The 57,671-nt window shown below is 63.0% G+C and carries 55 protein-coding genes (2 of these 55 cut by a window edge); 33 read left to right on the top strand and 22 right to left on the bottom strand.

Features of this window, described 5'->3' with window-relative positions; all coding sequences use genetic code 11:
- On the bottom strand, positions 1-284 hold the 5' end (the start) of the coding sequence (locus QMK17_RS13480; protein WP_283509771.1) for a TetR/AcrR family transcriptional regulator. It extends 289 nt beyond the left edge of the window; only the first 284 of its 573 coding nucleotides appear in the window; it begins with the start codon at positions 282-284; its stop codon lies beyond the left edge, outside the window.
- 157 nt (positions 285-441) lie between these two features.
- Between QMK17_RS13480 and QMK17_RS13475 the strand changes: the two genes are divergently transcribed.
- From QMK17_RS13475 to QMK17_RS13465, 3 genes are all read left to right on the top strand, one after another.
- The gene (locus QMK17_RS13475; protein ID WP_283509770.1) at positions 442-876 is read left to right on the top strand and encodes a hypothetical protein; all 435 of its coding nucleotides are present in this window, start codon (positions 442-444) and stop codon (positions 874-876) included.
- Positions 877-1,007: 131 nt separating this feature from the next.
- Positions 1,008-1,937: a prephenate dehydratase gene (gene pheA / locus QMK17_RS13470; protein WP_283509769.1), complete on the top strand. Its 930-nt coding sequence runs from the start codon at positions 1,008-1,010 to the stop codon at positions 1,935-1,937.
- Positions 1,934-2,599, top strand: a complete 666-nt coding sequence (locus QMK17_RS13465; RefSeq protein WP_283509768.1) for a histidine phosphatase family protein — start codon at positions 1,934-1,936, stop codon at positions 2,597-2,599. The genes pheA and QMK17_RS13465 overlap by 4 nt, the downstream gene beginning before the upstream one ends.
- On the opposite strand, the gene QMK17_RS13460 is transcribed toward QMK17_RS13465, so the two are convergent.
- From QMK17_RS13460 to QMK17_RS13445, 4 genes are all read right to left on the bottom strand, one after another.
- Positions 2,596-3,432, bottom strand: a complete 837-nt coding sequence (locus QMK17_RS13460; RefSeq protein WP_283509767.1) for an ESX secretion-associated protein EspG — start codon at positions 3,430-3,432, stop codon at positions 2,596-2,598. The two genes, QMK17_RS13465 and QMK17_RS13460, sit on opposite strands and share 4 nt — an antisense overlap.
- A complete protein-coding gene (locus tag QMK17_RS13455; RefSeq protein WP_283509766.1) occupies positions 3,433-4,704 on the bottom strand; it encodes a PPE domain-containing protein in 1,272 nt (423 codons plus the stop codon).
- 33 nt (positions 4,705-4,737) lie between these two features.
- Positions 4,738-5,040, bottom strand: coding sequence for a PE domain-containing protein (locus QMK17_RS13450; RefSeq protein ID WP_283509765.1), 303 nt, complete (start codon positions 5,038-5,040; stop codon positions 4,738-4,740).
- 140 nt (positions 5,041-5,180) lie between these two features.
- Positions 5,181-5,747 (bottom strand): histidine phosphatase family protein, encoded by a 567-nt coding sequence (locus tag QMK17_RS13445; RefSeq protein WP_283509764.1) that lies wholly within the window; start codon positions 5,745-5,747, stop codon positions 5,181-5,183.
- 226 nt (positions 5,748-5,973) lie between these two features.
- On the opposite strand from QMK17_RS13445, the gene QMK17_RS13440 reads away from it, so the two are divergent.
- The gene (locus QMK17_RS13440) at positions 5,974-6,168 is read left to right on the top strand and encodes a CbtB domain-containing protein (RefSeq protein ID WP_283509763.1); all 195 of its coding nucleotides are present in this window, start codon (positions 5,974-5,976) and stop codon (positions 6,166-6,168) included.
- Positions 6,159-6,974, top strand: a complete 816-nt coding sequence (locus tag QMK17_RS13435) for a CbtA family protein (protein ID WP_442972757.1) — start codon at positions 6,159-6,161, stop codon at positions 6,972-6,974. The genes QMK17_RS13440 and QMK17_RS13435 overlap by 10 nt, the downstream gene beginning before the upstream one ends.
- A 201-nt stretch (positions 6,975-7,175) precedes the next feature.
- Here QMK17_RS13435 and QMK17_RS13430 read toward each other — a convergent pair whose 3' ends face one another.
- Complete coding sequence (locus tag QMK17_RS13430; RefSeq protein WP_283509762.1) at positions 7,176-7,508, bottom strand: metallopeptidase family protein; 333 nt, start codon at positions 7,506-7,508, stop codon at positions 7,176-7,178.
- Positions 7,509-7,521: 13 nt separating this feature from the next.
- Positions 7,522-8,592 carry a septum formation family protein gene (locus tag QMK17_RS13425; RefSeq protein WP_283509761.1) on the bottom strand — a complete coding sequence of 357 codons (1,071 nt, stop codon included), beginning with the start codon at positions 8,590-8,592 and terminating at the stop codon, positions 7,522-7,524.
- A 34-nt stretch (positions 8,593-8,626) separates the two neighbouring features.
- Here QMK17_RS13425 and QMK17_RS13420 point away from each other — a divergent pair, with 34 nt between their 5' ends.
- Together QMK17_RS13420 and serS are read left to right on the top strand one after the other, a co-directional pair.
- Positions 8,627-9,019, top strand: a complete 393-nt coding sequence (locus QMK17_RS13420; RefSeq protein WP_283509760.1) for an ankyrin repeat domain-containing protein — start codon at positions 8,627-8,629, stop codon at positions 9,017-9,019.
- 11 nt (positions 9,020-9,030) lie between these two features.
- Positions 9,031-10,284: a serine--tRNA ligase gene (serS, locus tag QMK17_RS13415; protein ID WP_283509759.1), complete on the top strand. Its 1,254-nt coding sequence runs from the start codon at positions 9,031-9,033 to the stop codon at positions 10,282-10,284.
- 57 nt (positions 10,285-10,341) lie between these two features.
- On the opposite strand, the gene QMK17_RS13410 is transcribed toward serS, so the two are convergent.
- Entirely contained in the window at positions 10,342-11,592 is a 1,251-nt protein-coding gene (locus QMK17_RS13410) for an NAD(P)/FAD-dependent oxidoreductase (RefSeq protein ID WP_283509758.1), read from the bottom strand.
- A 52-nt stretch (positions 11,593-11,644) separates the two neighbouring features.
- On the opposite strand from QMK17_RS13410, the gene QMK17_RS13405 reads away from it, so the two are divergent.
- Positions 11,645-13,561 carry an amino acid permease gene (locus QMK17_RS13405; protein WP_283509757.1) on the top strand — a complete coding sequence of 639 codons (1,917 nt, stop codon included), beginning with the start codon at positions 11,645-11,647 and terminating at the stop codon, positions 13,559-13,561.
- A gap of 84 nt (positions 13,562-13,645) precedes the next feature.
- On the opposite strand, the gene QMK17_RS13400 is transcribed toward QMK17_RS13405, so the two are convergent.
- Positions 13,646-14,071, bottom strand: coding sequence for a hypothetical protein (locus QMK17_RS13400; protein WP_283509756.1), 426 nt, complete (start codon positions 14,069-14,071; stop codon positions 13,646-13,648).
- A 150-nt stretch (positions 14,072-14,221) separates the two neighbouring features.
- Here QMK17_RS13400 and QMK17_RS13395 point away from each other — a divergent pair, with 150 nt between their 5' ends.
- The gene (locus tag QMK17_RS13395; RefSeq protein ID WP_283509755.1) at positions 14,222-15,016 is read left to right on the top strand and encodes a helix-turn-helix domain-containing protein; all 795 of its coding nucleotides are present in this window, start codon (positions 14,222-14,224) and stop codon (positions 15,014-15,016) included.
- A gap of 50 nt (positions 15,017-15,066) precedes the next feature.
- Here the strand turns inward: QMK17_RS13395 and QMK17_RS13390 are convergent, their stop codons facing one another.
- Complete coding sequence (locus QMK17_RS13390) at positions 15,067-15,930, bottom strand: hypothetical protein (RefSeq protein WP_283509754.1); 864 nt, start codon at positions 15,928-15,930, stop codon at positions 15,067-15,069.
- A 78-nt stretch (positions 15,931-16,008) separates the two neighbouring features.
- Here QMK17_RS13390 and QMK17_RS13385 point away from each other — a divergent pair, with 78 nt between their 5' ends.
- Positions 16,009-16,758 carry a lysophospholipid acyltransferase family protein gene (locus tag QMK17_RS13385; RefSeq protein ID WP_283509753.1) on the top strand — a complete coding sequence of 250 codons (750 nt, stop codon included), beginning with the start codon at positions 16,009-16,011 and terminating at the stop codon, positions 16,756-16,758.
- Positions 16,759-16,842: 84 nt separating this feature from the next.
- Here QMK17_RS13385 and QMK17_RS13380 read toward each other — a convergent pair whose 3' ends face one another.
- Together QMK17_RS13380 and QMK17_RS13375 are read right to left on the bottom strand one after the other, a co-directional pair.
- Positions 16,843-17,586, bottom strand: a complete 744-nt coding sequence (locus QMK17_RS13380) for a CPBP family intramembrane glutamic endopeptidase (protein WP_283509752.1) — start codon at positions 17,584-17,586, stop codon at positions 16,843-16,845.
- Positions 17,555-19,006 (bottom strand): RNA polymerase sigma factor, encoded by a 1,452-nt coding sequence (locus tag QMK17_RS13375; RefSeq protein WP_283509751.1) that lies wholly within the window; start codon positions 19,004-19,006, stop codon positions 17,555-17,557. The genes QMK17_RS13380 and QMK17_RS13375 overlap by 32 nt, the downstream gene beginning before the upstream one ends.
- Before the next feature lie 329 nt (positions 19,007-19,335).
- On the opposite strand from QMK17_RS13375, the gene QMK17_RS13370 reads away from it, so the two are divergent.
- Entirely contained in the window at positions 19,336-19,716 is a 381-nt protein-coding gene (locus QMK17_RS13370) for a hypothetical protein (protein WP_283509750.1), read from the top strand.
- Positions 19,717-20,690: 974 nt separating this feature from the next.
- On the opposite strand, the gene QMK17_RS13365 is transcribed toward QMK17_RS13370, so the two are convergent.
- Positions 20,691-21,095: a hypothetical protein gene (locus QMK17_RS13365; RefSeq protein WP_283509749.1), complete on the bottom strand. Its 405-nt coding sequence runs from the start codon at positions 21,093-21,095 to the stop codon at positions 20,691-20,693.
- 244 nt (positions 21,096-21,339) lie between these two features.
- Positions 21,340-21,609 (bottom strand): hypothetical protein, encoded by a 270-nt coding sequence (locus tag QMK17_RS13360; protein ID WP_283509748.1) that lies wholly within the window; start codon positions 21,607-21,609, stop codon positions 21,340-21,342.
- A 491-nt stretch (positions 21,610-22,100) separates the two neighbouring features.
- On the opposite strand from QMK17_RS13360, the gene QMK17_RS13355 reads away from it, so the two are divergent.
- Positions 22,101-22,235: a hypothetical protein gene (locus QMK17_RS13355; protein WP_283509747.1), complete on the top strand. Its 135-nt coding sequence runs from the start codon at positions 22,101-22,103 to the stop codon at positions 22,233-22,235.
- Between the two features lie 144 nt (positions 22,236-22,379).
- Here the strand turns inward: QMK17_RS13355 and QMK17_RS13350 are convergent, their stop codons facing one another.
- The 3 genes from QMK17_RS13350 to QMK17_RS13340 form a co-directional block, all read right to left on the bottom strand.
- On the bottom strand, positions 22,380-22,763 hold the full coding sequence (locus tag QMK17_RS13350) for a DUF5956 family protein (RefSeq protein ID WP_283509746.1): 384 nt from the start codon (positions 22,761-22,763) through the stop codon (positions 22,380-22,382).
- A 53-nt stretch (positions 22,764-22,816) separates the two neighbouring features.
- Entirely contained in the window at positions 22,817-23,215 is a 399-nt protein-coding gene (locus QMK17_RS13345; protein ID WP_283509745.1) for a hypothetical protein, read from the bottom strand.
- 414 nt (positions 23,216-23,629) lie between these two features.
- Positions 23,630-24,391, bottom strand: coding sequence for a hypothetical protein (locus tag QMK17_RS13340; protein ID WP_283509744.1), 762 nt, complete (start codon positions 24,389-24,391; stop codon positions 23,630-23,632).
- A 156-nt stretch (positions 24,392-24,547) separates the two neighbouring features.
- On the opposite strand from QMK17_RS13340, the gene QMK17_RS13335 reads away from it, so the two are divergent.
- Entirely contained in the window at positions 24,548-24,967 is a 420-nt protein-coding gene (locus QMK17_RS13335) for a hypothetical protein (protein WP_283509743.1), read from the top strand.
- Between the two features lie 317 nt (positions 24,968-25,284).
- On the top strand, positions 25,285-25,842 hold the full coding sequence (locus QMK17_RS13330) for a hypothetical protein (protein ID WP_283509742.1): 558 nt from the start codon (positions 25,285-25,287) through the stop codon (positions 25,840-25,842).
- Between the two features lie 436 nt (positions 25,843-26,278).
- Here the strand turns inward: QMK17_RS13330 and QMK17_RS13325 are convergent, their stop codons facing one another.
- On the bottom strand, positions 26,279-26,827 hold the full coding sequence (locus QMK17_RS13325; RefSeq protein WP_283509741.1) for a maleylpyruvate isomerase N-terminal domain-containing protein: 549 nt from the start codon (positions 26,825-26,827) through the stop codon (positions 26,279-26,281).
- A 176-nt stretch (positions 26,828-27,003) separates the two neighbouring features.
- On the opposite strand from QMK17_RS13325, the gene QMK17_RS13320 reads away from it, so the two are divergent.
- On the top strand, positions 27,004-27,459 hold the full coding sequence (locus QMK17_RS13320; RefSeq protein WP_283509740.1) for a MarR family winged helix-turn-helix transcriptional regulator: 456 nt from the start codon (positions 27,004-27,006) through the stop codon (positions 27,457-27,459).
- Positions 27,460-27,490: 31 nt separating this feature from the next.
- On the opposite strand, the gene QMK17_RS13315 is transcribed toward QMK17_RS13320, so the two are convergent.
- The 3 genes from QMK17_RS13315 to QMK17_RS13305 form a co-directional block, all read right to left on the bottom strand.
- Positions 27,491-27,964: a GtrA family protein gene (locus QMK17_RS13315; protein ID WP_283509850.1), complete on the bottom strand. Its 474-nt coding sequence runs from the start codon at positions 27,962-27,964 to the stop codon at positions 27,491-27,493.
- 686 nt (positions 27,965-28,650) lie between these two features.
- The gene (locus tag QMK17_RS13310; protein ID WP_283509739.1) at positions 28,651-28,941 is read right to left on the bottom strand and encodes a LysE family translocator; all 291 of its coding nucleotides are present in this window, start codon (positions 28,939-28,941) and stop codon (positions 28,651-28,653) included.
- 333 nt (positions 28,942-29,274) lie between these two features.
- Positions 29,275-29,490 (bottom strand): hypothetical protein, encoded by a 216-nt coding sequence (locus QMK17_RS13305; RefSeq protein WP_283509738.1) that lies wholly within the window; start codon positions 29,488-29,490, stop codon positions 29,275-29,277.
- 113 nt (positions 29,491-29,603) lie between these two features.
- Between QMK17_RS13305 and QMK17_RS13300 the strand changes: the two genes are divergently transcribed.
- Positions 29,604-30,083 carry a hypothetical protein gene (locus tag QMK17_RS13300; RefSeq protein ID WP_283509737.1) on the top strand — a complete coding sequence of 160 codons (480 nt, stop codon included), beginning with the start codon at positions 29,604-29,606 and terminating at the stop codon, positions 30,081-30,083.
- A gap of 195 nt (positions 30,084-30,278) precedes the next feature.
- Positions 30,279-31,124, top strand: coding sequence for an HAD family hydrolase (locus tag QMK17_RS13295; protein ID WP_283509736.1), 846 nt, complete (start codon positions 30,279-30,281; stop codon positions 31,122-31,124).
- Positions 31,125-31,201: 77 nt separating this feature from the next.
- Here the strand turns inward: QMK17_RS13295 and QMK17_RS13290 are convergent, their stop codons facing one another.
- Positions 31,202-33,343 (bottom strand): N-acetylmuramoyl-L-alanine amidase, encoded by a 2,142-nt coding sequence (locus tag QMK17_RS13290; RefSeq protein WP_283509735.1) that lies wholly within the window; start codon positions 33,341-33,343, stop codon positions 31,202-31,204.
- A 284-nt stretch (positions 33,344-33,627) separates the two neighbouring features.
- Between QMK17_RS13290 and cobM the strand changes: the two genes are divergently transcribed.
- The 16 genes from cobM to QMK17_RS13210 all read left to right on the top strand — a co-directional run.
- Positions 33,628-34,371, top strand: a complete 744-nt coding sequence (gene cobM / locus QMK17_RS13285; protein WP_283509734.1) for a precorrin-4 C(11)-methyltransferase — start codon at positions 33,628-33,630, stop codon at positions 34,369-34,371.
- The gene (gene cobF / locus QMK17_RS13280; RefSeq protein ID WP_283509733.1) at positions 34,368-35,123 is read left to right on the top strand and encodes a precorrin-6A synthase (deacetylating); all 756 of its coding nucleotides are present in this window, start codon (positions 34,368-34,370) and stop codon (positions 35,121-35,123) included. Before cobM ends, cobF begins: the two co-directional genes overlap by 4 nt.
- A 75-nt stretch (positions 35,124-35,198) precedes the next feature.
- Positions 35,199-36,428, top strand: coding sequence for a UDP-galactopyranose mutase (gene glf / locus QMK17_RS13275; protein WP_283509732.1), 1,230 nt, complete (start codon positions 35,199-35,201; stop codon positions 36,426-36,428).
- Positions 36,425-38,332: a glycosyltransferase gene (locus QMK17_RS13270; RefSeq protein WP_283509731.1), complete on the top strand. Its 1,908-nt coding sequence runs from the start codon at positions 36,425-36,427 to the stop codon at positions 38,330-38,332. The genes glf and QMK17_RS13270 overlap by 4 nt, the downstream gene beginning before the upstream one ends.
- The gene (locus tag QMK17_RS13265; protein ID WP_283509730.1) at positions 38,310-38,861 is read left to right on the top strand and encodes a phosphatase PAP2 family protein; all 552 of its coding nucleotides are present in this window, start codon (positions 38,310-38,312) and stop codon (positions 38,859-38,861) included. The genes QMK17_RS13270 and QMK17_RS13265 overlap by 23 nt, the downstream gene beginning before the upstream one ends.
- Positions 38,858-39,766 (top strand): decaprenyl-phosphate phosphoribosyltransferase, encoded by a 909-nt coding sequence (locus QMK17_RS13260; protein WP_283509729.1) that lies wholly within the window; start codon positions 38,858-38,860, stop codon positions 39,764-39,766. The genes QMK17_RS13265 and QMK17_RS13260 overlap by 4 nt, the downstream gene beginning before the upstream one ends.
- On the top strand, positions 39,747-41,696 hold the full coding sequence (gene zomB, locus QMK17_RS13255; protein WP_442972760.1) for a flagellar motor control protein ZomB: 1,950 nt from the start codon (positions 39,747-39,749) through the stop codon (positions 41,694-41,696). The genes QMK17_RS13260 and zomB overlap by 20 nt, the downstream gene beginning before the upstream one ends.
- Before the next feature lie 270 nt (positions 41,697-41,966).
- Positions 41,967-42,896, top strand: coding sequence for an alpha/beta hydrolase (locus QMK17_RS13250; protein ID WP_283509848.1), 930 nt, complete (start codon positions 41,967-41,969; stop codon positions 42,894-42,896).
- Positions 42,897-43,234: 338 nt separating this feature from the next.
- A complete protein-coding gene (locus tag QMK17_RS13245) occupies positions 43,235-44,245 on the top strand; it encodes an alpha/beta hydrolase (protein ID WP_283509728.1) in 1,011 nt (336 codons plus the stop codon).
- A gap of 229 nt (positions 44,246-44,474) precedes the next feature.
- Positions 44,475-46,361 (top strand): alpha/beta hydrolase-fold protein, encoded by a 1,887-nt coding sequence (locus QMK17_RS13240; protein WP_283509727.1) that lies wholly within the window; start codon positions 44,475-44,477, stop codon positions 46,359-46,361.
- Between the two features lie 97 nt (positions 46,362-46,458).
- Positions 46,459-47,001, top strand: a complete 543-nt coding sequence (locus QMK17_RS13235) for a DUF732 domain-containing protein (RefSeq protein ID WP_283509726.1) — start codon at positions 46,459-46,461, stop codon at positions 46,999-47,001.
- A gap of 12 nt (positions 47,002-47,013) precedes the next feature.
- The gene (locus QMK17_RS13230; RefSeq protein WP_283509725.1) at positions 47,014-47,979 is read left to right on the top strand and encodes a cutinase family protein; all 966 of its coding nucleotides are present in this window, start codon (positions 47,014-47,016) and stop codon (positions 47,977-47,979) included.
- Positions 47,980-48,144: 165 nt separating this feature from the next.
- The gene (locus tag QMK17_RS13225) at positions 48,145-49,164 is read left to right on the top strand and encodes an LLM class F420-dependent oxidoreductase (protein WP_283509724.1); all 1,020 of its coding nucleotides are present in this window, start codon (positions 48,145-48,147) and stop codon (positions 49,162-49,164) included.
- A gap of 151 nt (positions 49,165-49,315) precedes the next feature.
- The gene (fadD32, locus tag QMK17_RS13220) at positions 49,316-51,214 is read left to right on the top strand and encodes a long-chain-fatty-acid--AMP ligase FadD32 (protein ID WP_283509723.1); all 1,899 of its coding nucleotides are present in this window, start codon (positions 49,316-49,318) and stop codon (positions 51,212-51,214) included.
- Positions 51,215-51,291: 77 nt separating this feature from the next.
- A complete protein-coding gene (pks13, locus tag QMK17_RS13215; RefSeq protein ID WP_283509722.1) occupies positions 51,292-56,319 on the top strand; it encodes a polyketide synthase Pks13 in 5,028 nt (1,675 codons plus the stop codon).
- 3 nt (positions 56,320-56,322) lie between these two features.
- Positions 56,323-57,671: the 5' portion of an acyl-CoA carboxylase subunit beta gene (locus QMK17_RS13210; protein WP_283509721.1), read on the top strand. 196 nt of this gene lie beyond the right edge of the window; the window shows 1,349 of its 1,545 coding nt (coding positions 1-1,349); its start codon is at positions 56,323-56,325; its stop codon lies beyond the right edge, outside the window.

Here is a 57,671-nt window from a genome sequence, read left to right as displayed (position 1 = left end):
TTCTCGTCGAAGGTCAGTTGCCCCGCCAAGACCGCCTGCGACTTCCGGTCTCCTCCGGCGTGTTCGATAATGGCGAGCACCTCGTCGACGCTCTCCGTCCGCCAACGGTCGAGCATCGCGTCAAGGACGGCCTGTCGGTCTGGAAACGAGCCGTAGAACCCGCCCTTGGTGACGCCGATCCGTTTGGCGAGAACTTCCACACGCACCGCGTCGGAGCCGCCTTCGACCAACACGGCCAAACCCTCATCGATCCATCTCGCTCGGGTGGTTCTCGCTGTTCCCATTGGATATCTCCCACCGCTATACGGCACCGTATATTCTCGGTATTCTCACCGTTGTACGGAACCGTACAACGGTGGGGAGTCGATCGTGTCGAAGTCGAGAGTTCGCGCGGGATCAGTCACAGCCCTATCGGTGAGAGGCCTCGTCGGGTCGGATTCGATGCCCGAATCCGTGCTCGCGAGGTCGCCGATGACGGCGGACTACGTCGACCACTTCGCAGTCTCAGCCGACATTCGAGGGACTGCGGAACAGTACGCACGGGCCATGTTCGGAGACGTACCGTCGGCTGCCGAAAGATTCATTTGGCGCGGGTTGCTACAGCTGCGGTTGAGTAGCGGGGCGTCTTCGCAGGCTGTCGCCGGCTGGCGCATTGCAGAGAATTCGACGTCATCGATTCGACTCGAATCCAGATCGCACTCTCTCACGGTTCATCTGGTGGTCTTCGCCGCCGCCGGTGAATTCGAACTGACCACATTCGTCCGGTACGACCGACGGTTCGGGAAGTGGGCATGGGAACCCCTCTCGGCTATCCACCGCAGGCTTGCGCCTTCGCTGCTGATGGGTGCGATATCGGGCACGACCGCAGAATCCTGAGGCATTCAGCGCTGAGAGGATGCCCACACCAGCTCATGCCGATCTGCAGACGCGTGCCTCGAGGTCGGTCACCGGTGTTGTGGAGCCGATTTACGAGGGCAACGTCACGCCGAACACGTAACCTCGTGATCGTGCCAAGAATCGCGTACTTCGGTCCATCGGGAACGTTCACCGAGATGGCATTGAGCCAGTTCGAGTCCGATGGCGTGTTCGCCGAACTCGGGTACACCGGCAATGCGGAGCGGATTCCGCTCAGCAGTCCGCCGCTCACGCTGCAGGCGGTGCGCGATGGCTCAGTCGATGCCGCCGTGGTGCCGATCGAGAGTTCGGTGGAGGGTTCGGTGTCCCCGACGCTCGATGCCCTCGGCGCCGGCAGCAGGTTGCAGATCCTGGCCGAGACCGAGATCGATGTCGCCTTCGCTATTCTCGGCGCACCTGGAATTGCCCTCGCTGACGTCCGATCGATCCGGGCGTATCCCATTGCGGCAGCTCAGGTTCGGCTGTGGATCGAGGAGAACCTTCCTGGCGTCGACGTGCAGTTCGCATCGTCCAATGCCGCTGCGGCAGAGGATGTTGCTGCGGGTCTCGCCGACGCCGCGGTGTCGACCCCACTTGCAGGTGCGCAACTCGGTCTGCCGACGCTCGCAGCAGGCGTCGCGGACATCGAGAACGCACGCACGCGGTTCGTGTTGGTCTCGTTGCCGCGACCTGCGCCGACGCCTACCGGTGCGGATCGAACGGCTCTCGTGCTGATGCCGGATAACGTTCCCGGGGTGCTTCTCAGTGCGCTGGCCGAGTTGGGGATTCGCGATATCGACCTCACGCGCATCGAATCACGTCCCACCAGAACAGAATTCGGGACGTATTGGTTCTACGTCGATTGTGCCGGGCATATCGACGACCCCGCCGTCGGCGAGGCTCTGCGCGCATTGCACAGCAAGATGAAACTTCGGTTCCTCGGGTCGTGGCCCGTCGCCGCGGGAACAGGACGTCGCCCCCCGTCGTTGGAGAAAGAGATCGATTGGCTCGCGCAGTTGCGTGAAGGAAAGGGAGACCTGTGACCGGAAAGCTCGTACTCGTACGCCACGGGCAGACATTTGCAAACGTGGACAAGATTCTCGACACGAAGCTACCCGGCGCAGCGTTGACCGATCAGGGACATGACCAGGCCCGGCGGTACGGCGAATCGATCTCGGCCACTCCGCCGAGCATCCTGATCTCGTCCCTCGCGCTGCGAGCTGTGCAAACAGCAGAGCATATCGGCGCCGCGACGTCGGTCGCACCCGAGACGCGAGATGGTATTCACGAGGCGCAGGCCGGTGATTGGGAAGGTCGAGGCGACGACGACGCGCACAAGGAATTTACCGAGATCTACGGACGCTGGCATGCCGGTGACCTCGATGCACGGGTTCCCGGCGGCGACAGCGGTCGCTCGATCCTGGATCGCTATGTGCCCGTACTCGATTCGCTTCGCGACCAGTATCTGACATCGCCCGACGCTGCCGACGTGATCGTCGTCAGTCACGGTGCGGCAATTCGGCTTGTAGCCGCGGTTCTCGCCGGAGTGAACGGCGAATTCGCCGCCGACAATCATCTCGACAACACCGAGACGGTCGAACTGGTGCCCACCACCGGCGGTGGCTGGTCGTGCGTCCGCTGGGGCACATTCGAGCCTCCGTTCGAGGGCAAGGGAAGCCAAACTGCAGACAACCCGATCAGTTAGCGTCCCGACCATTCCACGAGTTCTGCCAAAGCGGACTTCACTCGCCCGTCGGTGCCTGACGACAGTGTCGACCACCGTCGACCGTCGGAGGCGGTACTCGACGTCGCGAGTATCCGGCCGCGGTGCGTGTCGAAGAACGCGACGAGATGGTGACTTGCTCTCCGAGTGCCTGTTCCGTTCTTCACCGAGGTTATCTCGGCGTGCGAGGAGCACGTGCTCATCGCCGCGGCCAGATTCCGCGCCGCGTCCTGTTCGATGCCGGTGTGCGCCAACCTGGCCGCGGTGGCATTCACGTCGAACGGGGAGGCGTCGAGGGCTTCGGACAAAAGATCGGTCGGCGCCGAGATTTCCGTTCGCGACAGCACGCCCTGGAAGTCCAGTCCTTGCCCGCAGCCCAGCGCGTCGAGTAGATGTGCCGGTTGATCGGCGGCCGCGGAACGGACGACGAGTGGCGAGCCACCCGACCGCCGGGCCACCACCGAGCCGATTGTGCTGGTTGCAAGACACACTCTGGTGATCGATGTGTTCTCGTCCACCGGGCGAACGATCCCTCGTCCCGAGACATACCAGTCGGGTTGCTCGAGGATGCGCAACCAGGCTTCCAGGTCGGGGTGCACACGTCCCCCCGGCAGCAGGCCGTCGGCGTCGAGCCCGTCGCGCCCTCGCTGAAGGGCAGCAGACCGCTCCGCCGCATTGTCGTATCGAGGAAACACGTCGAGAACCACCGGTAGCTCGACGACGTCGAGCACGTCGACCAGGTAGTCGAGCCGATCGGCATCCAGATCGGCGGAAGAGATGGTGTGACCGAGCGGCTGAGTTCCCAAGTCGATCAACTATTTGTTCCAGTTCGGGTCTGCGCCGATGACCGATGGTGCAACCGTGCGGCCGTCGGCGAAGTGCTCGAACTGCCTCAGGTAGCCGGGGGTCTCGTGTTCTACCTCGTCGTTCCCGCTGTGGTTGGCACCGCCGTGGTTGGCCCCGCCGTGAGTGCCCCCGCCAGGTGATCCGGGCTGCGCACCGCGGGAGGCGGTTGCTCCGTCGGTCTGGGCGCCGAGCATCGGCGACGGGTTGGTGGCTGTGCCCGCCCGTTCCGCGCCCGACAGGCCCTGTGCGCCCGGTGATCCCGACATCGGGCTTCCCAGCTTCCCCGAGCCCGAAGCGGGCGAACCGAACCCGCCACCACCGACCCCACCGCCTCCCGAAAGCACGCCGGCAGACACCGCCCGTGTCGAGGCTGGTGCGGCGGCCCCGCCCGACATGGGTGAACCGAGGTGCGGTGATACCGACCCTTGGGATTGGGGGTTGCCGGAATTCATCAGATTCGACGCTGCCGCGCTGCCGATATTGGTAGCCGCCGAGGCGACGGTGGTGACCGAGGAGCCGGCGACCGACCCCGCGGTGCTTGCCACCTGGCCCGCCGCGGATGCCAGAGCTGGATTCTGCAAGGCGGAACCCACCGCGGCGAGCGCGGCCTGAGCCGGCGTCGTACGGGCGCCGAAGCCGAAGATGCTTGTCTCCTCGGTGGATTCGGCATCGGCGATATCGCTGCCTGCGCCGGAGCTGTCGCCGTTGACGATGGTAGGCGGCCGATCGAACGAGACGTTCCAGGCGAGCGGCGTGGTCGCAGCCTCGTACGCCTCCATGACAAGGCCGGCGCGGACATCCATGGCGCGATCGGCGACCTCCATCGCTTCGGCGCTCCCATTGAGCGCTCCGCCCGAGGTGTACGCGGCGGTTTTCGCGGCCTTGACGGCGATGATCTCCGGCAGGCTCGGCATCACCACCGCAGCTGTTGTGTAGGCGGCCGCCTCGCCGCCTGCGAGTGCGGCGACCTGAGCCGCCCTGGCGGACGTTCCCTGCGTCCACGCGAGGAATCCGCCGAGCCTGGCCTGCGCAGCATTTGCTGCCTCGCCTTCCCACCCTGCAGCGAGCAGTGCCATCACGCGTCCGACGGTGATCGATGCGTCCGCGTACGACGCGGCTACCGACTGCCACGCAGCGGACGCAGCGGCCAGAGGTGCAGCCCCTCCTCCGGCCATCAGCGTCGTGGAGTTGACGGTGGCGGTGCGCGGCAACCAGACCACGCCGGTGACTCCGAGTGTCATTTCGCTACTCCCGTGTAGATCGAAGGTGGTGGGTCAGTTGCCCAGTGAGCGGCCGTGTTCGAAATCCACGTCGCGGTACGCCGAAGCCTGCGCACGGAGTGCTGAAGCAGTTTCGATCAGTTCGTTGATGGCATCGGCTGCCGCGGGCGAGAACGATCCTGCCGAATGACGGAAGAAGCGGTTCGCGAGCAGCGACACTTCCTCGCTTCCCGACGGAATTGCCTGGATCGGTAGCGACACCGCCGCCAGGCTGGCTTGGAGCCGCGCGGCGGCTGCATCCAGGTCGGCGGCGGCTGCCTCCAGGGCAACTGGGTCCACTCGCACCGTTCCCGGCATGCGCATCTCCTCGAAAGTCCTTGTTCCCAGAGAAGTGATCTTCTCCAGCCGCGGTCGCGAGCGCAGCAGGAATGAAAATGCGCTCTCGTAGGGATTGGACGCGGGCTGCATCCAATCGGTTCCATCGGAGAGAAAAAACTTCAGCGAAGAGTTCGGGCGACCGAGCGAAGGGTCCATCGACCGCCGCGAAAGTTCACGCTCGTCGACGTCAACGGTGGGATATCGACACGCCAGAACGACGACGGCGGCGCATCGAGGGTGTGGATGACCACTGCCCTGACGACTGCAGGGTGGGTGACGGCGACGATCCTGCACTGCTGCGAACTCACCCGGTCCATCCAGCGTGCAACCCGTGCCAACACTCCGTCGATCGATTCACCGTCCGGCGGGAGAGTGGCAGTGTCGGTGAGCCAGGCGAGAATGTCGGGCTCGGCCACATCGTCCATCGTCGACCCCGCCCAATGGCCGTAGTCGACATCGGTGAGATCGGCGACGACCGCACCTCTGAGTCCGAGGCCTTCTGCCGTCTGTTGTGTTCGCCGCTCGGGCGCGACAAGAACGGTGTCGACACGATCGGTGTAGGTGGCACGACCGAGTTCTCGCATCCCCCCTTCGTCGACGGATTCGTCGGCGTTGAATCGTCCGTGACGCATCGCGGCGGTCACGGCATGTGTGACCAGGGAAAGTCTGGTCGCCGACGACGTCACGAGATGCTCCGCATCCCGGTGACTCTAGTTGCGGGTCACTCTGCTTGCGATTGACAGCACCACGAGGCGGGTGCCACAGTTCGCTGGTAAGTGCGACATGTGCAGGTAATCCGGTGCAAATCCGGAGCGGTTGCGCCACTGTGATCGGAATACATCCCGAGAGCCAGAAAACTCATGTGCCGCTGACGTTTCTAAGGGACGCACAATCCCAGGAGGCAACACCGAAATGGCAACAATCTCTCAGCCCAGCAACGTCACCGAGTCGGCGGCCCTCGCCCTCGCTGTGGCCGCGGTCGTTCTGCTCGCATTCCTCGTGCTGTACCTGGTCGGCTTCGATCAGGGTGCCATCTCGCGCAGCGGGATGTACATGCACGAATTGATGCACGACGGACGCCATCTGCTGGGTCTCCCATGCCACTGACCAACGCAATGCCGGGCAAAACGGTCGCGGGGCTCCAGGGCACGTTCGTTCAGCTACTTCTTCGCGGGCTGCTCGCCGGTTTGATCGCGGGCCTGCTCGCAGGTGCTGTCGCGTTCACCATCGGGGAGCCGCACATCGACTCCGCCATTGCGATCGAAGAGGCCGCAGGCGCCGCCGAACACTCGGCGGAAGCGGCCGGTACGCACTCGCACGGCGATGAAGCGTCACTCGTCAGCCGAGACGGCCAGCGCGGCGGACTGTTCCTCGCCACCGCTTTGGCCGGGCTCGCACTCGGTGCCATCTTCGCGACAGTTCTGCACTATTCCCGACGGTTCACTGCGTTGTCCGGATCGGCGCTTGCACTGACTGCCGGCGTCCTCGGTTGGGTCGCGATCGAAGCTGTCCCGTTCTTCAAATACCCGGCCAACCCGCCTGCCGTCGGCGATCCGGACACGATCAACCAGCGAACCTGGCTATGGCTGGCAACCGTCGTTCTCGGGCTCGTCGCCGTCGCGGTGGGGATCTACGTGAGCAAGCTCGTCGCCAGACAACACTCGCTCGCGCTCAGCGTGGCAGCACCCGTTGTCTCATTCCTGGTGATCGCCGGGCTCGGTTACGTCCTGCTCCCCAGCATCAACGAGGTGGGAGAGGACTTCCCGGCGACCCTGCTGTGGGAGTTCCGGCTGTCCTCCCTCGCCACCCAGGCAACGCTGTGGCTAGCACTCGGGCTGGTGTTCGCCTACCTCACCGATCGGGTGGCCGTGAAAGCTCAGGCGTCGCGGCAGTCGGTTTCGGTCGCTGCGTAAGTTCTGGCAGCGCTCTTTGGGCATGAATGGACCATCACAACGGCTAGACGGTTGTGATGGTCCATTCATGCGTTCGGGGGCGGGCCCGCGTCCGGCATCAATGGGCCATCGCAACGGTCAGACGGCTTGAATGCGCCATTCATGCCGAAAACCTGGGCGGCCAAAAATTCTGAGCTGCCGAAAACCTGAGCAGCCGAAGCCCTAGCCGAACCCGAGTTCGTGTAACCGCTCGTCGTCGATGCCGAAATGATGACCCACCTCGTGCGCGACGGTGATGGCAATTTCCCGCTTGGCGGTGGACTCGTCGTCGACCATCTCGAGGATCGGTTTGCGGTAGATGGTGATGACGTCGGGTAGGTGACCGCTGTACTCGTAACGATCGGTCAGCGCGACCCCTTCGTACAGGCCGAGGATGTCCTCGGTCGGGTGCTCTTCTTCGACGAGGACCACAACATTGTCCATGTGGTCGGTGATGTCGGTGGGAAGGGTGTCGAGTGCGTCGCCGACGGCGTTTTCGAACTCGGCGCGGCTCATGTCGGTGGGGATGTCACCCTCCCGTGGTGATCGGGGCTGCTCCCGGCAGCGGGGTGGGTAGTGCTCTGCCGTCCGGCGCCGCGGGCGGAGGCGCCGGCGGCTGACCGTTGATGAGGATGTCGCCCTTCGCGCTGCCGGTGATGGTGGCGAAACCACCCTCGTCGAGTTCCTTGCCGATCGAGCAGCTCACCTGGCGGCTACCGGCGAGCCAGCTGGTGACGTCGATGGTGTTCCAGAACATCGTCAGTGTCTTGTCGCGGAGTGCGGTGTCGGAGCCGAGGTACGCGGTGACCGCGTCGGTGCAGACCTGTTCCAGGTAGCTGTCCTGATCGGCTTCACTGGGGATGCCGGTGGGAAACCGCTGCTGGAGATCGATGATCGACGCAACTTCGAATGCGTGCGCCTGGCTGCACTCGACAGGGTCAGCAGGCACGTTCTGGTTGATGCCGACGCATGTTCCTACATCCCAGACATTCGATTGATCCTGGTCGAGGACGGACCCGGTCATTTCCTGGGGTATTCCGGTGTTGGCCGACTCCTGAATGCCGCAGCGCAGCGTCCGCTCTCCCGACGCCCAACCGGACTGGCTGGGGAACATCAGGCCAACGCTGAATTTGCCGTTCGGATCGAACTTCGTTCCCAGGTAGTCGTCGACGGCCTCGGTGCAATGCTCGTCGCGCAACTCGCTGAATCGCAGTGCTCCCGGGTATGCGGATCCTTTGGCGAACTCGATGCCAGGGTAGGTGCTCATGTCGACGTCGAGTGCGACTTCGAAGCGATGGGGATTGGCGCAGGACACCTCGGCGAGATCCTGCCGGTCGGTCTCGGGGTCGTCTGTCGGCGTCCAGTTCAGGCAGGTGCCGGGATCTGCCGACCCGAACGTCTTCGCTGTCACCGGTCCGTCCGTCGCCGGACCGGCCACCGAATGGGTCGCGATCTTCTCCGGCTGGGAGAAGCCGCCCGATACGAAGGCAGTGACGGCCGCGGCAGCTACCGCGCCGACAGCGACCAGCGCGAGTCCTCGACGCGCGACGTGCGCGGAGACCGTGCGTTGGTTCTTCTTCTCGGGCTTGCTTGCAGACATCGCCTTCCATTGTGCCCGAGTATGTTCTTTACTTATGACGGCCCCACAAGATGACCAGTCTCTTGCAGAGCTTGCTGGACGGTTGTTCACGATGGCTCGCACCGGCGACACCGAGCCGCTGCGCGCGTATCTGGAGGCGGGCGTTCCAGTGGATCTGAACAACGAATCGGGTGACACCCTCGTGATGCTCGCTGCCTATCACGGGCATGCGGAGACGGTTCGTGCGCTGGTCGAGGCTGGTGCGGATGTCAATCGAGCGAACGACAAGGGTCAGACGCCGCTCGCCGGAGCCGTGTTCAAAGGCGAGGACGATGTGGTGAAGGCACTCGTCGACGGCGGCGCCGACCCGAGCGGCGGGCACCCGTCGGCGATCGATGCAGCTCGCATGTTCGGACGCGAGGACTACCTGGGGTTGCTCGACAAGTAAGGTTTCGTCCCGTGATCGACCTCAAGTTCCTCCGCGAAAACCCTGACGTTGTCCGTGCTTCGCAACGCACCCGCGGCGAAGACCCCGGTCTTGTCGACGTGCTGCTCGAGGCCGATTCCTCTCGTCGCGCCGCGGTGTTGGCCGGGGATCAGCTTCGCGCCGAGCAGAAGGCACTTGGCAAGAAGGTCGGCAAAGCGTCTCCCGAGGACCGTCCGGCGCTGCTTGCCGGTGCGTCCGAACTGGCCGCGCAGGTCAAGGCGGCCGAGGTGACCCAGAACGCGGCCGACGCTGCGCTCGACGTCGCTCAGCGTGCCCTGTCGAACATCGTGCAAGAAGGCGCTCCCGCAGGCGGCGAACAAGATTTCGTGCTGCTCGAGACCGTCGGCGAGATCCCGACGTTCGACTTCGAGCCGAAAGATCACCTCGAGCTCGGTGAATCGCTGAACCTGATCGACATGGAACGCGGCGCCAAGGTATCGGGTTCGCGGTTCTACTTCATGACCGGTTACGGCGCTCTCCTGCAGCAGGGGATGCTCCAGCTCGCCGCGCAGAAGGCCGTCAAGAACGGTTTCACGATGATGATCCCGCCGGTCCTGGTTCGTCCCGAGATCATGGCGGGAACCGGCTTCCTCGGCGCCCACGCCGACGAGATCTACCGACTCGAAGCGGACGATCTCTACCTCGTCGGAACTTCTGAGGTCGCGCTGGCCGGGTATCACTCGGGCGAGATCATCGACCTGTCCGACGGCCCGAAGCGCTACGCGGGATGGTCGTCGTGCTTCCGGCGCGAGGCCGGCAGCTACGGCAAGGACACCCGCGGCATCATTCGCGTCCATCAGTTCGACAAGATCGAGATGTTCTCCTACATCAAGCCCGAGGACGCAGCGGCCGAGCACAAGAAGTTGCTCGAATTCGAACGGGAAATGCTTGCTGCGGTAGAGCTTCCGTATCGAATCATCGACGTCGCCGGCGGCGATCTCGGATCCTCGGCAGCACGTAAGTTCGACTGCGAAGCGTGGGTTCCGACGCAGAATGCGTACCGCGAGTTGACGTCCACGTCGAACTGCACCACGTTCCAAGCGCGCCGCCTGGGTGTTCGGTACCGCGACGAGAACAACAAGCCGCAGATCGCCGCAACCCTCAACGGCACTCTCGCCACAACGCGGTGGATCGTTGCGATCCTCGAGAATCACCAGCAGGCCGACGGCACCGTGCGGGTCCCCGAGGCCCTCGTTCCGTTCGTCGGGACGGACGTTTTGCGCTGACGCACGTGAGCGGAAATACGTCTCCTGCGACGTATTTTCGCGCACATACGAAGTCGCCTACAGCGTGGGTTTGACGTCGTCGGACCACGCGATCCGCTTGGGATCCCCGTAGCACTCGACGATGGCCGAGTGGTCGCTGTCGAAGTAATCCCACGCCCAGGACAGGAACGCGTCGACCTTGCTGTGCGCGCCGCTGAGCAGGGCCGCGTGGACGCCGAGCCAGGCCGCGAACGCAAGTGGGCCTTCGACTTGATGGTGGTGCGGACCCACCTCGGCGACGGCGGCACCGCGTCCGATCATCGCCATGATGCCCTTGTCCTTGTAGGCGAAGGGTTTCTTCGGTTTGCCCGCTTCGGTCAGCAGAATGTTGTGCGCCGTCCACAACCCGGCCTGCTGCGCGACGGACCCCAACTGCGGCAGGGTTTTACCGTCGGCCCCCGGAATATTGGCGACGTCGCCGACGGCGTACACCTCGTCGAACGTGGAGACCGTCAGATCCGCGAGCACGTCGATGCGTCCGCCGTGCCCCGGCTTTGCCTGCCCGCTCGAGGCGATCGGTGACGCCGACTCGCCGCCCGCCCAGATGACGGTGTGCGAGGCGATGCGCGATCCATCGCTCAGCGCCACTCCGTCGGCATCGACGGACGTCACGCCGACACCGAGCCGTACCTTCGCTCCGTGCTGGACAAGTTTGTTGTGCGCGTACTCGTGCGACTTGTCGCTGAACGGCGCGAGCAGTGCCGGACCGTGATTGACGAGCCACGCCTCACCCCGACCGCCCGGGTGATTCATCTTGCGGAGGGCAGTGAACAACTCCGCGAAAGCGCCTGCGGTCTCGACGCCGGTCGGTCCGCCGCCGACGATGACGACGTCCAGTGGGTCGTGCTCACCGCGAAGCACCTCGCTGACGTGGTGGCGGAGAGTCTCGGCGTCGGCGACGGAGTACAGCGGGAACGAGAACTCTTCGGCGCCCGGAGTGCCGAAGAAGTTGGCGGTTGCGCCTGCCGAGAGAACGAAGTGATCGCCTGAGATCTTCTCGCCGCCTGCAGTCAAGCACCGTTCGGTGAAATCGAGGTCGGTGATCTCGGCCTGTACGACGCGCACCGAGTCCATGCGCTCGAAGATCGAGGCCAGTGGCCTGGCCACATCTTCGGCGGGGAGCTGAGAGGTAGCGACCTGATAGAGCAGAGGCTGGAACTGGTGGTAGTCGTTGCGATCGACGATCGTGACGTCAACGCCTTTGCGTCCCAGTTCGTTCGCACATGCAATTCCGGCAAGTCCGGCACCTGCTATCACCACGTGAGTCATGGGTCCAACAGTAGTTGCGCTGCGAAGTCGCGTAGGGGTTTACGCTCTGCTGATGGTGCGTCTGCGGTCGTGGCTCCTGAGTGACATCACCGAGCAGCCGTCAGGCCATCTCGGCCCATATCGAAAGCCCACAAAGGTCGAGCACACTCATCCGTGGTGGAAGGTGATGTGCCTGACGGGTGTCGACTACTTCTCGACGCTCGGCTATCAACCAGGGATCGCGGCGTTGGCTGCGGGTACGTTGGCGCCGCTGGCGACCGTCGTGTTGATTCTGTTGACGCTGTTCGGTGCGCTCCCGGTGTACCGGCGCGTGGCTCGGGAGAGTCCAAACGGCGAGGGATCGATCGCGATGCTCGAGAAGCTGATGCCCAAGTGGGGCGGAAAGCTGTTCGTGCTCGTTCTGCTCGGGTTCGCCGCCACCGATTTTCTCATCACGATGACGCTCTCGGCGGCTGACGCATCGGCGCATGTTATCGAGAATCCTTTTGCTCCAGCCAGTTTGGGTAGCGCTCAGGTGATCATCACGCTGGTGCTTCTCGCTCTGTTGACTGCTGTGTTTCTCAAAGGGTTCACCGAAGCGATCAGTATCGCCGTCACCCTCGTCGGGTCGTTCCTGGCGCTCAATCTCGTTGTCGTGGTTGTGGGTTTCTGGGAGATCGCGCAGGCGCCGTCGCTCGTGACCGACTGGCGAAACGCTCTCACGGCCGAACACAGCAACCCGTTGATGATGATTGCCGTCGCCCTGATCGTGTTCCCGAAGTTGGCGCTCGGGCTGTCCGGATTCGAAACCGGCGTCGCAGTGATGCCGCAGATCGACGGCGGTTCGAAAGACCAACTTGCCGGACGCATCCGCGGCGCGAAACGACTGCTCACCACTGCAGCGTTGATCATGAGTGGATTTCTGCTCACCTCGAGCATCATTACCACCGTGCTGATCCCGGAGAAGGAATTCGAGGGCGGTGGGCAGGCGAACGGGAGAGCGCTGTCGTATCTGGCGCACGAATATCTGGGCGAGGTGTTCGGCACTGTCTACGACGTCAGCACGATCGCGATTCTGTGGTTCGCCGGGGCGTCGGCGATGGCGGGTCTGCTGAATCTGGTCCCTCGTTATCTGCCCAAGTATGGAATGGCACCGGAGTGGGCGCGGGCGGTGCGGCCCCTGGTGCTGGTGTTCGCGGTGATCGCGTTCGTCGTGACGATTTACTTCAAGGCCAACGTCGACGCCCAAAGCGCCGCGTATGCGACGGGCGTTCTGGTCCTCATCACGTCGGCGTCGGTGGCCGTCACGCTCTCGGCCGCTCGCCGCGGTCAACGGGGGAGGGTCTGGCTGTTCGCTGTTGTGGCAGTGATTTTCTTGTACACCACCGTGGCCAACATCTTCGAGCGGCCCGACGGCGTGAAAGTCGCATCGTTCTTCATCCTGGCGATTTTGGTGGTCTCGTTCTGGTCGAGAGTGACCCGATCGTTCGAATTACGTTCCACTTCAGTCGAATTCGACGAGAAGGCCCTTGAATTCATCGAGGAAGCTGCGAAGCAGGGCAGAATACAGATCGTCTGTCACGATTCGCGACACCTCGACATCGAAACCTACGCGGCGAAGGAAGCCCAGCAACGCGCCGACAGTCATATCCCGGAGGAGGATCCAATCCTGTTCCTGGAAGCCAACATCAAGGACGCGTCCGAGTTTTCGACGGATCTGCTCGTGCACGGGCGTCAACGTGGTGATTACAAGGTCCTGTGGGTCGACGCCGCAGCCGTGCCGAACTCCATCGCCGCTGTACTTCTCATGATCCGCGATGCCACCGGTGTGAAGCCCGATGCCTACTTCGAATGGTCCGAAGGCAATCCGGTGGTGAACCTGCTGAGGTTCCTGATCATCGGCGTCGGCGAGGTCGCACCGGTGACTCGGGAGGTGTTGCGGCGGGCGGAGCCGGACATCGACCGTCGGCCGAATGTGCACGTGGGGTGATGTCGGCCCGGGCCGGTGGCATGAATGGCGCATTCAAGCCGTCTAGCCGTTGCCATGGTCCATTCATGCGGGAGGGGGAGGAGGTCAGAAGAACTGGCCGACGACGAATCCCGCGACCAATACCGAAGTCCCACCGATCTCGGCGACCACCAACGCCCACATGAACGCATGGGTCCCGTGCACCGGGTTCTCGAATTGATTGTCGGTGTCCTTGAGGATCCCGTGAACCATATAGCTGCCGATTGCCGCGACGAAAAAGACCACGACCACCACTCCGGCGATCAGGTTCACCGCCGTCGGCAACCCCGAGAACTCTGCCAGCGCAGCCAGAATGAGCGTCGCGAACGAGTACATCAATGCAGCACGGTGCGCGATGTCGACGTATGGATGTGCGAGTGCAGTCGGCGACGTCGCCATCTGCCGAAACTTCCAGACTCCGAGCGCGAGCGCCCACAGCAGCATCAGCCCGGCGAGCAGCAGTAAAACCTTGGTGTCCAACCCCAGCGTCATTCGGTCCACCTCCCCAGGTTGTCACCGTACGCGGAGCTGGTACCCCCGTCCCCCCCGGATCCCGACGAGTCCCCCCGTATCCCGACGCGTTCCCCGGAGCTGCGGAAAACACCCGAGCGTCGATCGGACAATCGTGCCAGGCTTGCACGCATGGTGGATCTGCCGTCAGAGCGACTCGACACTGCCCGCGGCGTGCTGCACACGGCACCCGACGGAGACTTCGATTTCCGACGTTGGGCTCCGCCGGAGGACTTGGCTCCGTACGTGTCATGGATCTGGATGGTTCGGTGGGACAGGGGTGATCGGCCGCCCTACCTACAATCGGTGCTCCCGCACCCCGCCGCGAATTTTGTCGTCGAAGATCGGACCAGTGGACTGTGGGGTCCGCAGAAGACCCGCTTCGACCGCAGCCTCGCCGGCACCGGTCGGGCAATCGGAATTCGCTTCAAGCCGGGCGGGATCGCCCCGTTCACGGACGGTCCCGTCAGTTCCATCGTCGACGTGATGGCCCCGGCACCGCAGGCATGGACGCTCGCGGGCGAGCGCGTCGCCGCAACGGAGGATTCGGCGCAAGCCGTCGGGTTGCTTCTCGATGCCATCGAACTACCTGCCGAGCTCGATCCGAACATCGCCGTCGTGGCCGACGCGGTGGCGCTGCTGGAGAGAGACCGATCCTTCACTCGGGCATCACATCTGGCGGAGCATCTGAACGTGAGTGTGCGCACGCTGCACAGGCTGTTCGCGGACTACGTCGGTCTGGGGCCCGCCTGGGTGATCCGTCGCTACCGTCTGCATGAAGCGACGTCACGGGCGTCGGGAACCGTCGACTGGGCGGCACTCGCCGCTGAGCTCGACTACGCGGATCAGGCACACCTCGTGCGGGATTTCACGGCGATGGTCGGGATGTCGCCCGCGAAATACGCGCTTCGCGCCCCCGAGCGTTGAAATGCGCCCGGTGTTACCGAGGGCGCAGGTCATGACGTGCGCACGGGACGTCAGGCCACATCCCCGATGCAGTAGCCGTTCGCCGCGATGGTGAGGGTGAACACCTGGTTCTGCTCGAACCCGGACACGTTGGTGACGTCGGCGTACACGGTCTTGTAGACGCCGTCGGTGGAGGCGACATACACGCTTTCCGGGTTGTACGACGCCGACCCGGTCAGCCGGCCGGGATTGTTGGCCAGCGGCGGTGCTGTCGGTGCTCCGGTGCCCTGGGGGTCCCAGATAGCGCGGTTCTCGCATACGAGCGGGTAGTCGCCCTCCAGATCGTCAGGGTTGACCGGGGCGCCCGTAAAGCGCCCGAGGTATCGCTCGACGGTGTATTCGGCGTCGACGTCGGAGTACGCGGGCGCGGTGCCCGTTGGGTAGATGCGGGGGCAGGCGTAGCCGGATGTGATGTCGCTGCGCTTGATCGAGACCGTCGACACCGGTCCGGTCCAGGTCACGGCGTACTGCCCGTCGACGCCTGGCGCCGCGGCGGCGTCGAGAATCGATGGGACGTCGGCGTACTGCAGCGCAATCTCGCTCGGCGGAACCGTCCAGCACGGAGGCGTCACCGCGGGGACGCCTCCGGCCTGCAGATCGGTCACGAACGCGCGGAGGGCCGACGTTGCTTGCGGATTTCCCGGGACATCGCCGACGGCAGGTCCGGGGGGAGGCGTGAGGGTTGTGGTCGGTGACTGCGCTGCCGTGGTGGAGCTCTGAGTGCTTGTGCTTTGAGTGCTTGTGTTCTGAGTGGTCGGAGCCGGTGTCGTCTCGGTCGGAATCCCCTGCTGGCCGTCACCGCCGCAGGCGGAGAGTGAGAGAACTACCCCCGTCAGCACTGCGGCGGACAAAGCGATACTGCGAAGCGAACTCATGTTCAGCTGACCTTCCCCACTACGTCTTCTCCCGAGCGTCCTTTTCGCTACAGCCCGATGCGACTACGCTAGCCGACTGTGGAACCCGTCTATCGATCCGTCATCGGCATTGCCCGCGTGGTCTTCGCTTTCGAAGGCTTGAAGTTCAACGTCAAGGGAGAGGAGAACATCCCTCCGACCGGGGGTGCGGTCGTCGCAGTGAACCACACCGGCTACATGGACTTCACGTATGCGGGCCTGCCGCCTCGCAAGGCGAAGCGGTACATCCGCTTCATGGCGAAGAAAGAGGTTTTCGACAACAAGATCTCCGGCCCCATCATGCGGTCGTTGAAGCACATTCCTGTCGATCGCGGTGCGGGTGCCGAGTCGTACAAGGCGGCAGTGTCGGATCTGCGCAAGGGTGAGCTCGTCGGTGTGTACCCCGAGGCCACCATCAGCCGAAGCTTCGAGATCAAGGAATTCAAGTCCGGCGCGGCGCGCATGGCCATCGAGGCTGGTGTCCCGATCATCCCGACGGTCATCTGGGGCGCCCAGCGGGTGTGGACCAAGGGATTCCCGAAGCGATTGGGACGCACCAGCACTCCCATCGCGATCGCCGTCGGCGAGCCGATCGACCCGGTGGGCCCGCCGAGCGAGCTCACCGAGAAACTGCACTCCACGATGCAGGAGATGCTGCTAGACCTGCAGCAGGGGTACGAGCACACCCCGGGCGCCTACTGGGTTCCCGCGCGCCTCGGCGGAAGTGCGCCGACACTGGAAGAAGCAGACAAGCTCGACGCAGACGATGCTGCTGCCAAAGCGGCTGCGCGAGAGGCAAAGCAGGCCTGATCATCTCGCGCGAATCGGCCTACGCTACTGCGACGGGGCTGGGCCGGGTTGGGCTAGATCGAGCATGCTGTGACGGAAAAACGATCAGCTCACCGACGCGTGCCACACCAGGGCGGCAGCGAGCGCGCCGATGCCGTTGAGCGACCAGTGCAGTGCGATGGGGGCGATCAGACTGCCGCTTCGACGCCGTAGCCAGGTGAAGACGACGCCTGCCCCCGCGGTTGCGATGACGGCAAGACCGATCCCGACGATCTGACCGAACACTCCGCCGCCGAGGAAGCCGGAGAGGCCGACATTGCCCGCGGTGAGACCGAGTGACGACGCGATGTGCCACAGACCGAACAGCAGCGATCCTGCGGCGAAGACGCCGCGAGCACCGTAGATCCGCCCCAGAGTGCCGTGCAGCACGCCGCGAAACGCGAGTTCTTCGGGAATGACAGTCTGCAGTGGGATGACGATCATCGAGGCGACGAGCGCCGCGGAAATCGTCGCATAACGGTCAGCCATGAAGAACGGACGAGTGATCGGCAACAGGGCGCCGATGGCGACAACGGTCACGACCAGTCCGACGGCGCCGAGCGCATACAGCGACCCGGTCTTCCACTGCTTTGGTGACAATCCCAGTTCGGACCAGCCCAGGCCCCGGCGACGCGTCAGCGCTACCAGCAGAACGGCGGCAATCGGCACTGTTGCGATGCTGGCCCACGCCGTCGTGAAATGCGCGATCAGGTTGGTGCCGACCAGGACGAGGACGACGATCGCGACGTCGAGATACGCGTGGAAAGTACGTCGCCGATCAGCGGTGGCGGCGTCCTTCGTCATGAGCATCCAATCGAGTGTACGGACGGATCCTGAGTGCGTCCTCGGATGCTTGCGCCGGAACATCAGCTTTTCTAGGCAGGCGGCGCCGGCGTGACTGTGGTTGGTGTCGTGTGGACCGGTGGCGTCGTGGCGGTGGTGGGGGGTGCGGGTTGATCAGAGGTGACGACCGGATCCCCGGTGGCGGGCGGGGGGTTTTCGGGTGCTTCCGACGTGCTTGGCGGGGCATCGACAGGGGGAGCCCCGACCGGAGGCACCGGCAGCATGTCCACTGAATTGGGCAGCCCGGGAATCGGCGCTGCAGTGACGTCGGGGACCGCGGCGACTTTGGGGATCTTGAAATACCGAGTGGCTTCGACCTGAGCGGTATCGACGGGGACCAGCGCGGGTGGAACCACCGCTGCGGGCGTCGTCGTCGCGGGTGCATCGACCAACTGGCAGGTGCGGGTGACTGGCTGGCCGCGGGACCGACCATCAGCAATCCGACTCCGGTGCCGACCACGATGGCAGCACCGGCAGCGCCGACCCAGACGCCCTGCGGTGCGTGCCGGTGCCCTTGCTTGCGTGGCTGCGGAAATCCCGAACGGTCGAGTGGATCGATGCGATGTGAGAGCGCGACGAGGTCGAAGTTCACCTGGGCATCGGCGACGACGAGATCCCGCAACCAGAAAGGGACTGCGGCCAACGGGAGGATCCCGAGCAGCGTGGCCGCCCGGAACTTATGGTCCCTGATTGCGCTGCACTTGGCGCACTTGTTCATGTGCTTGCCGATTCTCTTGCGCCACAGCGAAGAGAATTCGCCGTCCCACTGGGCAAGGATTTCGTCGAGACTTACGCACTCGTTGCCTCGTTCCTGCGCGACGAGAATGACCGACAGTGATCGTTCGAGTTGTGTGCGTGCCCGTGAGGTGAGCGTGCTCGCCTGATTCATTCGAACGCCGAGGATCGCGGCTACCTGGGCATTGTCGAGGTCGTGTCGGATCGCGAGTTCGAGGACTTCGCGGTCCTTGGGGCTCAAACCTGCCGCGGCCGCAACCAGGGCATGAAGGTTCCGTTCCTCGAAGGTCTCGGAGGTCGCGGTCTCGGTGGTCGCGGTCTCGGAGGTGACGGCCGAATCCGCGAAATCGAAGCTGTTGTCCAACGGAACGTTCTTCTTCGCATGACGCAACTGGCAGAGACATTCCGAGCGAACGATGGCGTACAGCCAGGGGCGGAATCGGGCTGGATTGCGTAATTGCCCGATGCGTTGCGACGCGATGAGCATGGCGTCGTGGACGACATCGGCGGCGAGGTCTGCGTCTCTCACCATGGCGTTCGCATAGGTGAAGAGGTGTCGGGCGTAGAGGTCGTAAGCATCTCCGAGCGCCGAGAGGTCGCCGCCGATCAGCGCCGTAACTATTCGTGCGTCGTCCGTTAATGCGTCGTTCATGGCGATCCTCCCTCCCCGAAGTACCGCTGCACAGTCTAGGAGACTGCTGAACAATCCGATACCCGACAGTGGCCGTATCGACCGCCGATCGGTGGTCTGACCTGGAATAATGGTTGCCATGCAGGCGAATTCGAATTCGCGAGAACCCAGGCCGCATTGCCACAGCTTCCACACAGCGCTATTTCTTGGGTACTGGACACAGCTCAGGGCTCTGCCGGTTGAGGTCGTGGTTGGGAATTGCAGTTCCGGGGCAAGGCTGAGCTCTGCCTGCCAGGATTAGGTGCGGCACAGTCTCTGTTGTTTCATCGCTCACCAGCGAAAGGGTCTCAATGAGAAGCACAATCAGCGCGGCTGCACGAGTTGCCACCGTCGTCGTGTCGGGTCTGGCCTTCGCGACGATCATCGGCTCCGGCACTGCCCAGGCGACCCCTCAGGACTGCGGCATCCAGCGGGATGCCTTCGGCGCGACGGCAACCTGCCATGACTCCGATGCTCCGCCGGGTAGAGAGTACTTCCTCAGCATCGACTGTTGGGGTCTTCACGGCATCCCCGATGCCTTCCCGTTCTATGCGGTCGGGCCTTACACCGCGTCGACTCGCTCATTCGTACCAACGGGTCAGGCATCGGCCAACTGCAGCACTAGTTGGGGTTCGCCCGCGTTGAATGTCGGCGTGGTCACCAACGCCCACGTGGAGATCTATCGCCAGTGAGGCTCAGGCAGCACAAGCGGTGAGCGACGTTGGCGCACATAGCTTAGAAGCCAAACCCAGCCGCTAAACGGGCACAGTCTCGGCTGGGTTTCCGGTATGAGCGAACGACTGTCCGGCGACGACGTTGCCCAGATCAAGAATTCGATAGTGACGGTGCAGCAACAGGATTCGATCGAGGCGCAGGCCGAGGTGGAATTTCGAGCGAGCAACGCCGCTGCGAATCATGAGCGGGGCAAGTTCGACAAACGTTGCTATAGAGCGAATTTGGGGACTTCGAGGCCAACGATGAATCAAGTCGATCAATAAGATTGAGCAATCAATTACGATCAATCCGGGCACGGGTTGTCAGCCGCACCATTGGTACCGAATAGTTTCTTGGTAAGCGTGAGTTTGTCAGGCATTGCCTGCTCGACTTCCCAGCGCGTTGAGGGCGAACATATCGCTTCATAATGCCACGACTACCGGAGGGAGTGACAGCATGATATTAGCCGCAATCATATCGTTCGTCGTCGTTGTGGGTGTCGGTTTGATGGGAAATAAGCAGCGCCTGGCCGATAAAGTGCATTTCCGAGGCTTCGAGGGTTGACGATCATGGTCGAGACGCTCCCAGTCGAGAGAAAACTGCGACCAACCGCGACAGCGAGCGCGGCGACGGTGACGGAGTTCGAGATACTGCACTTGTCCGCGGACGGTATTGGTGGCGATTGCGGTTAGTCGCAGGGAGACTGCCGGTTCGGTGATGATCTGGTCGGGGTCGAACTACGCCAACGGATTCCGCCACGGCTGCACGTTGTCCGAGAGTGCCGTTGTCAGCCCGGTTACTTTCGCGGTAGGACGACGTGAGACTTGCTCACCAGAGTGATGCGCCGCGGGTAGTGAAAAAGTAGACGTTCTAAAGCTGAATTATCCCAGCTCAAAGCATCATTCTTTTACTTTGATACGCCGAGCTCACTTACCGGCATGAAAGCCCAATGCTAGAGAGGGTTGTCTTTGGCGACGAGAGTCGGCATTCCGGTTTCCATCGGATCCAGAATTGCAGTCACACGCGCACCCCATCGTTCATGGGCAGACTGCCGGGATATGCCCGTCGCTCGCCCGATGATGGCCCATGTCGCACCTTGCGTGCGTAACACAATGACGGTCTCGATCCCGTCGAGCCCGGCCGCAAGTTGGATGCGCAGACTCAGCAGGTGCCATGCGAGGGCACGTTCAGCTGGCACTGTGGTGGATTGCTCGGCCTCCCACTCCGGCGTGCCAGGGAGCGGCCCAAAACCGATGATCTCGTCGGAGAATCGGCCAGCTTCTGTTGCCCCCGCGTTGACCACAGCGCGAACAGCAGCTGCGATGTCAGTTTCGATGGCTGTGTCTTCGAACGTCATTTCAAACCTCCGTGTCAGGTAAATCCTGACACGGATTTTAGGTGCATGTCAAGGAGTGCCTGACAAATACTGCGAGAGGGCTCGATGCACAAAGCCGAAACCACGGACCACCTCAACAGCGTCGGGGTGGACCGTCGCGCATCGTGGCCCCAACTGCACCATTCCGGTGCACTCAGGCCGTGCGTCGCCGTGGCCTCACCGTCGAGTGCCGGATGAGTATGGACTTGGACCGGTGAGCGGGTGGTCATTCTGCTGTCAAGAAGTCGACTATCGCGGCGGCGACAGCGGACGGGTTTTCCTCAGCCATGTGGTGCCCGGATTCGATGACCACCGTCTGGGGCGGGTGAGTGCACCAAGATTGCCAGATGCGCGCAGGATCACCGTAGAGGCTTGCCATGTCGTCCCGCGAGGACCATCCCACCAGTGCTTGGCATTCGATGAGTGTGCCTGTGCTGCGGTCGTGCTCGTCTGCACGTCGATCGACGTGCAGGCCTGCCGCGTAATCCTCGAGCATGCTTCGGACGGTGCCCGGATTGTTTAAAGCGTCGACGAGGCAAGGCGTACACGCGAAGAACACTCCGAAGGATTAGACCTGCACGCTGGTTAGCCAGATGACTGCGTCATTGGTCCTGTTCGGGTCAGGCGAATTCGGCAGAACGACTGGGCGGCTCACTGCGGAGCGCCTCGCTCATGGTCGAGTACTGGTATGTCACGTAACCTCCCGTTGCATTTATGCGCTCGCCGACGAACACAACGCCCCAACGCTTCCTGATCGCTCGTTGTCACCGGGGTACATATTCTTCACAGCGCATGGCGTGCGCCAGCCTGAATTGGTGAACTACAACCACGCCGATGATTGTCCAAAAGGCTACCGACCAACGGCTGAGGACGGGCGGCTTGATTTGACGGTCGACGGTGAGGTTTTCGTGAGATCCTCGGATGGAGGTGCAGTCAGATGGAGGAACGACTTACCACTGGGAATCGGGGCCGAACAATGGCTACGGAATGAGTAGCAGTCGTCCGACGATCGCGGATAATTTCGACATAGTGGTCGAGCCTTTGACATTGGAGCGGCACATCAACTCGATCCGCAGGTTCCTCGACGCCGTAAACCCCGAAACCGGCTACCTCGGAGACTGAGGAGTCGACCGGGCAGCATTCCCGGCTGGCCGTCGCGCTGACGACTGAAACCCACTACGTCGGCCGATGTGAGCCGAGCAAGGCTTTGTACAGCCGCGCGATCGCTTTGCGTACTTCCGCTGGATCGACGTAGCAGTTCTTCTCTCACAACGCGTATTCGAGCGCCCTTCCATCGGAGATGTTGCCGGGCACCAACACGTGCCAGTTGTATCCCCGTGGGCGCGGCCGGACGCCGGCGTCCGCGAGATACGAGTTGATGTCGTCGTTTTCTTGTTGTAGATCGGCTTCAGTGAAGGGTTCGAACCAGACTTCCTCGGGCTCATTACTCGGGTCACCGCGTGTCACTTTCACTGGCTTGTGCGCGGATGCTGGATACGGTGTTCGGTAACATCTTCCTGGTCCTGCGATCCATGCCGTGAGTGCGCCGTGCCCGTTGGGTATGACGCTGACGTAACGCCCCGCTGGCAGGACGTCAGGGATCTCGTCGTCAGCGGCGGATGACGGAAAGTCGCCCCAGTACTTAGCCATGTAGCCCCCTCACCGGGTCGGTCGATTTTTACAACTACCTATTGACTCGTTCGTTATGGGTTCGGTGGTTCGGTTGTGTCGTCCACGAGATCCGCGGCGTCGCGGAGGCCGAGACCGGGGTAGCTTTCGCGCAGCTTCTTGATCGCGGATATTCGTGATGACGATGAGGACCTCGCACTCCAGACTTCGCGCGTCGGAACACTGTTGGGGTCGACGCGTGCCACCTTGGGCGGGGACGCGCGATTGCGGTTTCGCCAATGCCGCACGAACGACGTGGCAATGACGACAAACGCCAGGAGACACAGGGCAGCGAAGGTGATGTTCCACGGCGAAGGGTCGTCCATTACGTTGCCGACGACCCGCGGTCCGACCAGCACAGTCGAAACCACCAAGAGATACAAAGTTCCCCATCGGTCGACGGTGGGGTTGTCGTACCACTTCCGCTTCGTCACGAAGCCAGCCTGTCATATACATCGGTTCCCGCTGCGTAAACCGAGGCAGCGCACCGTGCCAGGAAGAACCGAGCGATCGACGCACTCGCCCTGCATCAATTGTCGCCACCCTCCCTGCCACCGGTCAGGTAAGCGTCTTGGACTACTCGATCGACGCGCTCGATTTCTCCAGCATCAGTCGGGACATGGATGACCTCGAAATCTACTTCGTCGATGAGGGCACTGTGTTTTTCCGGTACATTGCCGGGTGGATTTACTCCCTGACCATCCCGCTCTGCAACGTCCTGGTGACGACCTCGAGTACACCAGCGTCGGTGAGATAAGCGTTGAACTCGAAAGTGGTGCGATAGAACATGTTCGAAGGTGCGGTTCTCGGGGCCTGGACATCGACGCATCCTGACGGTCCATTTCGATTCAGGCGTAGGGGCCTGCCGGAGGTAATGGGTTGTGGGTGTCACTGTCCCAGGTGAGCTTCTGGGCGGAGTCCACGGGCAGCGCTTCCAATGCGGAGTTGGCGAGGACGGCGTCGATGCACTCGGTGGATGCGCCGACGTACGTTGTCATCAGATCGATATCGGTCGCCGCACACCAGGTTTGATCGTCCGGCCACCACAGGTGGGCGCTCATACCGAACGGGAATTGCTCGCTGGCGCCGAACTGAATGTCCGCGTGATCAATGGTGCCCGAGAACAAGATCATGTCGCGCCCCGGCATCGGTAGCCGTGGGTAGTTCGACGGTGCCTCGATGTGGCCGGAGCCTTCCCAGTGCGCGAACCAGCATTTCGAGGGTGTTTGTGTGTAGGCGCGGAGTGTGTCTGCCAGGGCGCGTGCCGTGTCCGCTGGTAGTGATCCTTCGCTGGGGGGATCGTGCCACAAGCCCTCTTGTTCGGGCGTTTGCCAGCTACCCACGATGGACCCCCATTCCATCACCGGGTGCTGGATGCGCCCGTTGGCTTCGGCCACGGTGTCCCAGCGGACAGGCTCGTCATCGATGGTGCTGGCGGGGTGGAAGACACGAGCGTATGCAGGGAAGACCGGCGGAACCAGGCCAGCGACGCCGTGGCCGAAGCCGCGGATACTGTCGGTGATCCAGGTGCCCGCGCTGACGACGGGGGCACGTCGAAGCCCTCGTTCGTCCCAGTCTTGACTGTCGGTTGTTGCCGGATCCCACGTCATAGCTCTACTAGACCATCTCTACCCCGTCGGTACTCCACTCCGCGTCGAGACAACCGGGCCCGATCGCGCCGAAAAGCATTGGCCCAATGTTTATGATGCCGGAATGTACGTATCTGGCGAGGCCCGGTTGGCGCGGACATCGTGCGGTAACGGCTCATGAGCTTTTGGAAACGGTCTTCGGTGTGGCTGCCAATCGCCTTGGCCTTCGCGATTGCAGCTACCGTGACGGGGTTCGGGTTCGGGGCAATACTGTCCAGCCCTGGTGCAGTGGTCTTCGCGGTGTTCGTTTTCGCCCTGCTGATGCTCCCCGGAGCGGTGCTCGGCGGCCTTGCAATTGCGGCTACTCGTGTAGCTGATCGTGTCGTACAAGGCATGGCGCCAAGGAGGGATCGGATGTCGACTGCGGTAGTGCATGCAGCCGTCGCAGGAGTTGTCGTCGGTTTGACAACCTGGTGGTACTTGGCGCTTACCCAGCGGGCCGACAATCCGCTACTGATTGCTCCGGTTGCATTCGTAGCCGTGGTCGCTGCGATTTTTGCGAGTCGCGCAGCGTGGATGAAGGAATCCGTTCGCTGACGGCGCGCCTGGACTGGCGGATGGGTAGTAACCGGAATATGCGCTATCTGTCGACATCGGTTGAACACCTTTCGTGACGGGCTGGACCTCGAGCGCGTACTCTCGATCTCTTCGTCTTTGGACGGAGTAAGCGGGAGCGTGAACTATGTTCGGACGCGAACAAATAACGCAACGAAGGCTGGAACGTCGCATCGGATCGAACTGTGCATCCGCCGAGCGCCCCGGCTGATGAGCGACAGCCACGCGGGGAATGCCGCCGAATGATGCCGAGGGAACGAAAAAGTATCGATTATTTCCTGCTCGCAGGTTTTGTCACGGTGGCTGAGGCCCGGCGCTTGCAGGTCACGCCTGCTCACAGGTCGGTGGCGCGAGATTTGTGGGACAATCTTCTAGTTCACCTGTGCGCGTATTCGCTCGGTGAAGCGGGCCCTCGCTCAGGACTTGTTGAACTCGAGATGTTCGGTCGAGCGATCGAACGTGAGCGCGCGGTGCGGGTGCAGGAGCTCAACGACAAGGTCGGCCGGCACGTGATCGCTGTCGCAGAGAACGTCACGCGGGAGTCTCGCGAGCAAGCCCGCTCGGACATGTTGCTGCCGCTGGGAGCACCGTCGTCGGGCAGTTGGCAGGCAGCGATCAATGTATTCTCCCGGGTGATCATCTCGCGGGCCGTAGATGGCCTGATTCATCCGGTCTTTGCCTCTCAAACGTTGTGTCGCTGGCCTATTCCTGAGCCGTCGAACCAACCGGATGTGCCCGGGATCCACATGATCGTTTCCGCCAAGCAGCTTTTGGATTCGTGGAAGGACGAGCGTGGCCGCCGTGACGTCATCGAGCAGCAGATGATGGACACATTCCGCGCGGGTACTTGGCCGTGACCCATATGCCGCTTAACTATTGCCGCGCTGCGGAACTGGGTTGCATTCCAGTCTGAAAATTATCGCCCTTGACTGGTGAAAGCGATTCGATCTTTCCGGTGAGGTGTAAAATCCATCTCTTCGTCTCCCCACGCGCCCTCTCCGAGCCCGCTGACCATCGAGTTCTTGCGGGAGCAGGTCAGTCGTTTGGTCAACGTCGACGTGCGAAAGGCGTTGGGACAACGAGGATTGTGCCGCTCTCAGAGTCGAGTGTGCGATTGGTCCAGAAAGCGCGTCAATAGAATCGGACTGCCATCGGGTCGACGAACGCGAGATCTACAGGTATTGATCAGAACTCGGCGTACAGCACCGGTCGTCCGACTATCAGGTACCTGTCGATTCGGTGGCGGGGGTGTTGACGTCTCGAGCTTCGAATCGTGGCCCGGCAGATTTGGGCCTATGTCGATCGCACGCGGGTCGCAAACGTCAAAGCGTTTTCCCATACCCTGTCCGCGTCGTTGTCTGGTGATTCCTGCAGTGCCGCAAGGACCCGACGCGCCACGTCGTCGGCAGGGCGGTAGGTGAAGCCCATCGCATTTCCAAGATCCCAGGTACGGATTACCGTGTCGGCGATCTGTTGTTCGTAGGCCGCACCGAGCGCCATGTCGGATCCGTCGACGCGGCAGACGGTTTCAGAATTTGCAGATTCGAATGCGTTCTCCAGCTGCCTTGCTGTCTTTCGATACAGCGACTCGAATCCGCCACCGTACAGATTTGGCGAGACATCGAGGTCCGATCTACTCATTGCGTTGACTGGTGGGCGGTCGTTGACAGTTTCATGGGCGATGGTCGTGGCGAGGTTTGTGTCTCGCTCGATTATCCGAAGGTAGAAGTCGCCGATGTCCTGGTCCGGCAGTGCGGTTTCCTGTTTGAGATCTCCTGGAGTCAGCTCGGAGAGCCATTCCGCGAGCTCTTCATTGGCAGCGTGCAAGGTCGATACGTCCATATTGATCCCTTTTCGTCGGAAGTCGAGGCTCAGATGTATGGGCTTGGTGCATGGTCAGGCGTGTCTTGATCGGCTTGGTGTGCCTTAACGTGGACCCCATAAAGATTGGCGGGCGACGCTCTACTGCGGTAGACGATTAACCGTATACCGAGGTAGATGATTTTGGAAGGCTGTCCATGACAGATAGCGACACGCAGGAAGGCATCGAGCCCGATTTGGCAGCTCTGTTGTTCGGGGTGCTGCCGCACTTGGGTGCGCTGGAGGAGCCGCTCCTGCGGGAGGCGGGCCTTTCGATGTGGGAATATGCGATCTTGACGGAAATAGCTGCGGGAGCCGCGGTATCGCAGGCCGAGCTTTCGCGTCGAACTCGACGCGACCCGACGCGTTTGGGCAAGCATCTGAATGAGCTTGTCTCGCGTGAACTCGTATCCCGCGAGCGATCGGATGACCAACGTCAACGCACAGTCGCCATCACGCCCGGCGGACAAGATCTTCTCGATGCCGTGCGCGCTCGTATCAGAGCAGTCGAAGACGATCTGCTCGAATCGGCGCTGACAGGCGCTGAAGCTTCGACCCTGCGCCGGTTACTTGCTCAGCTTGCGGCCGCCTGCGAGAGCCAGGGCGGACTCTGACCTCGGCCGCCAACTGGTCTCGGGCGCCGATTCAGGGTCGGCCGTCCAACTCCAAGCTCGTGGCCGGGTCCACTCTCTTCCCCTGCACGAAGACAAACCGGCTCATCGCCCACCACCGAAAAGCTGTTGCGAGCAAAGTGCCCAACAGTGTCCCGCTGACAAGGTCGGCGACATTCTCAGCGAGAAATGACACGTGGGGCATGCGCAAGTCCAAGACGTAACGCGAGATCCACAGCGGAACCTGGTTGATAATCAGCCCACCCCCGGCAACACTGAAAAACAAGGCAGCTTCGTGATGATGGGGGCGGCCATCACGGTTGGAGAACGACCACTCGCGATTGAGTACGTACGACAGAATGGTCGACACGAGCACGGCGATGATATTTGCGGTGACGGGGTTGGCCGAAAGAACAGTCCACTTCAAGCCGAAAAATATGCCGACGGTCGTGACAAAGGTCACTGCTCCCACACTGAGGAATTTCAGCAGTTCGGCGTGCCTCAACACGCGACCCAACCAACGGTCCGGTAGTCGCGCTACTACATACTCACCAAAGCTCACGCCTGCTGTACCCCTTCTTGACTTTGAAGACTTCCGTACTCAACGGCGAAAACTGCCATGTTAGGTAGGCTAACGGTCGCTCTGACGAGTCGGAGCTTCGGAAAGACCCTTACAACTACGCTGCTGCAGTGCAACGAACTCGATACGAGTTTGTACCGAACCTGAGACTTTGTTTTATCACTCGGGGTGTGTCGACGCACCATGATCTGAGTCCCAGCCTTGCCGTCAAGGAACGGACCACACGCTGGAACCAGGGAAAGAGTGACCGGCACGCCCGAACCGCTGTTGGTGGCGACAGCTACCAAGATCCCGCTTCCGATGTCGGCTGTGTCCCCATGCGGGCCGGGCCCGAACCACAGATTCGTGGTCCGGGAGGCGCCATTGGTGAGGCCGCGCCAGTGAATCATGCACGCGCAGCTTTGTTCCGTGCCACCGAGCCGAGTGAGCCCCGGGGTGTCGGTGTTGGTGGTGACCCCTGTGGCGAAGGGGTGCAGGTCTTCTCATAAACGCAGTGTTCGACGAGCGCCTGCGTCAGGCAGTCCCATTCTTGTTGCGAGCGCCCGCTGGCCTCGAGCGATCCCGTGGTTGACGGCTGAGTGCTCCCGCAGCTTGGTGACGTTGCTCGGTCCAATTCACACACACTCGGATGACAGCCCTGTGACACCGGTTCTTGTGCACCAGTGCGACATTGACTCCGATGTCGGCAAACACGTCCTGTGCAGAAAGTACAGCAGGTAAAGGGCGCCGACTACTTGAACGGCGATGAGAACCTGGGGAGCGGCGGCAAGGATGGCCGAGATGCCGACAGTGGCGAGAAGGCCGTGGGCGAGCAGGCCCGCCTGTGTGCCGAGGCCAGTGATGGCGCCGTGGCGTCGACCCTCGGTTGCGCCGCGGATGACCATCAGCCAGTCAGGTCCCGGCACAAGATACGCAACATTGCGACGCCGACAAACCCGGCCAATAGCAACAACTGCACCAACCAGGGCCCCTTCTCATCGATTCGTCCGGTAAAGCCCGCGGTTCGTCGAAGCATCCGGTGTATCGCCACTCTCGCCGAGTGCAAACATGTATGGGTCCACGGGGACGTTCGACGGCCGCGCCGGAGGTAGATTGAGCGACATGGACAGTCGGAGGCGAGGAGCGGGTACGAGCTGGGGCGTTCTTGCTATCGGCTGGCCGACACTGTGCGGAGTTGCATATGCACTCTGGTCACTGACCCGACAACACGTTGTCGGCGTCAGTCCTTGGCTAGCTGTTTACACATTGTCCGTCGGCGCGATTCTCGGCGGTGTCATCGGATGCGCAGCATTTGTTGGCGGCACATGGGCTTTGAAATTGCTGGACGACAGACATTCACCAACAGCACGTGTGGTGGTTGACGCCGCAGAATTCTCGATCATCTCCGCATTGACCGCAGGAATGGCGGTTGGTGGTCTCTTCTTGTTGTCCAGGCACGTGTCCAATTCATTCATCCCTACCTCCGTGGTCACCGGGGCAGTCTTATCGATTTCGCTGACATATGGACGACGGGCGCTTCGCCAAGCGACCATGACCCGATCAGACGCGGCATGATGGGTCACGGCTGATGGACTGGGTTGAGAAAGAACTATCTCTGGCAGCGGTCATCGGTACGTGCACCGGTGTTGTGGTTGCGATCCCGCTGATGGACGGTGGATCGTGGGTCGGATTGTGGGTCCCGGCCTTGATCGGCGGATTGGTGGGATTGCTGGTGGGCTCGGCGCCCGTTGCGGGCGGACACTACGCGCTGCACACTGGTCGCCTGTGGCCCGCGTATTCACCGCGGCGGTGGAAGCACCGCTTCGCGGCATGTTCGGCAGCTGCGGTGACGCTCCTGGTCGGGGGTGTTCTCGCTTTTACTGTTGCAGCAGTCGGCAATCCGGCAGTCAGCGGCCCGGCGGGCGAATCGACGGGGTTTCCGCCGACTCTGATAGTTGTTGCCGTGATAGCCGCCGCGACCTACGCGTTCACGTACGCGCTTGCTCCCGCGGATGTCTCTGAACCGATTTCCGCGGGCTCGACAGGGGATGGAACTCGGGGGAACTGATCCGCCGCGATCGTCGTTGGGGTCCACGCTCCGTCACCTGAGCGAAATTCACCGATCGCGGCAGTTCGAGGCAATGCACCAGGCTTCTCCGGCGGACTCTCCCCACCGACTCCTGTTCTGCCGTTTCCATGTGCTGGTCAGCTCACCTGCACCGAGAGTTCTGGTGCGATGGCCCGCTGAGGCACAATAGCGTCGATGCCTGTTACCTCTGGACCCCAATCCCGCCCTGCCGGCAAGCCCCGCCTCGTCGCCAGTGATGTCGACGGCACGTTGCTCGACCACACCGACAGGGTCAGTGAGCGGACGCGGCGTGCCGTGCTCACGCTGGTCGGTGAGGGCACGCCCTTCGTCCTGTCGACGGGCAGGCCACCGCGATGGATCGCGCCGGTCGTCGACGATCTGGGATTCGCGCCGATGTGTGTGTGCGCCAACGGTGCGGTGATCTACGACGCGGCAACCGATCGCATCCTCGACGCTGAGGTCCTGGCCAGCGATACGTTGCACTGGCTCGCCGACATCGCTTACCGGGCGATGCCCGGGTGCGGTCTCGCTGCCGAGCGTGTCGGTGCCACCGCGCACGATGCCGCGACACCGCAGTTCGTCAGCTCACCCGGATACGAGCATGCCTGGCTGAATCCCGACAACACCGAGGTCTCGCAGTACGAGGTCCTCGACGTCCCCGCTGTGAAACTGCTGATCAGGATGTCGAGCATGTCCAGCGGAGACATGGTCGCGGCGCTCGCACCACTGATCGGCGACCGAGCCGACCTGACGTACTCCACCGACAACGGGTTGATCGAACTGTCCGCGCCCGGAGTCACCAAGGCGTCGGGACTCGAGATCGTCGCCGATCGTCTCGGCGTGGCCGCTGCCGATATTGCCGCATTCGGAGACATGCCGAACGACGTTCCGATGTTGAAGATGGTCGGCCTCGGCGTTGCGATGGGCAACGCACATCACGCTGCGATCGCCGCCGCGGACGAGGTGACGTCGAGCAACGCCGACGACGGTGTGGCCAGGGTCCTCGAACGCTGGTGGTGACCGAGCTCTTCCAGACGCCGATGCCCCGCAAACGCACGTGCGTTTGCGGGGCATCGGATTGCCGGGCTGTGTCGGAACTATCCGACCGGTGCCGGTATTGCGTCGGGTGCCGGTACCGCTTCCGGTAGGGGAGCGGGCTCGACTGGTGCTGGTGCTAAGTCCGGTGCCGGGGCGCCGTTCTGTATTTCTTTCTCGTAGGTGTCGTTGTACGTCTTGATGACCGTCGTGACGATCCCCGTGAGTTCGTTGAAGATCAACGAACCGTTCTCGAAGTCGGTACGCAGACCCTCGGGTACGCGGTACTCGTCGGTGCTCGGCAAGCCGAGCTCACCGTTCTCGCCGCCGAGCGCCGTGAACTGCTGGAAGATCCTGCCGATCACCGCAACTGCCTGTCCGGCAATCGAAGTGAAGATCGAGCCATTTGCGAACTGTGCCGCTTCGCCGCCGCCCTTGACCTGAACGAGGCCGCTGACGGGAGTGCCGAGGGTACCGGCTTCGCCGCCCGATGCCATCCACTTCTGAGCGATCGGGTTGGAGCTGGCGAGGCGGACGAGTTCGTCGACCAGTGCCGGAACATTCTGTGCCAGAGCGCTGCTCGCGTCGGTACCGGGCGACGACGGAGTTGCGGTGTCGGTCGAATCCCCTGTAGTGCCGGAATCCGCTGTGGTGCTCGGATCCTCGGAAGGTGCCGTCGGAGTGACTGCGCCGCCAACGACGTTCGCCGCGGCGATATCGCGGATCTCGTCCATTTTCGCGTAGGCGCCGTCGCCCGGGCATGCCGTGTTGCCGACGTCGCGGTGCGCGAAGATGACCGGAAGGTCGACGCTCTGGCCCTTGCCGACGAACGTGAATTCGGTGCCTTCGCTGGTCATCGTCGTCTTGGCCTTCGGGTCCAGACCTGCTGCGCCCAAACGCCATCCGAGGAATTTACCGACGGAATCGAGGGTCTCCGGCGATGGCGCTTCGGTGGAGTAATCGCCCATCATCGCGACGCCGACGGTGTTCTCGTTGAAGCCACCTGCGTGTGCGCCCTGAACCGGTCGGTCCAATCCGCCTGCGCGGCCCTCGAAGATCTGACCGTACTTGTCGACGAGTGCGTTGTAGCCGACGTCGCACCAGCCGAGGGTCTGGGCGTGGTACGCGTAGATCGCGCGGACAATCTCGGCTGACTCGCTCTTGGAGTAGTCGTTGCTACCGGCAGTGTGGTGCACTGTCGCGCCACCGAGGAAATCGTCGTATGTCGGTGTGGCGCAGCGGATGGACTCGTCGGCGCCCCACTGTGCTCGCGAGATCACCTTCGGTCCCGCATTGCCTGCGACCGGAGTCGCCAGGTCGGAGAGAGCGGAGTCCGCGGGGGAGCTGCCGGGTTGAATCAGCACCGCGCTGATGTCGGACAGTGCATCTGCCAAGGGCGCGTCCTGCTGGCGCAGCGGCTTCGACACCGAAGCCGGGGTGTAGCCGAGTTCCTGCTCGGGGGCGGGTGCAGCTTCCGGCACCGGTGCGGGAGCGGGCTCAGGAGCGGGAGCTGCACTCGGACGAGGCGTCAACAGCATCTGCACGGCCTTGGTCGCTCCGACGAAGACGGGCTCGGTGCCCTTCTTGTCCGGCGCGGGAGCGGCATCGCTCGACGCGGTATCGATCGGCTCGGTGGCGATCCACGGGCCCCACGAGCCGTCGTCGAGCTGGCGACGAAGCTGCGCGACTGCATTGCCCGGAGCGGTCGACGTCAGTGCAACCATGCTGAAGGGGTCGTCCTGACGCAGTTCCTTGACGACGGCGCCGAGCGGTGCGCCCGGATCGTCGCCTGCCGGTAGCTGCGAGGGTTCGACGGGCGCTGCGGCGTCATGCCGGTCGAGAGAGGGCACTGGCGCCTGCGCGGACGGGCCCGTCGGGGACGGCACGGTCAGGCCCGGGATTTCGGGGATCTGGAACGGCGGGATCGTGATGTTGTCCGGGAGCGGCAGGTACTTCAGATCGGACAGGCGAAGGTCGGGCAACGGTAGACCTGTCAATTCCTGGAGGGGAATGACGATGTCCGGTGCCGCGTTCAGCGCTGTTTCGACGATCTTGGTCGGCACGGTGACAGGGGTGGTCTCGTTGGCCGATCGAACATCGGTGGACGCAGTGTCGCCGGAAATGCTGTAGACCGCCACGGGACTCGCGACGGCAAGCAAGGCGACTGCGCCGAGAACGATCGACGGCTTCGTTCGACGGTGCAAGGCGGTACTCCCTGGTTGTAGGTGCGGGCCGCTCCCGGTCCTGCGTGGAAGCATTCCGCGAAGCATTCAGCGACTGTTCGACGCGAATTGCTTCCGTTCAGATGCGTGTTTCAGATGAGTTGTGATGCTGATGTTGCAGGTGTGACTATTGAGACTTGAATCGAGTCACATGAGTAACAACAACCCCATCCGACACAAGGGTAAACCTTAGCTTGAGAGTTAGCCAGGTCGAGGATTGGCAGCTGGTTCGGCGCGTCGTGACCTCGCGCCTACGCTTTCCAGCTGTGACTGTTCACTTCATCGGAGCCGGCCCCGGCGCGGCAGACCTACTCACGCTGCGTGCCGTCGAGCATCTTCGCGCCAGCCCGGTGTGCGTCTACGCGGGCACCTACATCGACGAAGCGATCCTGGCGCACTGCCCGCCCGATGCTCGAAAGATCGATACCGCGAACCTCGATCTCGACCAGATCACCGCTGAACTCGTCGCGGCCGATTCTCGCGGAGAAGACGTAGCGCGCCTCTGCTCGGGCGATCCGTCCCTGTACTCCGCGCTCGCCGAACAGTCTGCGCGACTCGATGCACGAGGCGTCCAATGGGACGTCACACCCGGAGTGCCCGCGTACGCCGCCGCCGCCGCAACCCTGGGCGTCGAACTGACCGTGCCCGAGGTGACGCAGTCGGTCGTCCTGACGCGTGCTCAGGCGCGCTCGACAGCAATGCCCGACGGTGAGGCGCTGGCCAACTTTGCCGCAACCGGGTCGACGCTGGTGTTGCACCTCGCAATCACGAGAACCCGAGTGCTGGCCGAGGAACTGACGGTCCACTACGGCGCCGAGTGCCCGGCCGCGGTGGTGTTCCACGCCAGCAAGCCCGACCAGCTCGTGCTCACCGGCACCCTGGCCGACATCGCGGACAAGGTCGAGGCCGCTGCGCTGAAGCAGGCAGCGGTCATCCTCGTCGGGCCTGCGGTGGGCCGGACGCCAGGCGCGGAATCGCACCTCTACGACGCCTGCCGGGAACGCGCGTGAAGATTTTTCTGATCGGTATCGGCGGCGGACATCCCGACCAGATCACCGCCCAGGCCGTCGACAAGCTCCGGGCCGTCGATGTGTTCCTCGTCGCCGACAAAGGCGCGGCCGTCGGCGACCTCGCGCAGGCGCGCACCGAGATTCTCAACAGGCATGTGCCGGGGGACTACCGGGTGATCGAAGTTCCCGACCCGCAGCGAGACCGGAAGCCCGCCGATTACGGGACCGCCGTTCTCGACTGGCACGACGCCCGTGCCCGCGCGTACGAGAAGGTGCTGCTGGAGCTGGATCCGACGGTCACCGTCGGGTTCCTCGTCTGGGGTGACCCTGCTCTCTACGACAGCACGATCCGAGTCGTCGAACGCATCGTTGACTTCGGGACAGTGGACATCGATTACGACGTCATACCCGGCATCAGCAGTGTGTCGATGCTCGCTGCCGCGCACCGGCTGGTGCTCAACCGCATCGGCGGGCCGATCGTGATCACCACGGGCCGCGCACTGCTCGGCGATGTCGAATCTGGAGCCGACAACATCGTCGTCATGCTCGACGGTCACCTGACCTGCCGTGAGCTGGCCGGTACCGATACCTGGGGCATCCACTGGGGAGCCAACCTGGGAACAGACGATGAAAAGTTGGTGTCGGGACCGCTCGACGAAGTAATCGGCGAGATCGAGCAACTGCGCGGCGAGCTCAAATCCCAGCACGGTTGGGTGATGGATACGTATCTTTTGCGGCTCCGCCGGCTGTGAGTGGTTGATGCCCCTCTGCTGTCACAAACCACGCACGGGAGGCGAAGCCGCAAACGTCGGATACCCTGGTTGCCCGTGACTGCTGTAAGCCCTGACCCCGCCTCTTCCGACGCTTCCGTAACCGGCCGATACGACCTCATCGTCGTCGGCTCCGGGTTCTTCGGCCTGACCGTGGCGGAGCGCTCAGCGGCTCAGCTCGGTAAACGCGTCCTTGTTCTGGATCGTCGCCATCACCTCGGCGGTAACGCTTACTCCGAGGCGGAACCGGAGACCGGCATCGAGATCCACAAGTACGGCGCTCACCTGTTCCACACGTCGAACAAGCGGGTCTGGGATTACGTGAACCAGTTCACCGAGTTCACGGGTTACCAGCACCGCGTGTACGCGCTGCACAACGGCCAGTCGTACCAGTTCCCGATGGGCCTTGGCTTGATCTCGCAGTTCTTCGGCAAGTACTACTCGCCTGCCGAGGCGCGCGCACTCATCGAGGACCAGTCCAGTGAGTTCGATGCGAAGGACGCGCAAAACTTCGAAGAGAAGGCGATCTCGCTGATCGGACGCCCCCTGTACGAGGCGTTCATCCGGGACTACACCGCCAAGCAGTGGCAGACTGATCCGAAGGAACTTCCCGCGGGCAACATCACGCGCTTGCCGGTGCGCTATACCTTCGACAACCGCTACTTCAACGACACGTACGAAGGTCTGCCGGTCGACGGGTATACCGCGTGGCTCGAGAACATGACGCGCAACGAGAACATCGAGGTACGCCTGAATACGGACTGGTTCGACGTCAAGGACGAGATCACGGCCGAGAGCCCGAACGCCCCGATCGTCTATACCGGCCCACTCGACCGCTACTTCGATTACTCGGAGGGTGAATTGGGATGGCGCACAATCGATTTCGAGACCGAAGTGCTGCCGATCGGCGACTTCCAGGGCACGCCCGTGATGAACTACAACGACAGCGACGTTCCGTTCATTCGCATCCACGAGTTCCGGCACTTCCATCCCGAGCGTGAGTACCCGGCCGACAAGACGGTCATCATGCGCGAGTTCTCGCGCTTCGCGGAGAGCGGCGACGAGCCCTACTACCCGATCAATACCCCTGACGACCGCCAGAAGCTCGAGGCGTACCGAGATCGTGCAAAGAAAGAGACCGTCGACAAGGGCGTGCTCTTCGGTGGCCGCCTCGGCACTTACCAGTACCTGGACATGCACATGGCCATCGCCAGCGCGCTGAACCTCTACGACAACACGCTCGCTCCACACTTCGAGTCGGGCACAGCCCTGGCGGGGGACAAATGACAGCGAAACATCTGCTCGAAGACGGAGTGGCCGACGTCGCTCCTTACCTGGGCAAGTCACTTCTCCAGCGAGTGCTGCTGCCGCGTTCGGGTGAACCGCTCGACGTGCGCACGCTGTACCTCGAAGAAGCAAAAACCAATGCCCGACGGGCGCATTCGGTCTCTCGTACGTCGGTGACCGTCGGCGCTGAGTCCGAGGTGTCGTTCTGCACCTACTTCAACGCGTTCCCGGCGAGCTACTGGCGCCGCTACAGCGTCCTGAAGTCCGTGGTGCTGCGCGTGGAGGTCTCCGGTCACTGCCGGATCGACGTCTACCGCTCCAAGGCCGACGCATCGCGCATCCACGTCGAGGGACGCGAAGCCGTCGACGGCGATGCTGCGCAGGAGTTCGAGATCGATCTCGGCCCGTTCGAGGACGGCGGCTGGATCTGGTTCGACATCACCTCCGACACCGAGGTCGTGCTCGAGAGCGCAGGCTGGTTCGCGCCGATCGAGGCACCGGGCGAGGCAACGGTTGCCGTCGGTATCCCGACGTTCAATCGTCCTACCGATGCCGTGAAAGCCCTTGTGGCATTAGGCTCCGACCCGCTCGTGCTCGACGTGATCAAGGCCGTCATCATGCCCGATCAGGGCACGAGGAAAGCCAAGGACGAGCCAGGATTCGACGAGGCCGCAGCCGGACTCGGCGGGCGCCTTGCCATTCACGATCAGGCCAATCTCGGTGGCTCCGGCGGTTACAGCCGCATCATGTACGAAGCCCTCAGCAACACCGACTGCCAGCACATCCTCTTCATGGACGACGATATCGAGATCGAGCCCGACTCGATTCTCCGTGCGCTCGCCATGTCGCGCTTCGCGAAGGTCCCTACCCTCGTCGGCGGCCAGATGCTCAACCTCCAGGCGCGCAGTCACCTGCACGTCATGGGCGAAGTGATCAACCGCAGCAACTTCATGTGGACCGGCGCACAGAACGTCGAATACGACCACGACTTCTCCGAGGAGCCGCTGCGCTCGTCCAAGCTGCTGCACCGGCGCATCGACGTCGACTACAACGGCTGGTGGATGTGCATGATTCCGCGCGTCGTCGCGGAAGAACTCGGCCAGCCCCTGCCGTTGTTCATCAAGTGGGACGACACTGAATACGGCTTGCGCGCAAGAGAAGCCGGCTACCCGACGGTCACTCTTCCCGGCGCGGCCATCTGGCATATGGCGTGGAGTGACAAGGACGACGCCATCGACTGGCAGGCGTACTTCCACCTGCGCAACCGCCTCGTCGTCGCTGCGCTTCACATGCCGGGCAACGGCCGCGGCCTCGTGCTCGACACGATCAAAGCAACCGTCAAGCACCTGCTGTGCCTCGAGTACTCCACGGTTGCCATCCAGAACATGGCAATTCGCGATTTCCTCGAAGGACCGGAGCACATCCTCGAGATCCTCCCGACCTCTCTCGGTGCGGTGCACGCACTGCGCAAGACGTTCCCCGACGCCGTCGTCGTCGGATCCGCGACGGAACTTCCCCTCGCCACCGGCGAAGAGGTCGGAACCGTCGGGATGCCGACGAACCCGCTGTCCAAGATCGGTCGACTCGCCAAAGGCTTGATCCACAACATCAAGCCCGCGCACACGCAGCATCACCAGCGGCCTCAGCTCAACGTGCCGACGCTCGATGCACGCTGGTTCCTGCTCTCGCAGGTGGACGGCGTCACTGTCACGACGGCCGACGGCCGGGGCGTCGTGTACCGCCAGCGCGACCGGGAGAAGGCCGCCGCACTGTTCAAAGAAGCGATGGCATTGCGCACCGAGCTCTCGCGCCGCTTCCCGGATCTCAAGGGTCGCTACCGCGACGCCGTCCCTCACCTCACCAGTAAGGAAACCTGGGAACGTGTCTTTCGTTACGAGGCGTAACAACCAGAGCGACGCTCCCACCGAGGTTCGCATCCTGGAGACGGTGCAGAAGACCGTCGGCTCCCAGCCGGGCGCAATCGCCGTCGCGCGGGGAATGTCGCACTTCGGTGAGCACGCCGCCGGTTGGGTTGCCATCGCAGGAATCGGGGCAGCTCTCGACAAGCCGCGCAGACGTCAGTGGGCAGGCGTGGCCGTCGGCGCAGTCGGTTCGCACGCAGCATCGATCGTCATCAAGAGGATCGTGCGAAGGCCACGGCCGAACGATCCATCGGTAAGGATCAACGTCTCGACGCCGAGCAAGTTGAGCTTCCCGTCCTCCCATGCCACGTCGACTACGGCAGCCGCAGTGTTGCTCGGTCGACTGGCCGGGCTACCGTTGCCTGCGGTCCTGGTGCCCGCTGTTCTAGTGCCCCCGATGCTGCTGTCGCGGCTCGTTCTCGGCGTGCACTACCCCACAGATGTACTTGCAGGAGCGGCGCTCGGCGCTATTTCCGCAGCCGCCGTGTGCAAGTTCGAAGGAGACAAATGAGCGAGGAAGCTTCCGTCGTCGGAGCCCCACCGAAGAATCTTGCCGATGGCGTGATCAAGGCACTTCGCCCGCGTCAGTGGGTGAAGAACGTCCTGGTTCTTGCTGCTCCGCTTGCGGCAGGTTCGGTAACGCAGGGCACCGTACTACTACACGTCGCACTTGCCTTCGTCGTCTTCTGCCTCGCAGCGTCGGGCGTTTATCTCGTTAACGACGCGCTGGACGTCGAAGCCGACCGGGCACACCCCACCAAGCGGTTCCGTCCGATCGCCGCTGGCGTGCTGCCGGTGAACCTGGCGTACGCAATGTCCGTCGTCTGTCTCGCTCTGGCAATCGGCCTGTCGTTCTTCGCGAACTGGCAGCTGGCGCTGGTCATCGGCGTCTACATCGCGATCCAGCTGGCGTATTGCTTCGGTCTCAAGCATCAGGCCGTTCTCGATATCTGCATCGTGTCCTCCGGCTTCCTTCTCCGGGCCATTGCCGGCGGCGTCGCAGCGTCGATCCCGCTGTCGCAGTGGTTCCTGTTGATCATGGCGTTCGGATCGCTGTTCATGGCCGCTGGCAAGCGCTACGCCGAGCTCCAGCTGGCCGAAGCCACCGGCGCGAAGATTCGCAAATCGCTCGAGAACTACACCACGACATACCTTCGATTCGTCTGGACGCTCTCGGCGACCGCAGTCGTGATTTGCTATGGCTTGTGGGCTTTCGAGCAAGACGCCGAGACGAACACCAACTGGTTCGCCATCTCGATGATCCCGTTCACAATCGCGATTCTGCGCTACGCGGTGGACGTCGACGGCGGCGAAGCAGGTGAGCCCGAAGAGATCGCATTCGGCGACAGGGTGCTGCAGGTCCTCGCCCTGGTCTGGATCGGAGCAGTCGGTGTCGCTGTCTACGTGGCCGGCTGACAAAGATGGGTGGCCGGCTGACGAAGATCGGTCGCCGGCTGACGATGATCGGTCGCAGGCCGAAGCCACGAATCGGTCGTCCAACCGGCTGACGAACGGTCTCTTCGTTCTCGGAGCCACAGTCACCGGGCTACTGTTCCTCGCCGGTGCGTGGGAACGTCGTTGGATCGCCGACGACGGCCTGATCGTGCTCCGAACCGTCAGGAATCTCCTCGCGGGTAACGGCCCGGTCTTCAACGCCGGTGAGCGCGTCGAGACCAACACCAGCACCATCTGGACATACCTCGTCTACGCGGGCAGTTGGATCAGCGACGCACGTCTCGAGTATGTCGTTCTGACGATCGCTCTCGTTCTGTCGACGTCGGCGGTGGTCGTTGCCATGTGGGGCACCTATGCGCTTCGCGCCCGTGAGCGTTTAGGTACACCAGAGGGGCATCTTTCGCGCACGGGCGGCGTAGCGGCATACCTGCCTGCCGGCGTGCTGGTCTACATCGCCGTCCCGCCTGCCCGCGACTTCGCGACGTCCGGGCTCGAGACGTGCCTTGTCATTTTCTGGATCGCGGTGCTGTGGCTCCTGATGGTCCGGTGGGCCACCCGCGAAGTCAGTGTGCCAGCGGTACTGTTCCTGGCCTTCTGGGCGGGCCTCGGACCCCTGGTACGGCCGGAGCTTGTGATCATGTCCGGCCTCGCGCTGGTCATGATCTTCCTCGCTCGCCAGAGCTGGCCCAGCCGCTTGCTTGTCTTCGTGTTCGCGGGTGCCGTTCCGGTCCTCTACCAAATTTGGCGGATGGGCTACTACGGCCTGCCGTATCCGAACACTGCAGTGTCCAAGGATGCGGGCGGAGCGAAGTGGTCACAGGGGTTCGACTACCTCTGGAACCTGCTCGGCCCCTACCTGCTGCTGCTCCCCCTGGTGGTGCTGCTGATCGCGGGCGTCGTCTCGATCGGTCGCCGCGGCAGGCCGACCGTCCCGAGATCCATCGGCGATGCTCAGCGGGTGCTGAGGACGCCGACGGCTGTCGTCGTGTTCGTCCTTCTCGGCGGCGCACTTTCGCTGGTGTATGCCGTGCGCGTCGGCGGCGATTTCATGCACGGTAGAACGCTTCTACCTGCACTGTTCACGATTCTTCTTCCTGTTTCGGTGCTGCCCTTGAGAATTCCCAACCGAAATTCAGGCGTCAGGGGAATCCTGATTTTCGCGATCGGCGCAGTGGCCTGGATCACCACGGTGGTGTGGGCGTTCTTCGCGGCCAACACCACCGGAATGCCGCAGGGGTCGATCGTGGGACGGTCGGGAATCGTCGACGAGCGAGCCTTCTACGCGTTGAACACAGGCCACGCGCACCCGATCCTCGCGGACGACTACCTCGACTATCCGCGCATGCGTCCGATGGTCGAAGCCATCGAGAACACGCCCGACGGCGGCCTGCTGCTGCCGAGTGCGCAGTTCACCTATTGGGATGTCGTGCCGCCGCCGCTGCCGATTCCGCCCGGTGGCGCCGGCCACACCGTATTCTTCCTGAACCTCGGTATGTCCAGCATGAATGTAGGACTCGACGTTCGTGTCATCGACCAGATGGGACTGGCGTACCCGCTGGCCTCGCATACCGAGCGATTGGAGAACGGCCGGATCGGACACGACAAGAATCTGTATCCGGACTGGGTGGTCGCGGATCTTGGTTTGGTCGGTGAGCATCCCTTCCTGCCCTGGTACATGGACGAAGATTGGGTGATCGAGGCCGACGTCGCGTTGTCATGCCCCGACACCCAGGAACTCATCTCGTCCTACCGCGCGCCGCTGACGAAAGATCTGTTCGTCAGAAATATCAAGAGGTCCCTGTTCTACGCCGGGTATCGAATCGATCGCGTTCCTGAATACGAAATACAGAGATGTGGTTTGGAACCGCCGATTCCAAAGGCGGATAGTTAGCTCGTACATCGAGCGGGCAAAGTTGCGTCGATATCATTCCGTCGCCAAGATGGGATATCTCGTTTTAGTAACGGAGGTCGTCTTCTCGCCGATGTATGCGAAAGATGTGTGTGACTGCTCGGACCTACCCTGGCTCCGTTCACGCCGCTGATAAGGGCGGACCGTAAGTACTTACGGTCCGTCGACACTGCTGAGAGGTCGAATTGCATGCTGTTTAGAACGAACAAAGGTGCCGGGGGGCGCCTCCGCCGGGTAGTGACGTCCCTGGTGATGGCCGTGGCACTACCTGTCGGTCTGGCGGTAGTGGGAACGGCGGCAACCGCAAATGCCGCATTCGATCCGGGCGCACGCGACGTCTGGACCGATTCGAGCATGGGTCCGATCAAGAGCCGAGTGTGGACCGCAGCCGATGGCAACACCGACCGCGTGGTGTACCTGCTCGACGGTCTCCGTGCCACCGACGACATCTCGGGCTGGGAGCACGAGACCGACGTTGGGGCCTACCTCGCATCGTGGAATATCAACGTCGTCCAGCCTGTTGGTGGTCAGTCGAGCTTCTACACCGACTGGTATGCGCCGTCGAACTTGAACGGACAGCGGACCACCTACAAGTGGGAAACGTTCCTCACCCAGAATCTGCGTGACAACCTGGCGAATCAGCTCGGGTTCAACCGCAACCGCAATGGTGTAGTCGGAATCTCCATGGGCGGCAGCGCGGCGCTGACGTTGGCGGCATATCACCCGGAGCAGTTCAGCTACGCGGGCTCGCTCTCCGGATACCTCAACATCTCGGCGCCCGGCATGAAGGAAGCTATCCGTCTGGCCATGCTGGACTCGGGCAGGTACAACGTCGACTCGATGTGGGGACCACCGTGGGATCCGGCGTGGCTGCGCAACGATCCGTTCGTGTTCGCTCCGAGACTCCGCGACAACGGCACGCGTGTGTGGGTGTTCGCCGGTAGCGGTCTGCCCGGTGGTCTCGACAAGCCGCGCAGCTTCATCGACTACTACAACACCGCGAACGGCATGGGCCTCGAAGCCATCGCGCTTGCCAACAGTCGCGCCTTCCAGATCCGTATGGCGAGCATCGGTGCGAACAACGTCACATATGCTTTCCCGTCGGTCGGCACCCACCAGTGGGGCTACTGGCAGGAGCAGGCGCACATCATGGCGCCTGACCTGAGCGCAAATATCGGCTGAGTTTTTACGCTGAACCCCCGTTACCACCCAGTTTTGTGAGAATTCACGAGTTCGACTGGATGGTCAGCGGGGGTTTTGCGCGTTAGTGTCACAGTCTGATCTCGGCCAGGAAAAAGACCTGCGATGTAGATCACAGTTTTGCATCCTGGTTCTCGAGTGGAATAACCTCCATTCGGCGCGCCCGCACAAGAGTCCTGCCCTTCGGTTGTGGACTCGAGTGCGGGCGCTACAACTTGATAAACCCGAACAAAGGCCGGACAGGGCCGACTACAGCCCTGTTGGATTGCCGGGGGCCGCAACATCGCGGAGACCGCAGAAGACGAGAGAGAGCACGATTCATGCGATTTGCTGGCCTCAGTAAGCCGAGGTTGTCTCCTCGATGGCGACAGCGCCTCCTTGGAGTGGGAGCCGCTGCTCTCGTCGTTCCGATCGCAGCAGGCGTCGTGGGCGGTGCAACTGCTTTGGCTGCCCCCGCAGCCATCGTGCACAAGACCCCGGCCGGTGGACGCGAGGACATCTGGGTTCCGTCCGAGATGGGTCCGATCAAGGTCCAGGTTCAATGGGCAGCACGCGGCGGCAACGCAGGCCTCTACCTGCTCGACGGACTCCGCGCACGCGACGACCGCAACGCCTGGACGTTCGAGACCAACGCCCAGGACCAGTTCGCCGGTGACGACGTCACACTCGTGATGCCGGTCGGTGGGCAGGCCAGCTTCTACAGCGACTGGTACGCGGCATCGAACCTGAACGGCCAGGAAGTCACCTACAAGTGGGAGACGTTCCTGACGCAGGATCTGCCCGCCTACCTAGAGGGCTACGGCGTCTCGCGTTCCAACAACGCGGTTACCGGTATCTCCATGGGTGGTTCGGCTGCGCTGACGCTGGCTGCATACCACCGCGACCAGTTCAAGTTCGCCGGGTCGTTCTCGGGTTACCTGAACATCTCCGCGCCCGGCATGCGTGAAGCCATCCGCGTTGCGATGCTCTCGCAGTCGTGGTTCAACGTCGATTCCATGTGGGGACCCCCGTGGAGCCCGGCGTGGCTGCGAAACGATCCCTTCGTCTTCGCTCCGCAGCTGAAGGGCCTGTCGCTGTACGTGTCCGCCGCGAGCGGTCTGCCCGGCCAGCTCGACCATCCGCGAGCGCCCATCGACTTCTACAACACCGCGAACGGCATGGCCCTCGAAGCTCTCGCTCTCGCCAACAGCCGCGCATTCCAGGTTCGCCTGGCCACGCTCGGCATTCCGGCAACGTTCGACTTCCCGGCCAACGGCATCCACGCATGGCCCTACTGGTCGGCGGAGCTGTTCAAGGCTCGCGGCCAGATCCTAGAGGCTCTGAACGCCTGAGCACGGTAATCACCTGCTCGATCCACGTATGCCGTCCTGCCGCATCTGCAGGGCGGCACTCGTGCGTTCGGGAATCTCGTCGAGTAGTCGAATTAACAATTGCACCATCAGTCACAGCGAGTCTCGGCCGTGAGGGCGTCGTTCGCGTGTAAAAAGATCTGTACGTAGTCTGTGTTCGCGTGCTTGCAGGCGAGTCACGGACGGCAGCAAACGAAAGAGAGTCACCATCATGCGCACTGGGCTTGCTCGATTCGGCCGGCGTTCCACGGCGAGAATTCAGGCTCGGCGGACGGCAACCGCAGTGGTACTCGCTGCCGCTCTGATGTCGCCGTTCGGCGCGGTAGGACTCGCGCAGGCAGCACCGCTGCCCGCGTCGCAGCCTGCGCCGACTCAAGCACCGTCTGCAGCGAAGGTCACCTCGGTGGACTGGCTGTCGGATCGCCGGGTCGCCCTGTGGATCGAATCGCCGTCGATGGGTACTCCGATCCAGGTGCAGCTGCTGCTGGCTCGGGACTGGAACATCAACCCGCAGGCAACCTTCCCCTCGGTGTGGATGCTCGACGGACTTCGTGCGACGGACACGGAGAACGGCTGGACGTCCGAAACGGACGCCGAGTCCTACTTCGCGGACAAGAACGTCAACGTCGTGCTGCCGATCGGTGGCCAGTCCAGTTTCTACTCCGACTGGGTCGACCAGGACAACGGCAAGAACTATCAGTGGGAAACGTTCCTGACCAAGGAGCTTCCGTCGATCCTCGAGAACGACTGGCGTACCAACCAGACCCGCGGTGTCGTCGGTCTGTCGATGGGCGGCACGTCGGCGATGATGCTGGCCGCGCGCAACCAGGGTTTCTTCGCGTTCGCAGGGTCGCTGTCCGGCATCCTGACCACAACTTCCCTCGGTATGCCGCAGGCGATTCAGTACGCGATGCAGGACGCAGGCGGATTCGACTCGAAGGCAATGTGGGGCGCACCCACCAACGACCTGTGGGCTGAGCACGACCCGTATCTGCTGGCGGAAAAGCTGAAGGGCGTCAGCCTCTACGTCTCCAGTGGCAACGGCGTAGCGGGTCCGTACGATCCGCCCTCGGGCATCCCCGGTGTCAGTTCCAATTACGCAGGCATGGGCCTCGAGATTTTGGCGCGCCTCACATCGCAGACCTTCGCCACCAAGCTCAACAAGCTCGGCATCCCAGCGAAGGTCGTGTACCGCCCGTCGGGACTGCACACGTGGGAGTACTGGCAGTTCGAGCTCAAGCAGCTGTGGCCGCAACTCGCAGGCGCACTCGACGTCGAGGCCGACAAGCCGTCGTGCAGCGTGTCCGGTGCCATCGGTAACACTGCAGGCGCGAATTCCTGGCTCGGCGACTGCCTGACCGCGGAGTACAACGTCGCCGGTGGCCGGGCGCAGGACTTCCGCTTCGGACGAGTCTTCTTCTCCCCTGACGCAGGCGCTCAGGCCGTGGCAGGAGCGATCGGCGGCAACTACCAGGCCTCCGGCGGACCGAGCGGACCACTCGGCTTCCCGAAGACCGGTGAGTTCGGCACCCCCGACGGCCGGGGACGCGCGAATGCCTTCCAGAACGGCATGGTCTACTTCACCCCGCAGACCGGAGCGCACGCTGTTCGCGGTGCGATTCTCGATGAGTGGGCACGTCAGGGTTACGAAGGCGGTCCACTCGGCTACCCGACACTCGACGAGGTCGCCACGCCGTCGAAGCCGGGAGCCGTACAGGGCTTCGAGATCGGCGCGATGTACTTCAGCCCGGATCTGGGGACACACTCGGTACAGGGAATGATCCTCGGCAAGTACGGCCAACTCGGCTGGGAGAACGGCCAACTCGGCTTCCCTAAGACCAGTGAGCTCGGACCCATCAAAGACGGCGGCCGCTTCAACGAGTTCGAAGGCGGCAACATCTACTGGAGTCCGGTGACCGGTGCATGGGCTATCCGCAACGGCGAGATCTTCGATGCATGGAAGAGCGTCGGCTACGAGGCTGGACGGCTCGGCTACATGACGAGCGATCAGTTCGACATGGACGGCGGCGGAGTACAGCAGAACTTCCAGTTCGGCATCATCACGTTCAAGGACGGCAAAGTCACCATCGCGCCTTGATTCGTGACCCAGATGTGTGACCCAGGTGTACTCAGAGTCCTCTCAGAGGACATCTGTACCGTCACCGGTTGACCTTCGACGTATAGGACTGGATTCAATGCGGACAGCTCTAGCCCGAACTTTGACAATGGGAATGCTCGCTGTTGCGGCCGGTGGCCTACTTGTCGCCTGCGGTAGCGACGATTCCACAGCCACCGGATCGCCGTCGACCACAGTTGCCACCACGACGGCTGGGTCGACCTCGGCCGAGGCATCGGCAACGTCGTCGTCGACCACCGCTGCGCCGGCGACGAGTCCCGGCGAGGCTGCGACGGCTCCCCCCGAGCAGCCGCAGCCCGTACCCGCGGACTACCCGGGCCCCACCGAGGCGCCGATCGATGCCACCGGCCAGGCGTTCCTGGCCGAGCTGAAGGCGAAGGGTGTCACCGTCGCCGGAAACGGCGAGATCGCGACGTCGACGGCAACCTACATTTGCTCGGCGCAGTCTCAGGGTGTTCAACCGGACGAAATCTCGACGTTCGTGACCGCCAACGTCGGTGTCGAGGCCAGCGCATCGGGAGCGCAGATCACCGCTGAACAAGCAGGCGAGACTGCTCAGATATATATCGCCGCCGCTAAGAACACCTACTGCAAGGGCTGACGCCGAACCGCCATGGCCAATCGAACCAAGCGCAGAAGGTTACTGCCGAAACTGCTCGCCGTTGTAGTCGTCCTCGGACTGATCATCGTGGCGCTGTGGTATCTCCTTGCCGGGCGTCTGGAGAACCCGGTGCCGACTCCGCTGCCGGGGCCGGGCCCCGACCAGCCTCAGTCGCAGCCCGCGGATTGTGCGGACGTGTTCGTCATGACGATCCCCGGGACGTGGGAGTCGACAGCCAACGACGATCCGTACAACCCGATGGCCAACCCGATATCTCTGATGCTCAATGTCTCGCGGCCTCTGCAAGCGCAGTTCGATGCGGGCCGCGCTGTGGTGTATACGGTGCCGTACGTGGCGCAGTTCTCCAATCCGATCGCGTTCCCGCCAGACGGGCAGCAGTCGTACAACAACAGCCGCACCGAGGGTGCCGCTGCCGCACGAACCCAGCTCTCCAGCGTCAGCGAGCACTGCCCCCTCACCAACTACATCATCGCGGGCTTCTCTCAGGGAGCCGTCATTGCAGGCGACCTCGCAGCCGACATCGGCGGCGGCAACGGTCCCGTCGCCGCGGACAAGGTTCTCGGGGTCACGTTGATTGCCGATGGTCGCCGCGACGGCACGTCGGGCAACGACATCGGACCGCCCGTCGACGGTGTCGGCGCGGAGGTCGCGCTCGGTGGCCTCGACTTCCCTGGCATCACCATGACGGGACCGCGACAGGGTGGCTTCGGTTCGATCGACGCCAAGGTCAATCAGATCTGCGCGGCGGGCGATCTCATCTGTACTTCACCTTCGGAAGGGTTGTCGCTCCGCAATATTCCGCAGAGTATCGGCATCCTCGTCGGCGCTGCCGGGAACCCCGTCCACGCGTCGTACAACAGCTTCGTCGTCGACGATGCAGGCACGACGGCGACACAGTGGACGGCTGGATGGGCGGCCGGTCTGATCGAGTCGGCGCCGGTGATTCCACACTCCTGATCCGTCGCGAGTAATTCTCACAAGCTCGGTGTTGGCCTCTGAGGAATCGGCACAAAGGTCGTATTGGTACCCCCCGCCAGGTGTATTCCCACGTGGCGAGCAGATAGAGTGACGCCTTGGACCAGCCCCGACCGTACCGAGAACCTGCACCGAGGAGATCTATACATGTGTTCTGCCCAGGCCCCAGATCTGCCCGTTGATGGGCACGTCACGGCGCTGCGCAAGTTCCGCTTCGCCGCAGGTGGAGAAGGGAACGCGGAGGAGGGCGGGGCTCGCAAATTCATCAAGCTCGCGCAGCTGGCCGAGGAGCTCGGCTACGACAGCTTCATGATCCCCGATCACCTGGGCAACCAGGTCGGGCCGATTGCAGCCCTCGGCGCGCTCGCGGTTGCCACGGACAAGATTCGGCTCGGCACCGCAGTTCTCGCCAACGGGTTCCGCCATCCGGCGATCCTGGCGAAGGATGCGGCGACCATCGACGTGCTGTCCGGGGGACGGCTCGAGCTCGGCCTCGGAGCCGGCTGGATGCGCGACGAGTACGACAAGGCAGGGATCACGTACGACCGTCCCGGTGTTCGTATCGAGAAGCTGGCCGAAAGCCTCGAGATTCTCGATACCTTGCTTCGCGGTAAAGAATGCAATTTCGAGGGCAAGCACTTCACGATCACCGGTCTCAAGGGCAGCCCACGTCCCAGGCAGGGACCGCGGCCTCCTATCTGTGTCGGCGGCGGTGGGCCGCGGATGCTGGCTCTCGCGGCAAAGTGGGCGGACATCATCTCCGTCGTTCCGAGCACCACCAAGGACGGCAAGCTCCAGCTGTCGGGAATGACGCTGGACAAGACCGTCGAGCGGGTCGAGCTGATCCGCAAGGCGGCTGGCGACCGGTTCGACGAGATCGAGCTGAACTGGGCCATCACCACCATCGTTGTCACCGACGATCGTGAGCAGATGGCCGAGATGGCTTTGGCGGCGCTGGACAACGGCTACCCCCCGAATGTCGACGTGGACGTCAAGCTCAGCGTCGAGGACATCTTGGCGTCGCCGTACCTCGCATTCGGAACCTACGAGGAGATCGCAGATCAGATCCGTAACGTTCGTGAAAAGACGACGATGTCCTATGTCGGGGTTTTCCCCACACAGATGGAAGCGTTCGCACCGGTCATCGAGCTACTGAAAGGCGAGTGACCGCACGACATGAAGTGGTCGTCGAGATAGCTACCAGCTAGTAATATTCACGCTGTTTGGCCAACGTGAGCCGAAGAAAACATCGGGGCGCGGGCCGCTCGCCTTGAAGAGTGCAGCAGCCGCGGATTCCGGTCGGAGGAGATTGAACACAATGAGCCACACATTCGATGACTACATCGATGAAAACGGCCACATCGTCATCGCGGAGGGCAAGACGCTCGTTCGCCACGTCGAGGTCAACGTCGCCGAGAACGCCGACACCCTCGCTTACCGTTTCATGGATTACTCGCGTGAGCGGGACGGCGAAGCGCACGAGCTGACCTGGTCCGAGTTCGGAACCCGACTCCGCGCAGTTGCTGCCCGTTTGCAGCAGGTGACCAAGCCCGGCGACCGCGTCGCGATTCTCGCTCCCCAGGGCCTGGACTATGTCATCGCATTCTTCGGTGCCGTGTACGCAGGCACCATTGCCGTTCCGCTGTTCGACCCGGACGAGCCCGGCCACAGCGATCGCCTGCATGCCGTGCTCGGCGACTGCTCGCCGACGGCAATCCTCACCGCCAGCAACTCCGCTGCAGGCGTCCGAAGCTTCTTCCGCGTCCTCCCCGCGGCGGAGCGTCCCCGAATCATTGCCGTCGACGCGATCCCCGACAGCGTCGGGGAGACCTGGGTGGAAACCGACGCGAAGCTCGACGACGTCGCATACCTGCAGTACACGTCGGGCTCGACGCGTACGCCCGCCGGTGTCGAGATCACTCACCGTGCCGTCGGCGTCAATGCGCTACAGATGGTCGACAGCATGGAGCTCACCGAGGACTCGCGCGGCGTCACGTGGCTGCCGATGTTCCACGACATGGGACTGCTGACGGTCATCCTGCCCGCACTGGGCGGTAAGTACATCACCATCATGAGCCCGCGTGCATTCGTGCAGCGGCCGTGGCGCTGGATCAAGGAACTTGCCGCTGTCTCCGACGGTGCAGGTACGTTCGCCGCAGCCCCGAACTTCGCCTTCGAGCATGCCGCCCAACGCGGTCTGCCGAAGAACGGGGAGAAGCTCGACCTCTCCAACGTCATCGGACTGATCAACGGCAGCGAGCCTGTCACGACGACGTCGATGAAGAAGTTCAACGACGCATTCGGCCCGTACGGACTCCCCACGTCGGCAATCAAGCCGTCATACGGCATGGCCGAGGCCACCCTCTTCGTCTCCACCAGCAAGCACGCCGACGAAGCCAAGGTCGTCTACGTCGACCGCACCGAACTCAACGCGGGCAAGTTCGTCGTCGTCGACAAGGACGCTGTGGGAGCAATCCCTCAGGTGTCGACCGGAACCGTCGCCCGAAGCCAGTGGGCCGCGATCGTCGATTCCGATACAGCCACCGAGGCAGCCGACGAGCACGTCGGTGAGATCTGGCTGCACGGAGAGAACATCGGACGGGGCTACTGGGGCCGTGAGCTCGAAACCACCGAAACGTTCCACAACAAGCTCGTCAGCCGTATCCCGTCGGGCTCACACGCCGAAGGCGCCCCCGAGGGCGGCAACTGGATGCGTACCGGCGACTACGGCGTCTACCACGACGGCGAGCTCTACATCACGGGCCGAGTGAAGGATCTCGTCATCGTCGACGGTCGCAATCACTACCCGCAGGACCTCGAGTTCTCGGCGCAGGAATCGAGCAAGGCATTGCGTCCCGGCTTCGTCGCCGCGTTCGCGGTCCCGCTCAACCAGCTTCCCGACGTCGTCTTCGAGTTTGCAGGCGCGGCACTGACCAAGGATTCGGACGACAGCTCCGAGCAGCTGGTTGTGGTCGCCGAACGTGCACCCGGGGCAGGCAAGGCAGATCCCGAGCCCATCGCGGAGGTAGTCCGGACCGCGATCTCGGCACGCCATGGCGTCACCGTCCGCGACGTACTCCTTGTTCCCGCTGGCTCCATTCCTCGCACATCGAGCGGCAAGATCGCCCGTCGCGCATGCAAGGCTGCCTACATCGAGGGCACGCTCCGCGGCGGCTATCAACAGCAGGCCTTTCCCGACGCGGAACTGCCGGACTGACGTACAGCCCGACTGATGTACAGCCCGACTGATGTGCAGGGCGTTCGATGTTCCTTCGACACGTAACTTGGTGAGTGATGTCCGAACAAGAAACTGACAAGATCCAACGTGCCGACGGCGGGGACCTGACGGTCGCTCAGCTTCGCGAGTGGCTGCGAAACTGGGTGGCCGACGCCACCGGGCAGTCGGTCGACCTGATCTCCGACGATCGTCCGATGGAAGAGTTCGGGCTGTCCTCGCGAGACGCGGTCGCACTGTCGGGCGAGATCGAAGAGCTGGTCGGCGTCACGCTGACAGCGACGGTCGTCTATCAGCATCCGACGATCGCGTCGCTGGCAAAGATCATCATCGAGGGTGAGCCCGAGGAGCCCGAAGGCACCGTCGACGACTCGTTCTACACGCGTGGTTTTCAGTCCGGCGAGTCCCACGACATCGCCATCGTCGGCGTCTCCACGCGTTTCCCCGGCGCCGGCACGACGCCGGAAGAAATGTGGGCACTGCTCAGCGAGGGGCGCGATGGCATCCGCGACCTCCCCGAGGGCCGCTGGGAAGAATTCACCTCCGACCCGGCCATCAAGGCCGCTGTCGACGCCACTGTCACCAAGGGTGGGTACCTCGACGACGTCAAGACATTCGACGCCGAGTTCTTCGCAATGTCGCCCAATGAGGTCGTCAACGTCGATCCGCAGCAACGGTTGGCACTCGAGCTCACCTGGGAAGCACTCGAGCACGCACGCATCCCGGCGAGCTCGATCAAAGGTTCGCAGGTCGGTGTGTTCATCGGTAGCTCGTCCAACGACTATCAACTCCTCGCGGTCAGCGACATCAACGCGCATCCGTACGCACTCACCGGAACGTCGACGGCAATCGTGGCGAACCGTGTGTCGTACTTCTACGACTTCCGCGGCCCGTCGATCGCTGTGGACACCGCATGCTCGAGTTCGCTCGTCGCGGTGCACCAGGCAGTACGAAGTCTCCGCACCGGCGAGTCCGACCTCGCCGTGGCAGGCGGCGTCAACATGCTGCTCGCGCCGCCCATCACCGTCGGCTTCGGTCAGACCGGTGTGCTCGCCCCCGACGGCAAGATCAAGGCGTTCTCGTCCGACGCCAACGGCATGATCCGCGCCGAAGGCGGCGGCCTCGTGGTGCTCAAGCGGCTCGAAGACGCCGAGCGCGACGGTGACAACATCCTTGCCGTGGTCGCCGGATCGGCCGTCAACCAGGACGGGCGTTCCAACGGACTGCTCGCTCCAAGCCCCGACGCCCAGGCGGAGGCCCTGCGCTTCGCGTACCGCGACGCCGGCATCGCACCCTCGGGCGTCGACTACATCGAGGCACACGGGACCGGAACCATTCTCGGTGACCCGATCGAGGCGGATGCTCTCGGTCGCGTCGTCGGACGTGGCCGCGACGCCGACAAGCCTGCGCTGCTCGGCTCGGCGAAGACAAACTTCGGTCACCTCGAATCTGCCGCTGGCGCAGCAGGTTTGATCAAGGTCGTGCTCGCTATGCAGCAGAACCGTCTGCCTGCGTCGCTGAACTACGTCGGCCCCAACCCATACATCGATTTCGAGAAGGCTCACCTCCAGGTCATCCCCGACGGCGCCGAGTGGCCTCGCTACACCGGCAAGGCCGTCGCGGGTATTTCGGGCTTCGGCTTCGGCGGTACCAATGCGCACGTGGTTGTGCGTGAGTACGTAGCCGATGAGCCGGTTGAATCGGAACTCGTTCTGGAAGAGCGTGTTTCGGAGCCGGTCGTGTCGGAGATCGAGACCACCGACCCGGTTGCCGAGGCCGAAAAAATTCTGGCAGGAGCTGAGTCCGAAACGGTTGTGCTTGCTGTCTCTGCTGCCCTGCCCTCGCGTCGCAAGCGGGCTGCGTCGGATCTGGCCGACTGGCTGGAAAGCGAAGCAGGCAGCACGACGCCGCTCGCCGACGTGGGCCGCGCGCTCGCCAAGCGAAACCACGGTCGTTCGCGTGCGGTGGTTCTCGCGTCCACGCGCGCCGAGGCGATCACCGGTCTGCGCGCAATCGCTGCCGGTAAGCCCGGCCAGGGCGTGTTCTCGGCCGATTCGCCTGCATCCAACGGTGCAGTCTGGGTGTTCTCCGGGTTCGGATCGCAGCATCGCAAGATGGCGTCGACGCTCTACCGCAACAACAAGAACTTCGCCGCTGCGCTCGACGAGGTCGACGAACTGCTGATCGACGAGGCCGGCTACTCGATCAAGGAGATCATCCTCGACGACTCACAGACCTACGAGTTCGAAAACTCCCAGGTCGGCATCTTCGTCATCCAGATTGCTTTGGCGGCAACGCTTCGCGCGCACGGCGCCGACACTTCGGCGGTGATCGGTCACTCGATGGGTGAAGTTGCTGCGGCGTATGTCGCCGGTGGGCTCAACCTCGAAGATGCAGTACGGATCATCTATGCCCGCTCTCGGCTGCTCGCCGAGGGCCAGGACGGCCTCGGCGCAGCCTCGCAGGGCGCCATGGCGCTCGTCGAATACACCGCCGACGAGGTCATTGCCCTCACCGATCAGTTCCCGGACGTCGAGCCGTGCGTATATGCAGCACCGACGCACACCACTGTCGGCGGTCCACGTGCTCAGGTCGAAGAACTCATCGCGGTTGCCGAGGCGGCAGGAAAGATGGCTCGCCTCCTCGACGTCAAGGGTGCCGGGCATACGGCCGCGGTCGATCCGCTGCTCGGTGAGCTCGCAGCCGAACTCGCGGGGATCGAGCCGGGCAAGCTCACCGCCGATGTCTACTCTTCGGTCGATCTGGAAGCGCACTACCGCACCGGACACGACCCGATCCATGGTGTCGAATACTGGACCAAGGGCATGCGCCGCCCGGTCAACTTCACCCAGGCCGTCAATGTTGCTGTGGGCGACGGTCATACGACCTTCATCGAGCTTGCGCCGAACCCGGTTGCTCTCATGTCCATTGCGTCGACCGCCTGGGCCGCCGGCGTTGCCAATTCCACTCTGATTCCGACGCTCACGCGCAAGGAAGACGAGACCGAGACGCTCCTGGCTGCTCTCGCGCAGCTGTACGTGCACGGTCACGCCCTGGATCTGAGCACACTGTTCGACGATGGTGATTACGCTCCGATACCGCGTACCGCTTACTTGCGCAAGAAGTTCTGGCTCGAATCTCGCGTCAGCTCCTCCGGAAACACCCGCGTTCCCGGCGCCAGGGTGGCGTTGCCGGACGGGCGTCACGTGTGGGAGGTTCAGGCATCCGCAGTCGACACTCTCGATGCACTGGTCGCCGCAGCTGCACAGCAGGTGTTCTCGGGAGTCGGACTCGGGGTCTCTCGCACGCATGCCGCTGTCCCCGCCACGGGAACGGTGGTCACCACGCTTTCCTCGCATCTCGGTGGAGCTTCGGTTCAGGTTCACTCGCGCCAGGGCTCGTCTTTCGCGCTGCTGCACGAAGCTGTCGTGACCTCCGGGGAGGCTGTGCCGGAAGCTGTTGTGGCAGTTGTGGAGCCGTCGAGCTCTCCGATGGAAGAGCTGCCCGAGGTCGTCGAGACCTTCGGCGATCGCTGGGATCCCAACGGTAACCAGAAGCTCGAAGATCGCCTCGCAATCATCGTCGCCGAGTCGATGGGTTACGCACCCGAGGATCTGCCGCCCGAGGTTCCGTTGATCGAACTGGGACTCGACTCGTTGAGCGCTGTGCGCATCAAGAACCGCGTCGAGTACGAGTTCGACATCCCCACCGTGCAGCTGCAGGCCGTGCGCGATGCCAACCTCCTCGAAGTCGAGAAGTACCTGCGCTATGCCCTCGAGAACCGCGAAGAGGTTCAGGCGATGGCAGACCAGCAGGCGGTGGAGAAGGCAGCGGAGCAGGCCGAGGTCGCTACATCGGAGGTTGCTCCGGTCGAAGTTGCTCCCACCGAAGTTGCTCCCACCGAAGTTGCTCCCACCGAAGTTGCTCCCACTGAAGCGGCACCTGCCGTTGCACTGTCGGATTCGATGTCGGATCTGGGTGGCAAGGAAGGGTTCGCCGAGGCCGCAGGCTCGGACGTTCCTCCTCGTGACAACGCCGAGCGGATGACGTTCGCGACGTGGGCTGTCGTGACCAGGGAGTCCGCGAAGGGCATCTTCAACACGCTCCCGATTCTCGACGACGAGACCGCCGAGAAGCTTGCTGCCCGTTTGACCGAGCGCGCCGGCGGGGAAGTGTCGTTCGACGACGTCCTCGACTCGGAGACCATCGAACAGCTGGCCGAGAAGGTGCGCCCGCACCTCGAAGGCGGTGAAATCGACGGACTGGTCCGCAATCTTCGCGCGCGTCCCGCCGGATCGACAGCGACGCCGGTCTTCGCATTTCACTCGGCGGGTAGCTCGACTGTTGCCTACGAGCCGTTGCTGAGGAAGTTGCCTGCGGGCACGCCGATGTACGGGCTCGAACGAGTCGAGGGTCCCATCTCTGTCCGTGCGGCCGAATACGTTCCGCTGATCCGGGGGATCCAGCCGGAAGGACCGTACGTGTTCGTCGGTTGGTCGCTTGGGGGGATCCTCGCCTACGAGGTTGCGCGCCAGATGGAAGAAATGGGCATCGAGGTCGCGTACGTCGGCCTGTTGGACACCGTGATGCCCGGCCGCGAGATTCCGGACACCAAGGAAGAGGTGCGCAAGCGCTGGGAGCGGTATGCGGCGTTCGCGAAAAAGACATACGACGTCGATTACCCGATTCCGTACGACAAGCTCGTGGATGCAGACGACGAAGGACAGATTCGCATCATCACCGAACTGGTCAAGCTCAGTGGCGCGAAGATTCCTGGCGGGATCATCGAGCATCAGCGGACGTCATGGCTCGACAACAGGGCCATCCAGACCGCGGAGCTGAAGCCGTACGGCGGAGCGGTCACGTTGTATCTCGCCGACAAGTATCACGACGACGCTATTGCGCTCGAGCCTGCGTATTCCACTCGCACAGAGCATGGCGGCTGGGCGCCCGTTGTAAAAAATCTCGAGATTGTCAAAATTGGAGGCGACCACCTCGCCGTCGTGGACGAGCCCTATATTGGACGGATCGCGGCACACATGACGAAGAAGCTCGACGAGATCGAGTCTGCTAGAACCGGAGCCTGAATTTTGACTGGTACCACCGCCGAAAAGTTGGCCGAACTTCGGGCCAATCTCGAACTCGCCAAGGAACCGGCAGGTGAGGTCGGCGTCGCCAAGCGCGCCAAGAAGGGCATTGCCAGTGCGCGGCAACGCATCGACATGCTGCTCGACCCGGGTAGCTTCGTCGAGATCGGTGCCTTGGTGAAGGCTCCGAACGATCCGACTGCGCTCTACAGTGACGGCGTCGTCACTGGACACGGAACCGTCGACGGTCGCCCCGTTGCCGTCTTCTCGCACGACCAAACCGTCTTCGGCGGAACTGTCGGCGAGATGTTCGGCCGCAAGGTCGCCGGCATCATGGACTTCGCCATCAAGGTCGGCTGCCCGGTGATCGGCATCAACGATTCCGGTGGTGCGCGCGTGCAGGATGCTGTGACCTCGCTCGCCTGGTACGCCGAGCTCGGGCGTCGGCACGAGCCGCTGTCGGGTATGTGTCCTCAGATCTCGGTGATCCTGGGTAAGTGCGCGGGCGGTGCTGTCTACGCCCCGATCAACACCGACGTCGTGGTCGCTACCGAAGAGGCGTACATGTTCGTCACCGGTCCGGACATCATCAAGTCCGTCACCGGTGAAGAGGTCAGCCTCGACGACCTCGGTAGCGCACGCAAGCAGGCCGAGTACGGCAACGTGCACCACGTCGCTGCCGACGATAAGGCCGCTTTCGATTGGGTGCGCAACTACCTCAGCTACATGCCGTCGAGTTGCCAGGAAAATCCGCCCGTCGTGAATCCAGGTCTCGAGCCCGAGGTGACCGAGTCCGATCTTCTGCTGGACAAGATCATGCCCGACGCCGACAACGCCGGTTACGACATGCACGACATCATCCTCAGGTTGTTCGACGACGGTGAGTTCCACGAGATGTCGTCGGGAATCGCGCACAACGTCATCACCGGACTGAGCCGGGTCGACGGCAAGTCGGTCGGAATTGTCGCCAATCAGCCGATGTACCTCTCGGGCGCGCTCGACGCCGACGGCTCGGACAAGGCCGCCCGCTTCATCCGGATCTGCGACGCCTACAACATCCCGCTGATCTTCCTCGTCGACACACCCGGATTCCTACCCGGTGTCGATCAGGAGAAGGTCGGAGTCATCAAGCGCGGCGGGCGATTCTTGTTCTCGTACATCGAGGCTTCGGTCCCCAAGATCACCGTCGTCGTCCGCAAGGCTTACGGCGGTGGCTACGCGGTGATGGGCTGCAAGCAACTCGGCGCCGACATCAACTTCGCCTGGCCGACCGCTCGAATCGCCGTCATGGGTGCGGAGGGTGCCGTCAACATCATCGGGCGGAAGCAGATGGCTGCCGCCGGTGACAATGC

This window comes from Rhodococcus sp. G-MC3 (genome assembly GCF_030063335.1).
Taxonomy (GTDB): domain Bacteria; phylum Actinomycetota; class Actinomycetes; order Mycobacteriales; family Mycobacteriaceae; genus Rhodococcoides.
Note: the sequence above shows the minus strand (reverse complement) of the source record. Positions and strands in the feature narration are given on the sequence as shown.

Bases quoted from the DNA above. Each gene is read 5' to 3' on its own strand.
- QMK17_RS13475 (WP_283509770.1), top strand. From the start codon at position 442: ATGCCCGAATCCGTGCTCGCGAGGTCGCCGATGACGGCGGACTACGTC.
- QMK17_RS13455 (WP_283509766.1), bottom strand. From the start codon at position 4,704: ATGACACTCGGAGTCACCGGCGTGGTCTGGTTGCCGCGCACCGCCACC.
- QMK17_RS13450 (WP_283509765.1), bottom strand. From the start codon at position 5,040: ATGCCGGGAACGGTGCGAGTGGACCCAGTTGCCCTGGAGGCAGCCGCC.
- QMK17_RS13440 (WP_283509763.1), top strand. From the start codon at position 5,974: ATGGCAACAATCTCTCAGCCCAGCAACGTCACCGAGTCGGCGGCCCTC.
- QMK17_RS13435 (WP_442972757.1), top strand. From the start codon at position 6,159: ATGCCACTGACCAACGCAATGCCGGGCAAAACGGTCGCGGGGCTCCAG.
- QMK17_RS13430 (WP_283509762.1), bottom strand. From the start codon at position 7,508: ATGAGCCGCGCCGAGTTCGAAAACGCCGTCGGCGACGCACTCGACACC.
- QMK17_RS13425 (WP_283509761.1), bottom strand. From the start codon at position 8,592: ATGTCTGCAAGCAAGCCCGAGAAGAAGAACCAACGCACGGTCTCCGCG.
- QMK17_RS13420 (WP_283509760.1), top strand. From the start codon at position 8,627: ATGACGGCCCCACAAGATGACCAGTCTCTTGCAGAGCTTGCTGGACGG.
- QMK17_RS13410 (WP_283509758.1), bottom strand. From the start codon at position 11,592: ATGACTCACGTGGTGATAGCAGGTGCCGGACTTGCCGGAATTGCATGT.
- QMK17_RS13405 (WP_283509757.1), top strand. From the start codon at position 11,645: ATGGTGCGTCTGCGGTCGTGGCTCCTGAGTGACATCACCGAGCAGCCG.
- QMK17_RS13400 (WP_283509756.1), bottom strand. From the start codon at position 14,071: ATGACGCTGGGGTTGGACACCAAGGTTTTACTGCTGCTCGCCGGGCTG.
- QMK17_RS13395 (WP_283509755.1), top strand. From the start codon at position 14,222: ATGGTGGATCTGCCGTCAGAGCGACTCGACACTGCCCGCGGCGTGCTG.
- QMK17_RS13390 (WP_283509754.1), bottom strand. From the start codon at position 15,930: ATGAGTTCGCTTCGCAGTATCGCTTTGTCCGCCGCAGTGCTGACGGGG.
- QMK17_RS13380 (WP_283509752.1), bottom strand. From the start codon at position 17,586: ATGCTCATGACGAAGGACGCCGCCACCGCTGATCGGCGACGTACTTTC.
- QMK17_RS13375 (WP_283509751.1), bottom strand. From the start codon at position 19,006: ATGAACGACGCATTAACGGACGACGCACGAATAGTTACGGCGCTGATC.
- QMK17_RS13370 (WP_283509750.1), top strand. From the start codon at position 19,336: ATGAGAAGCACAATCAGCGCGGCTGCACGAGTTGCCACCGTCGTCGTG.
- QMK17_RS13365 (WP_283509749.1), bottom strand. From the start codon at position 21,095: ATGACGTTCGAAGACACAGCCATCGAAACTGACATCGCAGCTGCTGTT.
- QMK17_RS13360 (WP_283509748.1), bottom strand. From the start codon at position 21,609: ATGCTCGAGGATTACGCGGCAGGCCTGCACGTCGATCGACGTGCAGAC.
- QMK17_RS13355 (WP_283509747.1), top strand. From the start codon at position 22,101: ATGAGTAGCAGTCGTCCGACGATCGCGGATAATTTCGACATAGTGGTC.
- QMK17_RS13350 (WP_283509746.1), bottom strand. From the start codon at position 22,763: ATGGCTAAGTACTGGGGCGACTTTCCGTCATCCGCCGCTGACGACGAG.
- QMK17_RS13340 (WP_283509744.1), bottom strand. From the start codon at position 24,391: ATGACGTGGGATCCGGCAACAACCGACAGTCAAGACTGGGACGAACGA.
- QMK17_RS13335 (WP_283509743.1), top strand. From the start codon at position 24,548: ATGAGCTTTTGGAAACGGTCTTCGGTGTGGCTGCCAATCGCCTTGGCC.
- QMK17_RS13325 (WP_283509741.1), bottom strand. From the start codon at position 26,827: ATGGACGTATCGACCTTGCACGCTGCCAATGAAGAGCTCGCGGAATGG.
- QMK17_RS13320 (WP_283509740.1), top strand. From the start codon at position 27,004: ATGACAGATAGCGACACGCAGGAAGGCATCGAGCCCGATTTGGCAGCT.
- QMK17_RS13305 (WP_283509738.1), bottom strand. From the start codon at position 29,490: ATGAATGAATTGGACACGTGCCTGGACAACAAGAAGAGACCACCAACC.
- QMK17_RS13300 (WP_283509737.1), top strand. From the start codon at position 29,604: ATGGACTGGGTTGAGAAAGAACTATCTCTGGCAGCGGTCATCGGTACG.
- QMK17_RS13295 (WP_283509736.1), top strand. From the start codon at position 30,279: ATGCCTGTTACCTCTGGACCCCAATCCCGCCCTGCCGGCAAGCCCCGC.
- QMK17_RS13270 (WP_283509731.1), top strand. From the start codon at position 36,425: ATGACAGCGAAACATCTGCTCGAAGACGGAGTGGCCGACGTCGCTCCT.
- QMK17_RS13260 (WP_283509729.1), top strand. From the start codon at position 38,858: ATGAGCGAGGAAGCTTCCGTCGTCGGAGCCCCACCGAAGAATCTTGCC.
- QMK17_RS13250 (WP_283509848.1), top strand. From the start codon at position 41,967: ATGGCCGTGGCACTACCTGTCGGTCTGGCGGTAGTGGGAACGGCGGCA.
- QMK17_RS13245 (WP_283509728.1), top strand. From the start codon at position 43,235: ATGCGATTTGCTGGCCTCAGTAAGCCGAGGTTGTCTCCTCGATGGCGA.
- QMK17_RS13240 (WP_283509727.1), top strand. From the start codon at position 44,475: ATGCGCACTGGGCTTGCTCGATTCGGCCGGCGTTCCACGGCGAGAATT.
- QMK17_RS13235 (WP_283509726.1), top strand. From the start codon at position 46,459: ATGCGGACAGCTCTAGCCCGAACTTTGACAATGGGAATGCTCGCTGTT.
- QMK17_RS13230 (WP_283509725.1), top strand. From the start codon at position 47,014: ATGGCCAATCGAACCAAGCGCAGAAGGTTACTGCCGAAACTGCTCGCC.
- QMK17_RS13225 (WP_283509724.1), top strand. From the start codon at position 48,145: ATGTGTTCTGCCCAGGCCCCAGATCTGCCCGTTGATGGGCACGTCACG.
- fadD32 (WP_283509723.1), top strand. From the start codon at position 49,316: ATGAGCCACACATTCGATGACTACATCGATGAAAACGGCCACATCGTC.
- pks13 (WP_283509722.1), top strand. From the start codon at position 51,292: ATGTCCGAACAAGAAACTGACAAGATCCAACGTGCCGACGGCGGGGAC.